This is a genomic window from Bradyrhizobium pachyrhizi (genome assembly GCF_001189245.1).
In the GTDB taxonomy this organism is placed as follows: domain Bacteria; phylum Pseudomonadota; class Alphaproteobacteria; order Rhizobiales; family Xanthobacteraceae; genus Bradyrhizobium; species Bradyrhizobium pachyrhizi.
This window is the reverse complement of sequence record NZ_LFIQ01000076.1, coordinates 166,727-217,556: the sequence shown is the minus strand read 5'-3', so window position 1 is coordinate 217,556 and position 50,830 is coordinate 166,727. Positions and strand designations below refer to the sequence as shown.

Here is a 50,830-nt window from a genome sequence, read left to right as displayed (position 1 = left end):
CGTTTGCGAACTCAGGGGACCCATTACCACCTGCGTTGATGATGAAGCCGGCGTCGGCCACCGTGCCGGCTTGATAGATCCCGTGGTGTGGGTCCTGGCTTTCGCCAGGACGACGACGGGGATAGAGCGACGCCACCAAAACAAAAACGGCGCCCGAAGGCGCCGCTTTCAAAACCTGGCTCGAGAGCAGCCTGCGCCGCCTCAGTGAGAGCGGCCTGCGCCGCCTCAGCGAGAGCGGCTTACGCCGCCTCGGCCTCCTTGTCCTGCGTCGGACCGGAATCCTGGCCCTTGGCGTCGACGTCGCGGTCGACGAACTCGATCACGGCCATCGCCGCGTTGTCGCCGTAGCGGAAGCCGGCCTTGATGATGCGGGTGTAGCCGCCCTGGCGGTCCTTGTAGCGGGTCGCCAGCGTGTCGAACAGCTTCCTGACCTGATCGACGTCGCGCAGCTCCGAGATCGCCTGGCGGCGCAGGGCGAGGCCGCCCTTCTTGCCGAGGGTGACGAGCTTCTCGACGATCGGCCGCAGTTCCTTGGCCTTCGGCAGCGTGGTGACGATCTGCTCGTGCTTGATCAGCGCGGCCGCCATGTTGGCGAACATCGCACGCCGATGCTCGGCGGTGCGGTTGAGCTTCCGATGAACCTTGCCGTGACGCATTGACTTCTTCCTTCTTCAATTCTGCCGCGGTGGTTCAGCGACAAGTTTTGCAGGTGGGCATCCTGCGTTCGCCCGGACGTCATTCCGGGGCGGCTCGCAGAGCCGAACCCGGAATCTCGAGATTCCGGGTTCGATGCTGCGCATCGCCCCGGAATGACGATATCAGTAGTGATCCTCGAAGCGCTTGGCGAGCTCGTCGATGTTCTCCGGCGGCCAGCCCGGCACTTCCATGCCGAGGTGCAGACCCATCTGGGCCAGCACTTCCTTGATCTCGTTCAGCGACTTGCGGCCGAAGTTCGGGGTGCGGAGCATTTCCGCTTCCGACTTCTGCACGAGGTCGCCGATGTAGACGATGTTGTCGTTCTTCAGGCAGTTTGCCGAACGCACCGACAGCTCGAGTTCGTCGACCTTCTTGAGGAACGCCGGGTTGAACGCGAGATCGGGGATGATCTCCTGCGTGACTTCCTTGCGCGGCTCTTCGAAGTTGACGAACACGTTGAGCTGATCCTGCAGGATGCGCGCGGCGTAGGCCACCGCGTCCTCCGGCGTGATCGCGCCGTTGGTCTCGATCGTCATGGTGAGCTTGTCGTAGTCGAGGATCTGGCCCTCACGGGTGTTCTCGACCTTGTAGGAGACCTTGCGGACCGGCGAGAACAGGCTGTCGACCGGGATCAGGCCGATCGGAGCATCCTCGGGACGGTTGCGCTCGGCGGCGACATAGCCCTTGCCGGTCGTGACCGTGAACTCCATGCGGATCTCGGCGCCGTCGTCCAGCGTGCAGAGCTGCAGGTCGGGGTTGAGCACCGTGACATCGCCGACGGTCTGGATGTCGCCGGCGGTGACGGCGCCCGGGCCCTGCTTCTTCACGACCATGCGCTTCGGGCCTTCGCCCTGCATCTTGATCGAGATGTCCTTGATGTTGAGGACGATGTCGGTGACGTCTTCACGGACACCGGCGATCGAGGAGAACTCGTGCAGCACGCCGTCGATATGCACCGACTGCACCGCCGCGCCCTGCAGCGAGGACAACAGGATGCGGCGCAGCGCGTTGCCGAGCGTCTGGCCGAAGCCACGCTCGAGCGGTTCGGCGACCACGGTGGCGAACCGGCTCGCGTCCGAGCCGGGCGTCACCTGCAGCTTGTTCGGTCGAATGAGTTCTTGCCAATTTTTCTGGATCGTCACTGTTTCACCCATTTGCCGGTCATAGGGCCAAATCGAATGGCCGAACCCGGCGTTGGAGATCGCGGATCAGTCCGCGCGGTCAATTCCAAAAACCATCGCAGGGCGGCCAGAGGCCGCCCGCGACTTACAGATCAAACGCGCCGACGCTTGCGCGGACGGCAGCCATTGTGCGGGATGGTGGTCACGTCGCGGATCGAGGTGACGGTGAAGCCCGCAGCCTGCAGCGCGCGGAGCGCCGACTCACGGCCCGAACCCGGGCCGGCCACTTCTACCTCCAGCGTGCGCATGCCGTGTTCCTGCGCCTTCTTGGAGACGTCTTCGGCCGCGACCTGCGCGGCATAGGGGGTCGACTTGCGCGAGCCCTTGAAGCCCATGGTGCCGGCCGACGACCAGGCGATGGTGTTGCCCTGCGCGTCGGTGATGGTGATGGTCGTGTTGTTGAACGACGAATTCACGTGCGCGATGCCGGAGGCGATGTTCTTGCGTTCGCGGCGGCGTACGCGGGTGGCTTCCTTGCCCATTTCAAACCTTTCCTGTGATCTCGACGCCGCCGTAGTGCCAGCGGCTACACCTCAAAACGCAAATGGCGAGTAGCGAATTTCCATTCGCTACTCCCCACCTGCAATTCGCAAAACTTACTTCTTCTTGCCGGCGATCGCCTTGGCCGGCCCCTTGCGCGTGCGCGCATTAGTGTGGGTGCGCTGGCCGCGCACCGGCAGACCGCGGCGATGACGCAGGCCGCGGTAGCAGCCGAGGTCCATCAGCCGCTTGATGTTGATGCCGACCTCACGACGGAGGTCGCCCTCGACCAGATAGTCGCGGTCGATCACTTCGCGGATCTGCAGGACTTCCTGGTCGGTCAGTTGGTTGACGCGACGGTCCACCGGGATCTTGACCTTCTCCATGATGTCGGCCGCGTTCTTCTGGCCGATGCCATGGATGTACTGAAGCGCGATCAGGACGCGCTTGTTGGTAGGAATGTTCACGCCGGCAATACGGGCCACGGACTTCTCTCCTGTCGCCGATCCATCACGGATTCGGGCTTCTCAAGTTCTTGCTCTCTCGGGCTTGTGTCCACAAACGCGAACACGACGCCCTCCCCTCATGTCCTTCGGGGCCCGGCATCGTCATAAAACTATCCAACTTGGATGCGGGGCTTATTAAAGGATTCATGTCGGTTTCGTCAACCGCTCCTAGCGTTTAGCTCGCTTTTTCGTGAGCTTTTTTGCCGCCTTTTTGGCGGTCTTTGCTCCCTTGCGGGCTTTCGCGGCGCTGGCGGCATTCTTTACCGCCTTCTTCGCGGCCTTCTTCACGGTTTTCTTGGGCGCCTTGGTCTTGGAGGGCGCCTTGGCAGCTTTCCTGGCGGGTTTGGCGGCCTTTTTGGCTGATTTAGCTACCTTCTTGGCCGGCTTCTTGCTGGCCTTCATGGTCGCCTTGGCGGCCTTTTTAGCCGCCTTGGGGGCGTGATCCTCATGATCCTTCGGTTCCAGCGCGCCGAGCGCGGTCAGGATCCGGTTGATCTCGCGGGTGACGTGCTCGATGGTCATCATGCCATCGACCGTCAGCAGCTTCCGCCGCTCCGAATAATAGTGAATCAGCGGCTCCGTCAGCGAACGGTACTGCGCCAGGCGCTTGGTCAGCACTTCCGGCGTGTCGTCGAGGCGGACTTCCTCGCCGCGCGCGCGGGTTTCCTCGGCACGCTTCTCAACGCGGGCGAGCAGCGCGCTCTCGTTGACGCGGAGCTCAACCACAGCGTCGAGCTTGAGGTGCTTTTTCCGGAGCAGATCGTCGAGCGCCTCGGCCTGCGGCACGGTGCGCGGGAAGCCGTCGAGAATGAAGCCCTTCTTGGCATCGGGCTCCTCGATTCGGTCGGCGATGATTCCCACCACCACCTCGTCGGGAACCAGGCCGCCATTGGCCATGATCTCCTTGGCCTGCAAGCCGATCGGCGTGCCCGCGGCGACCGCAGCGCGCAGCATCTCACCGGTCGAGAGCTGGACGATGCCGTGCCTGTGCACCAGCCGCTGCGCCTGGGTTCCCTTGCCCGAGCCCGGCGGCCCCAAAAGGATCAATCTCATATCTGTTTCGCCCCCCGGCTAGGTGGGCGACGTCCGCACACCTGTGTTTTGAGTTCGAAGCCGAGCCGCGATCAGCGGCGGCGGCCCCCCCTGAGCTTCGACTTCCTGATCAGCCCTTCATACTGATGAGCGAGCAGATAGCCCTGCACCTGCGACACCGTATCCATCGTCACGCTGACGACGATCAACAGCGAGGTGCCGCCAAAGTAGAACGGGACCGATGCGTAGGAAATCAGAATTTCAGGAATCAGGCAGACGATCGCGAGATAGACCGCGCCGAGCACCGTGATGCGCGACAGCACATAGTCGATATACTCGGCGGTGCGCTCGCCCGGCCGGATGCCCGGGATGAAGCCGCCATGCTTCTTCAGATTGTCCGCGGTCTCGGTCGGATTGAACACGATCGCGGTGTAGAAGAACGCGAAGAACACGATCAGCGCGAGATACATGAAAAGGAACAGCGGCCGGCCGTGGCTGAGCTGGGTCGTGATCCACTGGAACCATTCCGGCCCTTTGCCGGCGTTGAAGTTCGCGACCGTGGTCGGCAGCAACAGCAGCGACGAGGCGAAGATCGGCGGAATCACGCCCGAGGTGTTGAGCTTGAGCGGCAGATGCGAGGACTGGCCCTCGAACATCTTGTTGCCGACCTGGCGCTTCGGATACTGGATCAAAAGCCGGCGCTGCGCGCGCTCCATGAAGACGATGAAGGCGATCACGGCGACTGCCATCACGATGACGATCAGGATCAGGCCGGTCGACATCGCACCCTGGCGGCCGAGTTCCAGCATGTTGGCGAGCGCCGACGGCAATTCGGCGACGATGCCGGCCAGGATGATCAGCGAAATACCGTTGCCGATGCCGCGCGAGGTGATCTGCTCGCCGAGCCACATCAGGAACATGGTGCCGCCGGTCAGCGTGATCGCGGTCGAGATCCGGAAGAACATGCCGGGGTCGCTGACGACATTGCCGGCGCCTTCGAGGCCGATCGCGATGCCGTAGGACTGGAACAGCGCCAGGATCACCGTCAGATAGCGGGTGTACTGGTTCAGCGTCTTGCGGCCCGCCTCGCCTTCCTTCTTGAGCGCCTCGAGCTGCGGCGACACGGTGGTCAGGAGCTGCACGATGATCGATGCCGAGATGTACGGCATGATGTTGAGCGCGAAGATCGCCATGCGGTGGATGCCGCCGCCGGCGAACATGTTGAACATGCCGAGGATGCCGCCGGACTGGCTGCGGAACACCTGCTCCCAGATGTTCGGATCGATGCCGGGCAGCGGGATGTAGGTGCCTAGCCGATAAACAAGCAGCGCACCCAGGGTGAACCAGATGCGCTTCTTCAGCTCGTCGGCTTTCGCCAGCTGTCCGAAATTGAGGTTGGCGGCAAGTTGTTCGGCTGCTGAGACCATGTTTCGGCTTTCTCCCGGAGCCCCATTCGCCGGCGCCCCCAAAGAGATCAATTCCCTGGGCGCCGGCAGACACCGGACATTATCTGGTGCTCGGCCTCGATAAGTCCATCATTCGATCTGCGGATTGCCCGCGCGTCGCGGGCAATGACGCAGATGTTACGCCGCCTCGCCTTCTTCCTTGGCGGGGGCCAGGATCTTGACCGAGCCGCCGGCCTTCTCGACCGCGGCAATGGCCGACTTGGAAGCGCCGTGCGCCTCGATGGTCAGCTTGGTCTTGATCTCGCCGCGGCCGAGCAGCCGCAGGCCGTCCTTGGCGCGGCGCAGCACGCCGGCCTTGACCAGCGATTCGACGTTCACCGTCGCGCTCGCATCGACCAGCCTGTTGTCGATCGCTTCCTGCAGACGGTCGAGATTGATCTCGGCGAAGTCGAGCCGGAAGATGTTGTTGAAGCCGCGCTTCGGCAGACGGCGATGCATCGGCATCTGGCCGCCTTCGAAACCCTTGATGCGGACGCCCGAACGCGCGGTCTGGCCCTTGCCGCCGCGGCCCGAGGTCTTGCCCTTGCCGGAACCGATGCCACGGCCGACACGCATGCGCTTCTTGCGCGAGCCGGCGTTGTCGGCGATATCGCTGAGCTTCATCGCCCTTCTCCTTATCTCTGCTTACTCGCCGACGACGCGGACGAGATGCTGAACCTTGCTGATCATGCCGCGAACTTCAGGGGTATCCTGCAGCTCGGCAACCCGGCCGATCTTGTTGAGCTTGAGGCCGATCAGCGTCGAACGCTGCGAGTGATGGCGGCGGATTGCGCTGCCGATCTGCTCGACCTTGATGGTCTTGCTGGCCTTGGCCATGACAGTAACTCCGAATAGCGCTTCGAGAAGCGCGCGTTGTTATTCCGCCACCACTTCGGCGTCGCCGCCGACGCGGCGCGACTGCAGGGTGGAGACCTTGATGTTGCGGCGCGCAGCCACCGAACGCGGCGAATCCTGATGCTTCAGCGCATCGAACGTCGCGCGAACCATGTTGTAGGGATTCGACGAGCCGATCGACTTCGCCACCACGTCCTGGACACCGAGCGTCTCGAACACCGCGCGCATCGGGCCGCCGGCGATGATGCCGGTACCGGCCGGAGCGGCACGCAGGTAGACGCGGCCGGCGCCGTGACGGCCGGCGATGTCGTGATGCAGCGTGCGGCCTTCGCGAAGCGCGACGCGCGTCAGGTTGCGCTTCGCCGATTCGGTCGCCTTGCGGATCGCTTCCGGAACTTCGCGCGCCTTGCCGTGGCCGAACCCGGCCCGGCCCTTCTGGTCGCCGATCACGACCAGCGCCGCAAAGCCGAAGCGCTTGCCGCCCTTGACGACCTTCGCCACGCGATTGATGTGGACGAGCTTGTCGACGAACTCGCTATCGCGCTCCTCGCGCTCCCTGCTCCGTTCGCGTCCGCCGCGTTCGCGTTCACCTGCCATGGTGTTTTCCAATCTCTAGGAGGCCTTGCGCCTCTTTCCTCGTAATCGTTCGTAAAGTTTAGAAGCTCAATCCGCCTTCGCGCGCCGCATCCGCGAGCGCCTTGACGCGCCCGTGATAGATGTAGGCGCCGCGATCGAACACGACTTCCTTGACACCCTTCTGCGCCGCGCGCTCGGCGAGCAGCTTGCCGACCGCCTTCGCCGCATCGATGTCGGCGCCGGTCTTGCCGGCGTCGCGCATGGTCTTCTCCAGCGACGAGGCGGAAGCGAGCGTCTCGCCCTTCTGGTCGTCGATGACCTGGGCGTAGATGTGCTTGGACGAGCGGAACACCGACAGCCGCGGACGGCCGCCTGCCGAGCGGCGAAGCGCAAGGCGCACGCGCTGCTTGCGCCGGGCATTCGTAACCTTGAGTGACATGACCGGCTCCGTTACTTCTTCTTGCCTTCCTTGCGGAAGATGAATTCGTTGGCGTACTTCACGCCCTTGCCCTTGTAGGGCTCCGGCGGACGGTAGGCGCGGATCTCGGCGGCGACCTGGCCGACGCGCTGCGGATCGTTGCCGGTGATCGTGATCTCGGTCGGCTTCGGCACCGCGATGGTGATGCCTTCCGGGATCGCGTACACCACGTCGTGGCTGTAGCCGAGCGCGAGCTGCAGGTTCTTGCCCTGCATCGCGGCGCGGTAGCCGACGCCGGTGATCTCGAGCTTCTTCTCGAAGCCCTTGGTGACGCCCTCGACGAGGTTGGCGACCTGCGCGCGCGCGGTGCCGTACATCGCCTGCGCGCGGTTGGTCTTGACCCGCGGAGCAACCTTGACCTGGCCGTTCTCGAACTTCACCTCGACGTCGTCATGCACGACGAACTGAAGCTGGCCCTTCGGCCCCTTCACCTTGACGGTCTGACCTTCGACGGTCGCCGTCACACCCGACGGGATCGCCACCGGCCTTTTGCCGATACGTGACATCGTAAAATCCTTCCTCAGAACACCGTGAAGAGAACTTCGCCGCCCACGTTGGCGTCGCGCGCCTGGTGGTCAGCCATGATTCCCTTCGGCGTCGACAACACCGAAATGCCGAGACCGTTGTTCACGCGCGGCAGGTTCTTCACCGAGGCGTAAACGCGGCGGCCCGGCTTCGACACCCGCTCGATCTCGCGGATGACGGGCTCGCCGTCGAAATACTTCAGCTCGATCTCGAGCTCGCTGCGGCCCGAGGCATGCTCGACGCTGGCGTAGCCGCGGATGTACCCCTCGGACTTCAGCACCTCGAGCACGTTGGCGCGCATCTTCGAGCCGGGGCTCGAGACCTTGGACTTGGAGCGCATCTGCGCGTTGCGGATGCGGGTGATGAGATCGCTGATCGGATCGTGCGTAGACATGGTTCCGACCCTCCTTACCAGCTCGACTTCACGAGGCCGGGAACCAGGCCCTTGGAGCCGAGTTCACGCAGCGCGATGCGCGAGAGCTTGTTCTTGCGATAGTTCGAGCGCGGACGCCCGGTCAGCTCGCAACGGTTGCGGATGCGCGTCGGCGACGAGTTGCGCGGCATCTCGGCGAGCTTCAGCGTCGCCGCGAAGCGCTCTTCCATCGGCTTGGTCTTGTCGGCGATGATCGCCTTCAGCTTCTCGCGGCGCGGGCCGGCGTTCTTCGCCATCCGCTTGCGCCGGTTGTTCTTCTCGACTGAACTCTTCTTTGCCATGCTTGGCTCCTGGGTATCCGCGTTTGAGTGGCTTTGGCTCAGCTACTCACTGCCGGAACGGGAAATTGAAAGCGGTCAACAAGGCGCGCGCCTCGTCGTCGGTCTTGGCGGTGGTGCAGACCGTGATGTCCATGCCACGCGCTTCCGAGACCTTGTCGAAGTCGATCTCGGGGAAAATGATGTGCTCCTTGATGCCGAGCGAATAGTTGCCGCGGCCGTCGAAGCTCTTCGGGTTCAGGCCGCGGAAGTCGCGGACGCGGGGCAGCGCCACGTTCACCAGGCGGTCGATGAACTCGTACATATGGGTCTTGCGCAGCGTGACCTTGCAGCCGATCGGCTGGTTCTCACGCAGCTTGAAGGTCGCGATCGCGATCCGCGAATAGGTCACGATCGCCTTCTGGCCGGCGATCTGGGTCAGCTCGGCGGCGGCGGTCTCGGCCTTCTTGCGGTCGTTGACGGAGTCGCCCACGCCCATGTTGAGCACGACCTTGTCGAGGCGCGGCACCTGCATCACGTTGGCATAACCGAACTTCTCGGTCATCATGCCGCGGATCTTCTTGTCGTACTCCGCGCGCAGACGCGGCGTGTAAGCTGTATCAGCCATCGATCTCTGCTCCCGAGCTCTTGGCAACACGAACCTTCTTGCCATCGGCCTGAATCTTGAACCCGATGCGGGTCGGCTTTCCGTCCTTGCCGACATACGCAATGTTCGAAAGGTCGATCGGCATCTCCTTGGAGATGATGCCGCCTTCCTGGGTCTGGGTCTGCTTCTGGTGACGCTTCACCATGTTGATGCCGCGAACGAGAGCCTTGTTCTCGTCCGGACGCACCTCGAACACCTCGCCGGTGCGACCCTTGTCGCGGCCGGTGAGCACCATCACCTTGTCGCCCTTGCGGATCTTGGCAGCCATCACAGCACCTCCGGCGCAAGCGAAATGATCTTCATGTGGTTCTTGGCGCGCAGCTCGCGCGGCACCGGCCCGAAGATACGGGTGCCGACCGGCTCGGACTGATTGTTGATCAGCACGGCGGCGTTGCGGTCGAAACGGATGACCGAACCGTCGGCGCGGCGGATGTCCTTGCGGACCCGAACCACGACGGCCTTCATCACGTCGCCCTTCTTCACCTTGCCACGCGGAATGGCTTCCTTGATCGACACAACGATAACGTCGCCCACGGTGGCATAGCGGCGCTTGGAACCTCCAAGAACCTTGATGCACATGACACGGCGTGCGCCTGAATTATCGGCCACGTCGAGGTTGGTCTGCATCTGAATCATTGATGCACCTCGTCCTCTTTCTGCGCTTTAGCGCGCTCAAAATTTCCCTGAATTTCCCCGGCCAGGCCGAAGTAATCAGGCCGTTTTCTTGTGTTCGCCCCGGACCACGGTCCAGCGCTTCAGCTTCGAGATCGGCTTCGATTCCTCGATCCAGACCATGTCGCCCGGCTTGAACTGGCTGTTCTCGTCGTGCGCGTGGTAGTTCTTGGAACGGCGGATCGTCTTCTTGTAGATCGGGTGGGTGAAGCGGCGATCGACGCGCACCACGATGGTCTTGGCTTGCTTGTCGCTGACGACCACGCCCTGCAGAGTACGTTTCGGCATAGCTGGCCCCTTACTTCTTCTTCGCGCGCTGCTGGGCAGCGATGGTCTTGATACGAGCGATATCGCGGCGGGCTTCGCGCATCCGCGAGGTGTTCTCCAGCTGCCCGGTGGCGCGCTGGAAACGCAGGTTGAAGCGCTCCTTCTTCAGGTTCAGGATCGCGTCTTCCCGCTGGTCGTCGCTCATCGCGCGAATGTCTTCAACTTTCATCTCGGCCATGGCGATTACTCCGCAATGCGCGCAACGAAGCGCGTCTTGATCGGCAGCTTGGCAGCCGCGAGCGACAGCGCTTCCTTCGCGGTCTGCACCGGCACGCCGTCGATCTCGAACATCACGCGGCCCGGCTTGATCCGGACCACCCACAATTCCGGAGCACCCTTGCCGGAGCCCATGCGGACTTCGGCTGGCTTTTTCGACACCGGCACGTCCGGGAACACGCGGATCCAGACGCGGCCGGCGCGCTTCATGTGACGGGTCAGCGCGCGGCGGGCGGCTTCGATCTGACGGGCGGTGACGCGCTCAGGCTCCATCGCCTTCAGGCCGAACTGGCCGAACGCCAACGTCGCGCCAGAGGTCGCAACGCCGTGGATACGGCCCTTATGCGCCTTCCGGAACTTCGTTTTCTTAGGTTGCATCATGGCTTTAAGCCCTCAAATTCCTGCTTTGCCTCAAGCGGCGTCGCGGCGCGAACGCGGCGTGCTGTCGCCCTCGGCCATCTTCTTGTCCTGGGCCATCGGATCGTGCTCGAGGATCTCGCCCTTGAAGATCCAGACCTTGACGCCGCAGGTGCCGAAGGTCGTGAACGCGGTGGCAACGCCGTAGTCGACGTCGGCGCGCAGCGTGTGCAGCGGCACGCGACCTTCGCGGTACCACTCCATGCGCGCGATTTCTGCGCCGCCGAGACGGCCCGAGCAATTGATGCGGATACCGCCGGCACCGAGACGCATCGCCGACTGCACGGCGCGCTTCATGGCGCGGCGGAACGCGACGCGGCGCTCGAGCTGCTGGGCGATCGATTCAGCGACCAGGGTCGCGTCGAGCTCCGGCTTGCGGATTTCGACGATGTTGATCACGACGTCCGACGAGGTGATGTCGGCAACCTTCTTGCGCAGCTTGTCGATGTCGGCGCCCTTCTTGCCGATCACGACACCCGGACGGGCCGAGTGGATCGTCACGCGGCACTTCTTGTGCGGACGCTCGATCACGATGCGGGCCACGGCCGCCTGCTTGAGCTCCTTGTGCAGGATCTCGCGGATCTTGACGTCCTCGTGCAGCAGCTTGCCGTATTCCTGCTTGCCGGCGAACCAACGGGAGTCCCAGGTCCGGTTGATGCCGAGACGCAGCCCGATTGGATTGATCTTTTGACCCATCGTCTTCTCCTGCGCCCTTCTTAAGCGCTTGCCTCGGCCTCGACCTGACGAACCACGATGGTCAGGTGCGAGAACGGTTTGAACACACGGCCCGAACGGCCACGGCCGCGCGGAGCAAAACGCTTCATCACGATGCCGTTGCCGACATGCGCCTCGGCAACGACGAGATCGTCGACATCGAGGTCATGGTTGTTCTCGGCGTTGGCGATCGCCGATTCCAGGCACTTCTTGACGTCGACTGCGATCCGCTTGCGCGAGAACTGCAGGTCGGCGAGCGCAGCGGACGCCTTGCGGCCGCGGATCAGCTGCGCCACCAGGTTCAGCTTCTGCGGGCTGACACGCAGCATGCGGGCGACGGCCTTGGCCTCATTGTCCGCGAGGCTACGTTCGCGCTTTGGTTTGCTCATCGGTTAATCCTCAAGCCTTCTTGGCTTTCTTGTCGCCCGAATGGCCGTGGAAGGTCCGGGTCGGCGAGAACTCGCCGAACTTGTGACCCACCATTTCCTCGTTGATTGCCACCGGCACGTGCTTGTGGCCGTTGTAGACGCCGAACGTCAGGCCGACGAACTGCGGCAGGATGGTCGAGCGGCGGCTCCAGATCTTGATGACGTCGTGACGGCCGGACGAGCGCGCGGCATCTGCCTTCTTGAGCAGAGAACCCTCGACGAACGGGCCTTTCCAGACTGAACGAACCATGTCCGGCGTTCCTTACTTCTTCCGCTTGTGGCGGCTGAGGAGAATGAATTTGTTGGTCGACTTGTTGGTGCGGGTCTTCTTGCCCTTGGTCGGCTTGCCCCACGGAGTGACCGGGTGGCGACCGCCCGAGGTACGACCTTCACCACCGCCGTGCGGGTGATCGATCGGGTTCATGACGACGCCGCGGTTGTGCGGACGCCAGCCGAGCCAGCGGGTACGACCGGCCTTGCCGATCGAGATGTTCATGTGATCCGGGTTCGAGACCGCGCCGATCGTGCCGCGGCAACGGCCGTGCACCAGACGCTGCTCGCCCGAGTTCAGGCGGACGATCACGTAGTCCTGGTCGCGGCCGACGATCTGGGCGTAGGTGCCGGCGGAGCGCGCCAGCTGACCGCCCTTGCCGATCTTCAGCTCGATGTTGTGCACGATCGTGCCGACCGGCATGTTGCCGAGCGGCATGACGTTGCCCGGCTTGACGTCGACATAGTTGCCGGCGACGACGGTGTCGCCCGCCGCCAGGCGCTGCGGCGCCAGGATGTAGGCCAGCTCACCGTCCTGATACTTGATCAGCGCGATGAAGGCGGTGCGGTTCGGATCATACTCGAGCCGCTCCACGACCGCCGGCATGTCCACCTTGTCACGGCGGAAGTCGACGGTGCGGTAGGCCTTCTTGTGGCCGCCGCCGCGGAAACGCACGGTGATGCGACCGGTGTTGTTGCGACCGCCATTGCCGAGCTTGCCCTCGGTCAGGGTCTTCACCGGCTTGCCCTTGTAGAGCGCCGAACGATCGACCATGACCAGCTGGCGCTGGCCCGGCGTCGTGGGATTGTAGGTTTTCAATGCCATCGTCGTTGCGCCTTATAGTCCGGTAGTCACGTCGATGCGGTGGCCCTCTTCCAGGGTCACGATCGCGCGCTTGGTGTCCGACTGCGAGCCGAGATTGCCGCGGAACACCTTGGTCTTGCCCTTGCGAACGAGCGTGTTGACGCTCTTCACCTTGACGTCGAACAGCTTCTCGACCGCTTCCTTGATCTGCGGCTTGGTGGCCTTGCCGGCGACCTTGAACAGCACCTTGTTGTGCTCGGAGGCGAGCGTCGCCTTTTCCGTCACGACGGGAGAGATGATGACGTCGTAGTGGCGCGGATCGATGTTCTTCATTTGAAGCGCGCCTCCAGCGCATCAACCGCAGCCTTGGTCAGCACCAGCTTCTGGCGGCGGAGAATGTCGTAGACGTTGATGCCCTGGATCGGCAGCACGTCGATGTTCGGAATGTTGCGGGCCGCGGTCGCGAAACCGGCGTTGAGCTCGGCGCCGTCGATGATCAGCGCATTGGTGAGCCCGAGGCCGGAGAAGTGACCGAGCAGCGCCTTGGTCTTGGCGGCCTCGAGCTGCGCATTGTCGATCACGATCAGCCCGCCGTCCTTGGCCTTGGCCGACAGCGCATGCTTCAGCGCGAGCGCGCGCACCTTCTTCGGCAGGTCGGTCGCGTGCGAGCGAACAACCGGACCGAACGCACGGCCACCGCCGCGGAACTGCGGCACGCGAGCCGAGCCGTGACGGGCGCCGCCGGTGCCCTTCTGCTTGTACATCTTCTTGCCGGTGCGCCAGATCTCGGCGCGGCCCTTGGCCTTGTGGGTACCGGCCTGACGCTTGTTCAGCTGCCACTGCACGCAGCGCTGGATGATGTCGGCACGCGGCTCGAGACCGAAGATCGCGTCCGAGAGCTCGACGGATCCGGCGTCCTTGCCTTCAAGGGTCGTGACTTTCAGTTCCATCTCACACGCCCTCCTTCTCGGCCACAGCCTCGGCAGCTTCGCCGCCTGCAACCTTGAACTTGCCGGGCTTCGGGGCTTCCTTCGGCAGCGGCTTCTTGACGGCGTCGCGCACCGAGATCCAGCCGCCCTTGGAGCCGGGAACGGCGCCTTCGACGAGGATCAGGCCGCGCTCGACGTCGGTCGAAACCACGCGCAGATTGAGCGTGGTGATGCGGTCGACGCCCATGTGACCGGGCATCTTCTTGTTCTTGAAGGTCTTGCCGGGGTCCTGACGGCCACCGGTCGAACCGATCGAACGGTGCGAGATCGACACACCGTGGGTGGCGCGCAGACCGCCGAAATTCCAGCGCTTCATGCCGCCGGCGAAGCCCTTACCGATCGAGGTGCCGGTCACGTCGACGAACTGGCCGACCACGAAATGGTCCGCCTGGATTTCCGCGCCGACCGGGATCAGCGCGTCCTCGGACACGCGGAACTCGGCGACCTTGCGCTTCGGTTCGACCTTGGCGACCGCGAACTGGCCGCGTTCGGCCTTGGGCATGTACACGGTCTTGCGGGCGCCCGAGCCGAGCTGAAGAGCGACATAGCCGTTCTTCTCGGTCGTGCGGTGGCCCAGCACCTGGCAGTTGCCCAACTTCAGCACGGTCACAGGGATATGCTCGCCGGTCTCCGTAAAGACCCGCGTCATCCCGACCTTTTGTGCGATCACTCCGGAGCGCATCGGCGTGCTTCCTGTCTTTCTGTCCGCAAGCGGCGGACGTAAAAATCCAAAACCTTAGAGCTTGATCTCGACGTCGACACCGGCGGCCAGGTCGAGCTTCATCAGCGCATCGACGGTCTGCGGGGTCGGATCGACAATGTCGAGGAGGCGCTTGTGGGTGCGCATCTCGAATTGCTCGCGGCTCTTCTTGTCAACGTGCGGCGAACGGTTGACGGTGAACTTCTCGATGCGGGTCGGCAGCGGAATCGGTCCGCGAACCTGCGCACCGGTGCGCTTCGCCGTGTTCACGATCTCGCGGGTCGACGTATCGAGGATTCGATGGTCGAACGCCTTGAGACGGATGCGAATATTTTGGCCGTTCATTGCCGTATTCTTTCTTTAGTGAGTGGCGAGTAGCGAATAGCGAATGGAGTGACCCACTCGCTACTCGCCATTCCCTATTCGCGTAGTTACTCGATGATCGCGGCGACGACGCCGGCGCCGACGGTGCGGCCGCCTTCGCGGATCGCGAAGCGCAGCTTCTCTTCCATCGCGATCGGCACGATCAGGTGCACTTCCATCGCGATGTTGTCGCCCGGCATCACCATCTCGGTGCCTTCCGGCAGGTGCACGACACCGGTCACGTCGGTGGTGCGGAAGTAGAACTGCGGACGGTAGTTGGTGAAGAACGGGGTGTGGCGACCGCCCTCTTCCTTGGTGAGGATGTAAGCCTCAGCCTTGAACTTGGTGTGCGGCTTGACCGAGCCGGGCTTGCACAGCACCTGGCCACGCTCGACTTCCTCGCGCTTGGTGCCGCGGAGCAGCGCACCGATGTTGTCGCCGGCCTGGCCCTGATCGAGCAGCTTGCGGAACATTTCGACGCCGGTGACGATGGTCTTCTGGGTGTCGCGGATACCGACGATCTCGATTTCCTCGCCGACCTTGATCACGCCGCGCTCGACACGGCCGGTGACGACGGTGCCGCGGCCCGAGATCGAGAACACGTCTTCAACCGGCATCAGGAACGGCTGGTCGATCGGACGCTCCGGCTGCGGGATGTACTCGTCGACGTTGCGCATCAGCTCGAGGATGGCGTCGTGGCCGAGCTTCTTGTCCTTGTCTTCGAGGGCGGCGAGCGCCGAGCCCTTGATGATCGGGATCTTGTCACCCGGGAATTCGTACTTCGAGAGCAGCTCGCGGACTTCGAGCTCGACGAGCTCGAGCAGCTCCGGATCGTCGACCATGTCGCACTTGTTGAGGAACACGACGAGCGCGGGCACGCCGACCTGGCGGGCGAGCAGGATGTGCTCGCGGGTCTGCGGCATCGGGCCGTCAGCAGCCGACACGACCAGGATCGCGCCGTCCATCTGGGCAGCGCCGGTGATCATGTTCTTCACGTAGTCGGCGTGGCCGGGGCAGTCGACGTGGGCGTAGTGGCGGTTGGTCGTCTCGTACTCGACGTGCGCGGTCGAGATCGTGATGCCGCGGGCCTTCTCTTCCGGCGCCTTGTCGATCTGGTCGTAGGCGGTGAACGTCGCGCCGCCGGTTTCTGCGAGCACCTTGGTGATCGCTGCGGTCAGCGAGGTCTTGCCATGGTCGACGTGACCGATGGTGCCGATGTTGCAGTGGGGCTTGTTACGTTCGAATTTAGCTTTGGCCATTTGACTCTCCGTTCAATCGTTGACTGCCATCAACGACAATCAGGCAAACTTCTTCTGGACTTCAGCCGACACGTTCGCCGGAGCTTCGGCGTAGTGATCGAACTGCATGGTGAAGGTCGCGCGACCCTGGCTCATCGAGCGCAGGTTGTTCACGTAACCGAACATGTTCATGAGCGGCACCATCGCGTTGATGACGTTGGCGTTGCCGCGCATGTCTTGGCCCTGGATCTGGCCACGCCGGGAATTCAGGTCGCCGATGACCGAACCGGTGTAGTCTTCCGGGGTCACCACCTCGACCTTCATGATCGGCTCGAGCAGAACGGACTTGCCCTTCGTCAACGCTTCGCGGAACGCAGCCCGCGACGCGATTTCGAACGCCAGTGCCGACGAGTCGACGTCGTGATACTTGCCGTCGACCAGCTGCACCTTGACGTCCACCACCGGGAAGCCGGCAACGACACCGGAGCCCATCACGCTGTTGAGGCCCTTTTCGACGCCGGGGATGTATTCCTTCGGCACCGCGCCGCCGACGATCTTCGATTCGAACTCATAGCCCTTGCCGGGCTCGTTCGGCTCGACGACGATCGACACTTCGGCGAACTGACCGGTACCGCCGGTCTGCTTCTTGTGCGTGTACTTGACTTCGGCCTTCTTGGTCACGCGCTCGCGGAACGCCACCTGCGGCGCGCCGATGTTGGCGTCGACCTTGTAGGTGCGCTTGAGAATGTCGACCTTGATGTCGAGATGCAGTTCGCCCATGCCCTTGAGAATGGTCTGGCCGGACTCCTGGTCGGTCGACACGCGGAACGACGGATCTTCCGCGGCAAGCTTGGCAAGCGCCACGCCGAGCTTTTCCTGGTCGGCCTTCGACTTCGGCTCGATCGCGATCTCGATCACCGGCTCCGGGAATTCCATCTTCTCGAGGATCACCGGCTTGTCGGGATCGCACAGCGTGTCACCGGTGCGCGCTTCCTTCAGGCCAGCCAGTGCGACGATGTCGCCGGCGTAGGCTTCCTTGATGTCTTCGCGGTTGTTCGCATGCATCAGCAGCATGCGGCCGATACGCTCCTTCTTCTCGCGGGTCGAGTTCACCACGCCGGTGCCCGACTGCAGGATGCCGGAATAGATGCGGCAGAAGGTGATGGTGCCGACGAAGGGGTCGTCCATGATCTTGAACGCGAGCAGCGCCAGCGGCTCCTTGTCGTCCGCCTTGCGCACGACTTCGTTGCCCTCATCGTCGGTGCCCTTGATCGCGGGCACGTCGATCGGCGACGGCAGATAGTCGACGACGGCGTCAAGCAGCGGCTGCACGCCCTTGTTCTTGAACGCGGAGCCGCACAGCACGGGATAGAACGCGCCGGTCAGCACGGCCTTGCGGATCAGGCGCTTCAGGGTCGCCTCGTCCGGCTCCTTGCCGTCGAGGAAGGCAGCCAAAGCGTCGTCGTCGAGCTCGACGGCGGCTTCCACCATCTTCTCGCGATATTCCTTGGCCTGCTCGACCAGATCTTCCGGAATGTCGACATAGTCGAACTTGGCGCCGAGCGATTCATCGTTCCAGATGACGCCCTTCATCTTCACGAGGTCGACGAGGCCCTTGAAGTTGCTCTCGGCACCGATCGGCAGCTGGATCGCGATCGGCTTCGCGCCGAGGCGGTCGACGATGTCGGACAGGCACTTGAAGAAGTCGGCGCCGGTCTTGTCCATCTTGTTGGCGAAGACGATGCGCGGAACCTTGTACTTGTCGCCCTGGCGCCACACGGTCTCGGTCTGCGGCTCGACGCCCTGGTTGGAGTCGAGAACGCAAACGGCGCCGTCGAGCACGCGCAGCGAACGCTCGACCTCGATGGTGAAGTCGACGTGGCCGGGGGTGTCGATGATGTTCAGGCGCTTGCCGTTCCAGAACGCGGTGGTCGCAGCCGAGGTGATCGTGATGCCACGCTCCTGCTCCTGCTCCATCCAGTCCATCGTCGCGGCACCTTCGTGCACTTCGCCGATCTTGTGGCTCTTGCCGGTGTAATAAAGGATGCGCTCGGTGGTCGTGGTCTTGCCGGCGTCGATATGCGCCATGATACCGAAGTTGCGGTAGTCCTCGATGGCATGTTGGCGGGGCATGAGACTGTTCCTTAAATTCCGTTGTTCGCCTTACCAGCGATAGTGCGAGAACGCGCGGTTGGCTTCCGCCATCCGGTGCACGTCTTCACGCTTCTTGACGGCGTTGCCGCGATTGTTCGAGGCGTCGAGCAGCTCAGCCGAGAGACGCTCCGTCATGGTCTTCTCGTTGCGCTCGCGAGCGGCCGAGATCAGCCAGCGGATGCCGAGCGCCTGACGGCGCACCGAACGGACTTCGACCGGAACCTGGTAGGTCGCGCCGCCGACGCGGCGGGAACGAACCTCGATGGTCGGCATCACGTTCTCGAGCGCCTGCTCGAACACGCCGAGCGGGTTCTGCTTGGTCTTGGCCTCGATCATGCCGAGCGCACCGTAGACGATGTTTTCGGCAACCGACTTCTTCCCGGCGTACATTACCGAGTTCATGAACTTCGTAATGATGATGTTCCCGAACTTCGGATCCGGAAGAACTTCACGCTTCTCGGCAGAATGGCGACGCGACATCTGATCGGTTCCCGCTTACTTCGGACGCTTCGCGCCGTACTTCGAACGACGCTGCTTACGGTTCTTGACGCCCTGGGTATCCAGCACGCCGCGGAGGATGTGGTAGCGCACACCGGGCAAGTCCTTGACGCGGCCGCCGCGGATCATGACCACCGAGTGCTCCTGCAGGTTATGGCCCTCGCCCGGGATGTAGCCGATCACCTCGAAGCCGTTGGTCAGGCGCACCTTGGCGACCTTACGAAGCGCCGAGTTCGGCTTCTTCGGGGTCGTGGTGTAGACGCGCGTGCACACGCCGCGCTTCTGCGGCGACTGCTGCAGCGCCGGCACCTTCTTACGCGACTTCTGCACTTCACGCGGATTTGCGATCAGCTGGTTGATCGTCGGCATGTAGCCTTCACCCTTTAGTTCGCGCGAAACCTTGAATCGGTCCGCCAATTCTTCTCGGGAAAAGCCGTCCCGTACGGCCCGCTCGGCACGGGACAAATACCCGCGCAAAGCGAAATCGCGCCAACCACTCATCGCTGAGCGGAAAGCGCTTCGACGCCACAGAGGACCGCGATCCCGAACCGTTCAGCGTTCGCTGTTCGGTCCGCCACCGAGGTCATGCATCCGAAATCACTCTCAAGAGGACGTGCTCAAGAGAACCAATATCGTCCTGGCATTGCCTAGCTATCATCGACAGCGTTTGAGCGGCATTCGTCGAGGTTGGTGCCCGTCCGGCTCCTCAAAAAGGGCCTTCGGGTGTTCCGTTCCGACGCTGGCGTAGCTCACCGCCTGTCGTTAAGTGGGCGCCTTGTATAATCGAGAGATAGTGAAGTCAAGCAAAACGACAAGCAAAGAAACGCCTCTGGCACTTGCGGATTTCGCATTTCGCCGCGGTTCGGGCAAGGCGAAATGTGACGGCCGACCAACCTCCCCGCGCCCTCATCCGAATCTTCGGGCGCGTGCGGAATCATATTATATCCGGGTAAAATACGAATAGAAACAACTCTCCCCAAGTTAGTCTCGAAGGCAAACTTCGAAACTAAGCCTTTATTTGCCATTCGCAGCGCAAAAATCGGGGTCACAGCCACGGAATTCTCATGCGGTACACCGACATCGCGATCATCGGCGGCGGTCTTGCGGGCTCGACCGCAGCCGCCATGCTCGGCCGTGCCGGGATACCGACGGTCCTGATCGACCCCCACCCGGTCTATCCGTTCGATTTCCGGGTCGAAAAGATCGGCGGCGACCTCCAGCTCGAGCGATTCGCCAGGACCGGCCTCGCCGAGTCGGTGCTCCGCTCGGCGACGCTGGACGGCGAGAACTGGATCGCGCGATTCGGCCGGTTGCTTGACCGGCAGCCGAGCCGGCAATACGGCATCATGTACGACGCGCTGATCGCGGCGATTCGGAACGAAATCGCCGGGCCGGCGGAATTCATCTGCGACAAGGTGATCAATGTCGCGACCAGTTCCGAGCGGCAGCGGCTCGTGCTTGCCAATGGCGAGGAGATCTCGGCGCGCCTTGTGGTGCTCGCCAACGGCCTGAACGTCGGGTTGCGCCGGATGCTCGGCATCGAGCGGCTGGTTACGAGCTTCTGCCACTCTATCTCGCTCGGCTTCGATTTCGTCCCTGTCGGCCGCCCCGCCTTCCCGTTCGCGGCCATGACCTATTTCTCGGAGCGGCCGAGCGACCGCATCCCCTACATCACGCTGTTTCCGGTCGGAAACCGGATGCGCGCCAACCTCTTCACCTATCGCAAGGCCGACGATCCCTGGCTGCGGGCGATGCGGCGCAATCCGGTCGAGACGCTGAACGCCGCGCTGCCGCGGCTGCGCCGGCTCACCGGCGAATTCGACATCGCCGGCGATATCAAGATCAGGCCCGCCGACATCTATGTCAGCACCGGCTATCGGCAGGCCGGCATCGTGCTGGTCGGCGATGCCTTCGCCAGCACCTGCCCCGTCACCGGCACCGGGACCGACAAGGTGTTCACCGACGTCGCCCAGCTCTGCAACGTCCACATCCCGGCCTGGCTGTCGACCGACGGCATGGGCGAGGAGAAGATCACCGCGTTCTACGACGATCCGGTCAAGACCGCCTGCGACGCCTGGTCGAATGGCAAGGCATTCAGCTTCCGCGAGGTGTCGGTCGGCAGCGGGCCCACCTGGCAGGCCCAGCGCTGGGCACGCTTTTTCGGCTATCTCGGCCGCGGCTGGCTGCGCCGGCTGCACAACCCCGCGGCGGCGGCGTCAACGACGCAGCCGGCCAACCACTTCCGGCAACGTCCGCACGCCGCGGACCGGGCGTAAAGTAGAATCTAGCGCTCGGCCATCGCCCGCGACGCGGCGCGGGCCTCACGCCTCCTCATCCTCGTCTTCGTCCTCATCTTCATCATCGTCATCATCCGCGTCGGCGTCGTCCTCGTCGTGAGTCAGATGTCCCTGGTCGTCCCACAGCTTGCGATAGACGCCATTACGGGCCAGCAGTTCCTCGTGCGAGCCGCGTTCGATCGCCCTGCCGCCGGAGATCACGATGATCTCGTCCATCTCGACCACCGAAGTCAGGCGGTGCGTCGACCAGATCATGGTGCGGCCCTCGGCGACCTTGAGCAGCGTGCGATTGATCGCAGCCTCCGTGGTCTGGTCGAGCGCCGAAGTCGCCTCGTCGAGCAGCAGCACGGACGGGTTGCGGATGATCGCGCGCGCGATCGCGATGCGCTGGCGCTGGCCGCCCGACAGGGTATCGCCGCGCTCGCCGACCGGCGTATCGTAGCGCTGCGGCAGGCTCATGATGTAGCGATGGATCTCGGCCTTGCGGGCAGCGTCCTCGACCTCCGCGTCGGTCGCGCCTTCCTTGCCGAGCCGGATGTTCTCGCGGATCGACATGTTGAACAGCATGTTCTCCTGGAACACGACCGCCATATTGGCCCGCAGCGACTCGCGCGTCACCCGGCGGATATCGACGCCGTCGACGGCGACGCGGCCCTCGTCCGGCACGTAGAGCCGCAGGATCAGGTTGATCAGCGTGCTCTTGCCCGAGCCGCTGGGACCGACGATCGCAATGCTTTTGCCGGCATTGAGCTTGAGGCTGAGATTGTCGAGCACCGGCGTCTGCGCCCCCTCATACTGGAAGGTGACGCGATCGAAGGAGATGTCGTTGGTGATGCGCGGCAGATCCGGCGCGCCGGGACGGTCGGCGCCGCGGGTCGGCTCGTCGAGCAGTTCCTGGATGTGCCGCACCGCCGCCGCCGACTGGATCGACACCGGGATGAAATGCATCAGATGGGCGATGTTGTACGACACCTCCCAGAACGCGCTCTCGAAGGTCACGAAGGTGCCGACGGTGATTTGCCCCTTGGTGGCGAGATAGGCGCCGATCGCCAGCACCACGAGGTGGAGCAGCAGCACCGCGATGGTGACGGTGCGCTCCACCATGGTCGACAGGAACATGGCTGACGCGGCCTTGGCCCGGACGTCGCGGTTGCGCATCGTGAACCAGCCGAGCGCCCGGCGCTGCAGATTGAACGCCTTCACCACCGCCTGCGCGGCAACGTTCTCCTGCACGGTTCCGAGCAGCGCGGCCTCGTTCTGCTTCTGCTCGTAATTGGCCTGCACCGCCTTCGGCGTCAGGATGCGCGGCCCGATCAGGGTGATCGGAAACACCAGCAAGGCGACCACGGCAAGCTGCCAGTTCAGGAACAGCATCAGGATGATGCCCGCGACCAGCTCGAGGCCCGGCAGCGCCGCGCTGTTGGCGAAGGTCTTGACCGAGCCCTCGAACGCCGACAGATCGATCGAGAAGCGCGACAGGATCTCGCCGCGCTTGGTGCGCGCGAAATAGGCCGACGGCAGGTTCTGGACATGGTCGAACAGCCGCGTCCGCACGTCGGCGATGATGCCGGCGGCGAGCCGCGCATCCCAGCGCTCGTACCAGACCGCGATGATCGAGGTGACGATGCCGGCCACCGCGAGCACGCCGAGGATCTTGTAGAGGGCCCCGAAATCTTCCTCGCCGAGGGCGTCGTCGATCAGGAATTTCAGGCTGAGCGGCATGATGACGTTGAACAACGTCTCGACCAGCACGCCGAAGGCGACGCAGGCGAACGGCTTCTTGTAGTTCGCCAGGATCGGCCTGACGAAGCCAAAGATCGTGGAGAGCGCGCCGGCGGCTTCCTTGGCGGTGAAGACGACGAGGTCCTCGTCATCATCGTCGTCATCGAGCTCGAACTCGTCGTCCGCGTCGTCTTCCTCTTCATCGTCAGCCGGCGCCGCGGCCGGCTTTGTGGAGGCGGCCGCCGCGGGCGGACCGGACGCGGGCTTCTTCTTCAGCTCGGGATCGTCGGCCCCCGGTCTCGTCGGATCGTCTGATGCAGGAGGTCTTGGCGCCATGAAACCAACCGATGCTCCACGGCCGGCATGACCGCAAATCGAAACCGCAGCTGATAACACTGCGGCCGTAATCCTATGCGATCACGACGAATTCGGCAAAGCGTTTGGAACGGCCGACGCGTCGCCGCACGCTCGCGCGGAGTCGCGGAGCAAAGCATTGCCGCCGTTTGACAGCTGGTTGACACGAGGCCGGTCGGCTGGCGGCAAGAGCTTCCGGTCGGTCCCGCTAGTCGTCGAGGTCGGCTTCGACCTTGTCGAAGAAGGAATAGCGCAGGCTGTCGGAGTCTGCGTACCACTGCCCCGGCCCCTTGTTGGCGGCCAGCGTCAATGTCCACAGCGCGTCGGTGCAGTCGCGTCGGTGCATCGACAGGTCGAAGCCATTGCCGAAGAACAATTCCGACCACTCCCACCAGGTGCCGAGCTTCTTCACCCCGCGCAGCAGGTCGTAGCGATCGATCACCGCCGGCGCCATGTCGGAGGTCACCGACGCGAACACGACGCCGGTCTTGACCACGCGGTTGAGCTCGCGCACCCCGCGCACGACCTGCTTCTCGCCGAGATGGCACAGCGAGGTCTCGAACACGAAGTCGAACTCGTTGGTCTTGAACGGCATGTCGGCGATCGAGCCGAGCCTGTTGTACTTCTTGAGCGCCTTCGGCGTCTTGCCGTGGATGTAGCGGTTGTTCTCGATGCCCCAGGCATCGATGCCACGTTCGCGCAGCGCGCCGACCAGTTCGCCGCTGGCGGAGCCGGCGATCAGCAGCTTGTAGCCCTTCGCCCTGCCCCAGACCGTCTTGATCAGGTCCGTCAGATAGACGGGGTCGGTGAAGTTGCGCCAGACCTCGCTGTAGGGCCCGGCGCCGCGATAATTGTCGAAATAGCTGCGATCGATCTTGTCGGACAGCGCGCCCTCGTCCTGCGCGCGGGCGCGGCGCAGCCGCATCATCTCGGTGAGGATGATGTCGGTCGCGGCATCGGAGGAATCGAGCAGTCCGTTCAGCGTCGAATCGAACAGATAGTCGCCGACCACCACGATGCCGGGGTGCTCCTTCGGCTCAGGCCGGTGGTTGGTCATGACGTCGCGCACCGGCAGGCCGCCCGGCAGCGCGTTGACCGACGACAGCCAGCGATGGATCTTGCCCTCCAGGAAATGCTCGCGCGCATCGCCGAGCGAGGCCGGCAGCGACTTCAACGCGGCGTCGATCAGCTCCTGGTCGCTGAGATTGGCGAAGGCCAGCGCATCCGAGCCCGCGATCAGCCAGTTCAGCACGCCGTGCTTGCCGACATCGTGGCGCGCGCCCTCATTGTAGACGCAGCAGCCGCCGAATGCTTCCGACATGAACCAGGCGCCCGGGATCTTCTCGCCCCAGAACGGCTCGTCGAACAGGATCGAGACCCGCAAATAATGCGCGGGCCGGTCGAAATAGGCGACGTGCTTGACCATCGACTTGCGCAGCTGCTCGCCGTCCCAGCGCATGGTCGCGAGCCAGGAGTGCGGCAGGCAGACCAGCACGAGATCGAAGTCGCGCGTCTCCGGCCCCTTGCCGTTCATCATGTTGAGCTGATAGCGGCCACCGGCGGTCTTGCCGACCTTGAGCACACGATGGTTGAGCTGGATGTCGGCGCTGACTTCCGAGCGCAGACAATCGATCAGCTGCTCGTTGCCGTTCTGGATCGAATACAGGCCGATATAGCCGTCGACGTCCATCACGTAGTTCTTCAGCGCGTTGAGGCCGTTGGTGTTGTGGCTCTCGGTCGCGATGTCGGAACGCGCCATCACCTTGAAGAAGCGCTTGGCGGCCGCGTCCTCGACCTCCTCGTCGAGGACCTGCTCGGCGGTCTTGTAGGCCCACGGGTGTTCGTTGTCGTGGGCGCCGACACCCTCGTAATATTCGATCGGCGACACCAGGTCGCTGCAGCGCTTGCGGAACGCCTCGATCGCGGCCGCGGTCTTCGCCCCGTATTTGCGGCGCATGCCCGGAACGTCGGCGAGCAGCTCGCCGTCGAGCTGCACCTGCTCGGCATCCATCGGGATCGTCTGCAGGCCGAAATGCTGGATCAGCTCGCGCAGCGGATCCGGCCCCGTCATCGAGTAATCATAGATCTCGGCGACGCCGGCCTCATACATCGCAGGCGCAGTGTCGAATTTGCGCGTGACGATCTTGCCGCCGAGGCGGTTCGACGCCTCGAAGATGGTAACGCGGCAGAGGTCGCCGAGTTTGCGCTTCAAATACCAGGCGCTCATCAGCCCCCCGGGGCCGCCGCCTACGATAGCCAAGTCGAGCATATGGATTCCGTCGTCTCCGGCGCGAGCCAAACAGCCGGTCTAAGTCACCCTAGCAAAGGCACTTTTTTGCCTGAAGGAAAGATGAACAAACTGCGTCCCTGCACCGCAGCAAGCAAAGAAAGCAGCAAAAAGGCCGGCTAAACGCCGGCCTTCTCGCCATACCCGTAGTCTTGCGGATGCCTATTCCGCGGGCGGCAGCGCCAGCGGCTCCGCTTCCGGAGCCGTCGGCACGATCGCCGCCTGCTGCTTCTCGCGCTCGTCGAGGATCAGCTTGTCGCGCTTGACCGCGACTTCGCGTATCCGCGCCATCGAGGCGCCGGTGCCGGCCGGGATCAAGCGGCCGACAATGACGTTCTCCTTGAGGCCCTCGAGCGGGTCCACCTTGCCGTTGACCGCAGCTTCGGTGAGCACGCGCGTGGTCTCCTGGAACGACGCCGCCGAGAAGAAGGAGCGGGTCTGCAGGCTCGCCTTGGTGATGCCGAGCAGAACCGGCGTACCCGTGGCGGGCTTCTTGCCCTCCTCCTTGGCCTTGGTATTGAGCGCGTCGAACTCGATCTTGTCGACCTGCTCGCCCGAGATCATGTCGGTGTCGCCCTGATCGGTGACCTCGACCTTCTGCAGCATCTGACGGACAATCACCTCGATGTGCTTGTCGTTGATGAGCACGCCCTGCAACCGGTAGACCTCCTGGATTTCGTTGACCAGATAGGCAGCGAGTTCCTCGATGCCCTTGATCGCCAGGATGTCGTGCGGCGCCGGATTGCCTTCGACGATGAAATCGCCCTTTTCGACGATGTCGCCGTCCTGCAAGTGGATGTGCTTGCCCTTCGGGATCAGGTACTCGCGCGGCTCCTCGGTCTTGTCCATCGGCTCGATCGAGATGCGGCGCTTGTTCTTGTAGTCGCGGCCGAAGCGGATCGTTCCCGCGGTCTCCGCGATGATCGCCGCATCCTTCGGCTTGCGAGCCTCGAACAGTTCCGCCACCCGCGGCAGACCGCCGGTGATGTCACGCGTCTTGGCGCTCTCGGTCGAGATACGCGCCAGGATGTCGCCGGGCATCACCTTCGCGCCGACGTCGACCGACAGAATGCCATCGACCGACAGCATGTAGCGGGCATCGCCGCCACGCGCGAGCTTCAGCACCTTGCCGTCCTTGCCCTTGACCACGATGGCCGGACGCAGGTCCGAACCGCCGCGCGTCGTGCGCCAGTCGATGACCACGCGCTTGGCGATACCGGTCGATTCGTCGAGCGTTTCCGAGATCGACTGGCCTTCGACCAGATCCTCGAACCCGATCGTGCCCTCGACTTCGGTGAGGACCGGGCGGGTATAGGGGTCCCACTCGGCGATGCGCTGGCCGCGCTTGACCATGTCGCCTTCGTCGACATGCATCTTCGAACCGTATTGAATACGGTGGGTTGCACGCTCGGTGCCGTCGGCATCGACGATCGCAACGACCATGTTGCGCACCATCGCGATCAGGCTGCCTTCGCTGTTGCGGGCAATCGCCTTGTTCTTGATCACGATCTTGCCGTCGAAGTTCGATTCCACGAACGACTGCTCGTTGAGCTGCGCGGCGCCGCCGATGTGGAACGTGCGCATCGTCAGCTGCGTGCCGGGCTCACCGATCGACTGCGCCGCGATGACGCCGACGGCCTCACCGTGGTTGACCGGGGTGCCGCGGGCCAGGTCGCGGCCGTAGCACTTGGCGCAGATGCCGTTGATCAGCTCGCAGGTCAGCGCCGAGCGGATCTTCACTTCCTGGATGCCGGCCTGCTGGATCGCGTCGACATGGCTCTCCTCCATCAAGGTGTCACGCTTGATGATCACCTCGTTGGTGGCGGGATCGCGCACGTCATCGCAGGCCACGCGGCCCAGGATGCGGGAGCCGAGCGAGGCGACGACCGTGCCGGCGTCGACGATGGCGCGCATCTTGATGCCGAGCGTGGTGCCGCAGTCGGTCTGCGTGATGATGCAGTCCTGCGCGACGTCGACCAGACGGCGGGTCAGGTAGCCCGAGTTCGCGGTCTTCAACGCGGTGTCCGCGAGGCCCTTGCGGGCGCCGTGGGTCGAGTTGAAGTACTCGAGCACCGACAGACCTTCCTTGAAGTTGGAAATGATCGGCGTCTCGATGATCTCGCCCGACGGCTTGGCCATCAGGCCGCGCATGCCGGCGAGCTGGCGCATCTGGGCCGGCGAACCACGCGCACCGGAGTGCGCCATCATGTAGATCGAGTTGATGTCGGCATCCGCGCCCGCCGCCGTCTTCTTGGTGGACGAGATCTCCTTCATCATCGCCTTGGCGACTTCTTCACCGGCCTTCGACCAGGCGTCGACGACCTTGTTGTACTTCTCGCCATGGGTGATCAGGCCGTCATTGTACTGCTGCTCGAAATCCTTCGCCAGCGTACGGGTCTGATCGACGATCTTCCACTTCGACGCCGGCACGACCATGTCGTCCTTGCCGAACGAGATGCCCGCCTTGAAGGCGTTGTAGAAGCCGAGCGCCATGATGCGGTCGCAGAAGATCACCGTCTCCTTCTGACCGCAGTGCCGGTAGACCTGGTCGATCACGCCGGAGATCTCGCGCTTGGTCATCAGCTTGTTGATGATGTCGTACGAGATCTTCGGGTTCTTCGGCAGCAGGTTGCCGAGCATGACGCGGCCCGCGGTGGTTTCGATCCAGCGCTTGGACTGCTTGCCTTCCTCGTCGAGGCCTTCCCACCGGTACTTGATCTTGGTGTGGAGGTGGATGACCTTCGAATGCAGGGCGTGCTCGAGCTCGGCCATGTCGCCGAAGATCTTGCCCTCGCCGGGCAGGCCTTCGCGCATGATCGAGACGTAGTAGAGGCCGAGCACGATGTCCTGCGACGGCACGATGATCGGCTGGCCGTTCGCCGGATGCAGGATGTTGTTGGTCGACATCATCAGGACGCGCGCTTCCAGCTGCGCTTCGAGCGACAGCGGAACGTGCACGGCCATCTGGTCGCCGTCGAAGTCGGCGTTGAAGGCGGCGCAGACCAGCGGATGCAGCTGGATCGCCTTGCCTTCGATCAGCACCGGCTCGAACGCCTGGATGCCCAGGCGATGCAGCGTCGGCGCGCGGTTGAGCAGCACCGGATGCTCGCGGATCACCTCGTCGAGGATATCCCAGACCTCCGGACGCTCCTTCTCGACCAGCTTCTTGGCCTGCTTCACCGTGGTGGACAGGCCCTTGGCGTCGAGCCGCGAGTAGATGAACGGCTTGAACAGCTCGAGCGCCATCTTCTTCGGCAGGCCGCACTGATGCAGGCGCAGCTCGGGACCGACCACGATCACCGAACGGCCCGAATAGTCGACGCGCTTGCCGAGCAGGTTCTGGCGGAACCGGCCCTGCTTGCCCTTCAGCATGTCGGCGAGCGACTTCAGCGGACGCTTGTTGGCGCCGGTGATGACGCGGCCGCGGCGGCCGTTGTCGAACAGTGCGTCGACGGCCTCCTGCAGCATGCGCTTTTCGTTGCGGATGATGATGTCGGGCGCACGCAGCTCCATCAGCCGCTTCAGGCGGTTGTTGCGGTTGATGACGCGGCGGTACAGGTCGTTGAGGTCGGAGGTCGCGAACCGGCCGCCGTCGAGCGGCACCAGCGGACGCAGGTCCGGCGGAATCACCGGCACGACCGTCATGATCATCCATTCCGGCTTGTTGCCGGAAACGCGGAAAGCCTCGACGATCTTCAGACGCTTGGCGAGCTTCTTGTGCTTGATGTCGGAGTCGGTCTCCGCCATGTCGGCACGCAGCGTCGCCTCGAGCTTCTCGAGCTCGAGCCCCTTCAGCAACTCGCGGATCGCCTCCGCGCCGATCATGGCGGTGAAGGAATCCTGGCCGTACTCGTCCTGCGCCTTCAGGTACTCGTCTTCCGACAGCAGCTGACGGTCCTTCAGCGCGGTGAGACCCGGCTCGAGCACGACGTAGTATTCAAAGTACAGGATCCGTTCGAGATCCTTCAGCGTCATGTCGAGCAGGAGGCCGATGCGCGAGGGCAGCGACTTCAGGAACCAGATGTGGGCGACCGGCGCCGCCAGCTCGATATGGCCCATGCGCTCGCGCCGGACGCGCGACAGCGTCACCTCGACCGAGCACTTCTCGCAGATGATGCCCTTGTACTTCATCCGCTTGTACTTGCCGCACAAGCACTCGTAGTCCTTGATCGGCCCGAAGATGCGCGCGCAGAACAGGCCGTCACGCTCCGGCTTGAAGGTGCGGTAGTTGATGGTCTCCGGCTTCTTGATCTCGCCGTAGGACCAGGACAGAATCTTCTCCGGAGACGCGATCGAAATCCGGATCTGGTCGAAGACCTGGGCCGGGGTCGTCGGATTGAAAAGATTCATAATCTCTTGATTCATGGTCTTCTCCTCGCGTGCCGATCGTCACCGGCAGCAAATTCGAAACTTCTATTCAGCCCGCGCCCCCACCCAACGTCCGAGCGGAGTGCGGAGGCCCGGCGCGTCTCGCGCCGGGCATGATCACAGCGTTACTCGGCCGCTTCCGACGTCGGCGCCGGTCCCACCTTGGAATTGTGCAGGTCGACGTTGAGGCCGAGCGAGCGCATTTCCTTGACCAGCACGTTGAACGATTCCGGAATACCGGCCTCGAAGGTGTCGTCGCCGCGCACGATCGCCTCGTACACCTTGGTACGGCCAGCGACGTCGTCCGACTTCACGGTCAGCATCTCCTGCAGCGTGTAGGCGGCGCCGTAAGCTTCCAGCGCCCAGACCTCCATTTCGCCGAAGCGCTGGCCGCCGAACTGCGCCTTGCCGCCCAGCGGCTGCTGGGTGACGAGCGAGTACGGACCGATCGAACGCGCGTGGATCTTGTCGTCCACGAGGTGGTGCAGCTTGAGCATGTAGATGTAGCCCATCGTCACCTTGCGATCGAACGCATCGCCGGTGCGGCCGTCATAGACGGTCGACTGGCCGGAGGCGTCGAAGCCCGCGAGCTTCAGCATCTCCTCGATGTCGGCCTCCTTGGCGCCGTCGAACACCGGCGTTGCGATCGGCACGCCGTGGCTCAGATTGCGGCCGAGCTCGACCAGCTCGTTCTCGTTCAGCGACTTGATGGTTTCATCCTCGCCATAGATCTTCTTCAGGGTCTCGCGCAGCGGCTTGAGATCCTGCTTCTGATAGTAGGCGTCGATGGTCTGGCCGATGCGCTTGCCGAGGCCGGCGCAGGCCCAACCGAGATGGGTCTCAAGGATCTGACCGACGTTCATGCGCGACGGCACGCCGAGCGGATTGAGCACGATGTCGGCATGCGTTCCGTCCTCGAGGAACGGCATGTCCTCGATCGGCACGATCTTCGACACCACACCCTTGTTGCCGTGACGGCCGGCCATCTTGTCGCCGGGCTGGATCTTGCGCTTCACCGCGACGAAGACCTTGACCATCTTCATCACGCCGGGCGGCAGCTCGTCGCCACGCTGCAGCTTCTCGACCTTGTCGAGGAAGCGCTGCTCGAGGCCCTTCTTCGACTCGTCGTACTGCTTCCGCATGGCCTCGATCTCGGCCATCAGCTTGTCGTTCGGCGAGGCGAACAGCCACCACTGCGACTTCGGATACTCGTCGAGCACCGCGCGGGTGATCTTGGTATCCTTCTTGAAGCCCTTCGGGCCGGCGATGCCCTGGCGGTTCTCCAGCAGCTCGGCGAGGCGGTTGTAGACGTTGCGGTCCAGGATCGCCTGCTCGTCGTCGCGGTCCTTGGCGAGACGCTCGATCTCCTCGCGCTCGATCGCCAGCGCACGCTCGTCCTTGTCGACGCCGTGGCGGTTGAACACGCGGACTTCCACGATGGTGCCCTGCACGCCCGGAGGCACGCGCAGCGAGGTGTCGCGGACGTCGGAGGCCTTCTCGCCGAAGATGGCGCGAAGCAGCTTCTCTTCCGGCGTCATCGGGCTCTCGCCCTTCGGCGTGATCTTGCCGACCAGGATGTCGCCGGCGCGGACTTCCGCACCGATGTAGACGATACCGGCTTCGTCGAGGTTCTTCAGCGCTTCTTCCGAGACGTTCGGAATGTCGCGGGTGATTTCCTCAGGACCGAGCTTGGTGTCGCGGGCCATCACCTCGAACTCCTCGATGTGAATCGAGGTGAAGACGTCGTCCTTCACGATCCGCTCGGAGAGCAGGATCGAGTCTTCGAAGTTGTAGCCGTTCCACGGCATGAACGCGACCAGCACGTTGCGGCCGAGCGCGAGCTCGCCGAGATCGGTCGACGGACCGTCGGCGATGATGTCGCCCTTCTTGACGATGTCGCCGACCTTCACCAGCGGACGCTGGTTGATGCAGGTCGACTGGTTGGAGCGCTGGTACTTCATCAGCCGGTAGATATCGACGCCCGACTTGGTCGGATCGAGATCCTCGGTGGCGCGGATCACGACGCGGGTGGCGTCGATCTGGTCGATCACGCCCGAGCGGCGCGCGGCAATCGCCGCGCCCGAGTCACGGGCGACCACGCCTTCCATGCCGGTGCCGACGAACGGCGCCTCGGCGCGAACCAGCGGCACCGCCTGGCGCTGCATGTTCGAGCCCATCAGCGCGCGGTTGGCGTCGTCGTTCTCGAGGAACGGGATCAGCGCCGCGGCGACCGAAACCAGCTGCTTCGGCGACACGTCCATGTAGTCGACCTTGTCCGGCGTCACCGGCAGCACTTCGCCGGCGTGACGGCAGACTACGAGGTCGTCGGTGAAGCGGCCCTTGGCATCGAGCGGCACGTTGGCCTGCGCGACGCGGTAGCGGCCCTCTTCCATCGCCGACAGATAGATCACCTCGTCGGTGACCCGGCCGTCCTTGATCTTGCGATAGGGCGTCTCGACGAAGCCGTACTTGTTGACGCGCGCGAACGTCGCCAGCGAGTTGATCAGGCCGATGTTCGGACCTTCCGGCGTCTCGATCGGGCAGATGCGGCCGTAATGCGTCGGATGCACGTCGCGGACTTCGAAGCCGGCGCGCTCGCGGGTTAGACCGCCCGGGCCAAGCGCCGACAGACGCCGCTTGTGGGTGATCTCCGACAGCGGGTTGGTCTGGTCCATGAACTGCGACAGCTGCGAGGAGCCGAAGAACTCGCGCACCGCGGCGGCCGCGGGCTTGGCGTTGATCAGGTCCTGCGGCATCACGGTGTCGATATCGACGCTCGACATGCGCTCCTTGATCGCGCGCTCCATGCGGAGCAGGCCGATCCGGTACTGGTTTTCCATGAGCTCGCCGACCGAGCGCACCCGGCGGTTGCCGAGGTGGTCGATGTCGTCGATCTCGCCCTTGCCGTCGCGCAGGTCGACCAGCGTCTTGATGACGGCCAGGATGTCTTCCTTGCGCAGCGTGCGATGGGTATCAGGCGCATCGAGCTCGAGGCGCATGTTCATCTTGACGCGGCCGACCGCGGAGAGGTCGTAGCGCTCGGCGTCGAAGAACAGCGACTGGAACATCGCCTGCGCCGAATCCAGCGTCGGCGGCTCGCCCGGACGCATCACGCGGTAGATGTCGAACAGCGCGTCCTCGCGCGTCATGTTCTTGTCGGCAGACAGCGTGTTGCGGATGTAGGCGCCGACATTGACGTGGTCGATGTCGAGCAGCGGCAGGTCCTTGTAGCCCTGCTCGTTCAGCACCTTGAGCGACTTCTCGGTGATCTCCTCGCCGGCTTCGGCGTAGATCTCACCGGTCTTCGGGTTGACGAGATCCTCGGCGAGATAGTTGCCGACGAGCTCCTCGTCCGACATGCGCAGCGCCTTCAGGCCCTTCTCCTGAAGCTGGCGCGCCTGGCGCACGGTCAGCTTCTTGCCGGCCTCGAGCACCACCTTGCCGGTGTCGGCGTCGATCAGGTCGTTGACGGTCGAATAGCCGCGGAAGCGGTTGGCATCGAACGGCACGCGCCATCCGTCCTTGGTCCGCTTGTAGGTGATCTTCTTGTAGAAGGTCGACAGGATCTGCTCGCCGTCGAGACCGAGCGCGTACATCAGCGAGGTCACGGGCAGCTTGCGGCGGCGGTCGATGCGCGCGAACACGATGTCCTTGGCGTCGAACTCGATGTCGAGCCAGGAACCGCGATACGGAATCACGCGCGCGGCAAACAGCAGCTTGCCGGACGAATGGGTCTTGCCCTTGTCGTGGTCGAAGAACACGCCCGGCGAACGGTGCATCTGCGAGACGATGACGCGCTCGGTGCCGTTGACGACGAAGGTGCCGTTCATCGTCATGAGCGGGATATCGCCCATGTAGACGTCCTGCTCCTTGATGTCCTTCACCGACTTGGCGCCGGTTTCCTCGTCGATATCGAACACGATGAGACGCAGCGTCACCTTGAGCGGCGCAGCGAAGGTCATGCCGCGCTGACGGCACTCGTCGACGTCATATTTCGGCTGTTCGAACTCGTAGCGGACGAATTCGAGCATCGAGGTGCCGGAGAAATCCGAGATCGGAAACACCGAGCGGAATACCGCCTGCAGGCCCTCGTCGAGCCGACCGCCGGTCGGCTCGTCGACCATCAGGAACTGGTCATAGGACGCCTTCTGAACCTCGATGAGGTTCGGCATCTCGGCGACTTCCTTGATGTGACCGAAAAACTTGCGTACGCGTTTGCGACCGGTGAATGTCTGCTGCGCCATCGTGGCCTCTCATTTTCGTCGCCTTTGTGGGGCGAACCTTCCGGGAGCGACTGCCATCGGCCCCGGGTTGAATTTCGAATCGTCTCGAAGGAACGAAGCGCAAAGTCAGGAATTAAATCCCCGTCCCGGCCCCGACCACCTCCAAAACGCAAAACAACGCGCGGGGCGCATCACTGCACCCGCTCGTCCAAACGCTCCGCTTTACGGACTGAAAAAGCCCGAAATCTGACTGTCTCCCAACGGCTTCCGCCGAGGACCCTGCCGTCCCCGCCGCCTACCGTGTTTTTCCGCTGCCAACCCGATATGGGATGGCAATAAAGGAGATTCGAGGGTTAAGTCCACGGATCCCCACACTTTTTTGTGTCCGGCGCGCCACGCGACAACCTGTCGCACGGCGTTTGCATGGCCCGGGAGCGCCCTGCGGCGCTCCCGGATCGCGCATTACTTGAGCTCGACCTTGGCGCCAGCCTTCTCGAGCTGGGCCTTGATCTTGTCGGCTTCTTCCTTGTTGACGCCTTCCTTGACGGGCTTCGGAGCGCCTTCGACGAGGTCCTTGGCTTCCTTCAGGCCCAGGCCGGTGATGGCGCGGACTTCCTTGATGACTTCGATCTTCTTGTCGCCGGCCCCAGCCAGCACGACGGTGAAGTCGGTCTTCTCTTCAGCCGGAGCAGCGGCACCGCCACCACCAGCAGCCGGGCCGGCAACCGCAACGGCGGCAGCGGCGGACACGCCCCACTTTTCTTCGAGGAGCTTGGCGAGTTCGGCCGCTTCGAGCACGGTGAGGCTCGAGAGGTCGTCAACGATTTTCTGCAAGTCAGCCATTGTTCAGTTCCTTAAACGTTTGGTTCGAACCAGGTTTGAGATTAGCGAAGGGTCAGGCCGCTTCGCCCTTTGAGGCATGAGCCTGAATGACGCGTGCGAGCTTGGCCGCAGGCGCGTTGGAGAGCTGAGCAAGCTTGGTCGCCGGCGCCACGAGGAGGCCAACGATCTTGCCGCGCAGTTCGTCGAGCGACGGCAGTGAGGCAAGCGCCTTCACGCTGTCGACATTCAGGACGGTTTTACCCATCGAGCCACCGAGGATGACGAACTTCTCGTTCGCCTTGGCGAATTCGATGGCAACCTTTGGCGCCGCAACCGGATCGTTCGAAGTAGCGATCACGGTCGGCCCCTTCAGCAGGGAGCCGATGGCAGCGACGTCAGTGCCTTCAAGAGCAATTTTGGCGAGACGGTTCTTCGAGACCTTCACCGACGCGCCCGCCTGCTTCATCTGCATGCGCAGCTTCTGCATCTGGGCCACGGTGAGGCCGGAATAGTGAGCAACGATCGCAACCGACGTGGTCTTGAAGACCTCGTTAAGTTGTTCGACCGACTCTTTTTTTGCCGCTCGTTCCACAGCAAGCTCTTTCCGGTTGGCGGCCTTTCCGCGAAGGCAGGACCGCCGGGTTGCACCCATCGTCCCGCCCTAAACCTGATCCTTGGGGCGCAAGACCCTTCGGACATGCCGGGCAAGACGACATCTAGAAGCCTGCCCTCCCAGAGCCTTGCGGCCATGGGCTGTCGAGGTTCGAACCAAACCAGCCTCCCGGCCGCGAACTGATCGCGACGTGGAGTGCAAAATCCGGTCTTCACCCGTCTATGCAGGCCATGCGATTAAGCCGTTGAAAACACCAGGTTCTCGCGGGCGCCTGCAGTCTTGGACAGGATCGAGGCACTTCAGCACGCTGAAGGCCCCTGCTCTCATTCCTCTGAAGGCGACGGGTCTCCTTCCTTTCGAGCATCCTTGCGGGCATGCGGAAAGGAATGATCTCCTATCATCTCAGGTTTTCGGATTGCGAGCACGGACATGCCAGCAAGTGCCAGCACGCCCGGAAGGCGCTATGTAGCCGGTCCTGCCCTGCTTGCCAAGAGCAAATTTCAGACCAGTTCGGCGACCTGCTGGCCCAGCGAAAAATTTCTTGCCGGACGGCGTCACGCTCCAATGCCGTCGCTCGTCTGGGCGCTGGAGGCTCGCATGAAACGATGGATTGCAGGAATTCTCGCCCTCTTCAACCTCGCCAATGGGCTGGTGATGCTGTCGGCCGGTTCCCTCTGGTGGTCGCTGGTGCCCGGCGCCGCCGATACCGGTTCTTTCAACCCTCATTTGGTCCAGGACGTCGGCATTGCATTCATCGTGGCCGGGCTCGGCCTGGCGGCGCGAGCCTTGTGGCCGGCCTGGTGGCCGGCAGCGGTCGCGGGCGCCGCGTTCCTGGCCGGCCACGGCCTGCTGCATCTCGTGATGATCGCCGGCGGCCACGACCGCCATGCCGCATCCGATCTGGTGGCGGTCGTCCTGCCCGCGGCGCTCGCCCTCTATTCCGCCCTGCCAAATCAAGGAGAACGACATGCGTAGCTTCATCGCGCGCCGCATGCTGCGCGCCTATTCCAGGCGCTACGGCTACGACACCACCTATCTCGAGATCATGCTGAAGGAATCGCCCGCCGCGTTCTTCAAATTCGCCGGCGCGATGAAGGCCGCCGCCTACCGCGCGGTCGCGCCGGTTGAGGCCTTCTACGCCGCCAAGCTCACCGGCGCGCTGGCGGAAGATTGCGGTCCCTGCGCGCAACTGGTCGTCGACATGGCGATCGAGGCAGGAGTGGCGGAGCGGCAGGTCACCGCCGTGCTCCGGCGCGATGTTGCCGCCATGACCGCGGACACCGCGCTCGGCTTCCACTTCGCCGACGCGATCGTGCAACGCTCGGCCGACGATGACGCCTGCCGCGACGCGGTTCGCGCGCGCTGGGGCGAAAAAGGCGTGATCGACCTCGCCATGGCCCTACAAATCGGCCGCATCTTCCCCATGATGAAGCTGGCGCTGGGATATGCCAGGGAGTGTCGCCGCGTGACCGTGGCCGGCCATCAGATCGATGTCATCAAGCAGGCCGCCTGAGCGCGACCCGCTGGCGCCGTATCGGGCGCGGCTGACCGGGCTTGCCTATCGCATGCTCGGCAGCCGCGGCGATGCCGACGATGTGGTCCAGGACGCCTGGCTGCGCTTCGCCGCGGCGGACGACGTCCGCAATCCCGAGGCGTTCCTCGTCACCGTGGTGACCCGGCTTTGCCTCGACCGGCTGAAGAGCGCCCGCGCCCAGCGCGAAGTCTATGTCGGCGCCTGGTTGCCCGAGCCGGTGTTCGACGAGACGCTGTCGGCCGAGGCGGCGACCGAACTCGCCGACGATCTCTCCTTCGCGCTGATGCTGGCGCTCGACGCCCTGACGCCGCTCGAGCGCGCCGCGTTCCTGCTGCACGACGTGTTCGACCGGCCATTCGCGGAAGTTGCCCGCACCCTCGAGCGCAGCGAGGCGGCCTGCCGGCAGCTCGCCGCGCGCGCCCGCCGATCGGTCCGCGACAACCGCCCTGTTCCCGTCGAGCCACCCGAAGGCCACGCACGGCTGCTGACGGCATTCTGCAAGGCCGCGGCCAGCGGCGACGTCTCCGCCCTCGCCAACCTGCTGCGCGCGGATGCCATCGCGATCACCGACGGCGGCGGCCGCAAGCTGGCGGCGCTGAAGCCGATCAAGGGGGCAGAGAAGATCGTCCGCTTCATCATCGGTATCGCCGGCAAGAACGCCGGCAGCGAGGTTCGCGTCGAACCGATGCTGGTCAATGGCAGCGCGGGCGCGCTGATCTTCCTCGATGGCGAAGTCGACCACACGCTGAGCATGGCGATCGACGGCGAGACTGGCCGGATTGCGGCGATCTACATCGTCCGCAACCCGGACAAGCTGCGCCACGCGCCGCGCCGGAGCTGAAGCTGCGGTCAGGACGCCGTCGCCACCGGATAGGCGAGCGGCTTGCCGGCAAAGAACGCGTCGAGATTGGCCAGCACGCAATCCTGCATGGCGACGTGCGATTCCAGCGTGTGGCCGCCGAGATGCGGCGACAGCACCACGTTCGGCAACGCGGTCAGCGCATCGGGCGCATGTGGCTCCCTCGCGAAGACGTCGAGGCCGGCTCCGGCGATCACGCCGTCGGTCAACGCTGCGACCAGCGCCTTCTCGTCGATGACCGAGCCGCGCGCGATGTTGACGACGAACCCGTCGCTGCCGAGCCGGCGCAGGATGTCGGCATTGACCGCATGCTCGGTCTCGGCGCCGGCGCGGACGGCCACCAGCAGCACGCTGCACCAATCGGCGAGCGCCTCCAGCGTCGGAAAGTATTGATAGGGCACCTCGTGCTTCGAGCGGCTGAAATAGCCGACCTCGGTCTCGAAGGCGGCGACGCGGGCGGCGATCTTGCGGCCGATCTCGCCTATGCCGTAGACGCCGACCTTGCGGCCGCGCATGCCGGCCTGCGGCCGCATCATCGGCGAGGGCTTTGCACCGGCCCAGTCGCCGCCCCGCACGTAATCGTCAGCCACCAGCAGCCGCCGCACCGACGCCAGCATCAAGGTGACCGCGGTGTCGGCGACGGAGGCCGCATTGGCCCCCGGGCTGTGGCCGACCGCGATGCCGCGTCTGGCGGCAGCGGCGAGATCGACGCCGTCATAGCCAGTGCCGTAGCAGACGATCGCGCCGAGCTTCGGCAGCATGTCCATGGCCTCCGTGCCGAGCGCCGTGCCGCCCGCGGTGATCATGGCGCTGATATCGGCGAGCTCGGCCGCCGGGAACGCTTCGTCCAATCGCTTGCCCGCCGCGTTCAGCAGCTCATAGCGCTCGCCGAAGCGGATCAGCTGGGCCTTGGGAAAGCGTGAATAAACCAGGACCTTATCGGGCATTGTTGTTCTTTCTTGCGAGAGGCTTCAGATCTTGTCTTGGCGCGTTTTCTTCACGCGAACCGGTAGCCACTTCGCTTGAAAACGCTTTGGCAAAAACAAAGGGCGGAACCGGTTGCCCGGTCCCGCCCCTCTTTATCTCGTCACGGCCAAGGATCTCAGCCGAGGATCGTGCCCGGCTCGACCTTCACGCCCGGGCCCATGGTGGAGGAAACCGCCACGCGCTGGATGTAGGTGCCCTTGGAGCCCGCCGGCTTCGCCTTGGAGACGGCGTCTGCAAGCGCCTTGACGTTCTCGACCAGCTTGTCCTCGGAGAACGAGGCCTTGCCGATGCCGGCCTGCACGATGCCGGCCTTCTCGACGCGGAACTCGACCGAGCCGCCCTTGGCACCCTTCACGGCGTTGGTGACGTCCATGGTCACGGTGCCGATCTTCGGGTTCGGCATCATGCCGCGCGGACCGAGCACCTTACCGAGGCGGCCAACCAGGGGCATCATGTCGGGCGTGGCGATACAACGATCGAAATCGATCGCGCCGCCCTGCACCTTCTCGACCAGGTCTTCGGCACCGACGACGTCGGCACCGGCGGCCTTGGCTTCCTCAGCTTTGGCGCCGCGCGCAAACACGCCGACGCGAAGCGTACGGCCGGTTCCGTTCGGCAGGTTGACGACGCCGCGGACCATCTGGTCGGCATGGCGCGGGTCGACGCCGAGATTGATCGCGATCTCGATCGTCTCGTCGAACTTCGACTTGGCGCGCTCCTTGACCATCTTGATGGCATCCGCGAGCGGATAGAGCTTCTCGCGATCGACGCCCTCGCGGGCCTTCTTCAAACGCTTTCCGATTGACATGGCCCGTTACCCCGCAACTTCCAGACCCATCGAACGGGCAGAGCCCTCGACCATCTTCATGGCCGATTCGATGGTGTCGCAATTCAAGTCCTTCATCTTCTTCTCGGCGATCTCGCGCACCTGCGCCTTGGTCACCTTGCCGGCCTTGTCACGGCCCGGCGCCTTCGATCCGGACTGGATCTTGGCGGCCTGCTTGAGGAAGTAGGACATCGGAGGGGTCTTCATCTCGAAGGTGAAGGACCGGTCCGCATAGATGGTGATGATCACCGGGATCGGGGTGTTCTTCTCTTCCTTCTGGGTCTGCGCGTTGAACGCCTTGCAGAACTCCATGATGTTCAGACCGCGCTGACCAAGCGCGGGACCGATCGGGGGCGAAGGATTCGCCGCACCGGCCGGGACCTGAAGCTTCAGGTATCCGGTCACCTTCTTTGCCATTTATCACTCCTGTTGTGCCGGACGGGCCGGCGGTTTCAGGTTCCGTGGTTCGGTTGAAGGGGCTGGCGACCGCCTCCTCCCTCCCACGGCCTCTCTACTTGACGCGAGGCATATACCCCGCGCCGTCCGGTCAGACCACCTTTTCGACCTGACCGAATTCCAGTTCCACGGGCGTCGCGCGGCCGAAGATCGACACCGCGACCTTCACGCGCGAGCGCGCCTCGTCGATTTCTTCCACCACGCCGGAGAACGAAGCGAACGGGCCGTCGGCCACGCGCACGTTCTCGCCGATTTCGAACGACACCGACGCCTTCGGGCGCTCCACGCCCTCCTGCACCTGGTGCAGGATCCGCATCGCCTCGGCCTCCGAGATCGGCATCGGCTTGTTTTCCGCGCCGAGGAAGCCGGTCACCTTCGGGGTGTTCTTGATCAGATGGAACGCCTCGTCGGTCAGCTTCATCTTCACCAGCACATAGCCCGGGAAGAACTTGCGCTCGGCATCGATCTTGCGGCCGCGCCGCACCTCGGTGACCTTTTCGGTCGGCACGAGAATCTGCTCGAACAGCTCTTCCAGCCCGCGCTGCTTGGCCTGCTCGCGGATGGATTCCTGAACCTTCTTCTCGAAGTTCGAATAGGCGTGAACGATGTACCAGCGCTTGTCCATCAATTGAGTTCCCATGCTCATCAGTGGATGCCCAGTATCAGGGTAATCAGATAACGAATGATCTGATCTGCGGCGAAGAAGAAGACCGAGGCCAGCGCCACCATCACGAACACCATGATGGTGGTGATGGTCGTCTCGCGGCGCGTCGGCCAGGTGACCTTGGCGGTCTCCGAGCGCACTTCCTGCAGGAATTTGAACGGGCTGAAAGCCATCGTGAGATCCGCGTCCGTCTCCGGACGATTGCAACGTTTCAAGGAATCCGAACAGCCGACCTTGCGGACCCAGCCCTCGTTTGGAAGGTTGAGCCGATAAACGAGCTCGAATGTTCGGGGAATTAGGCCGCGCCGGATATCCGCCATCAAAGCGGGCCGGCTGCGAGTGCCGGGTATCTACTGCGAGACCGGCCAAACGTCAAGGTCGACGGGGTCCGACCCGGCGCCCGCCCGGTTCGGGCAGATCGGGCATTGGTCTCTCCAAATCAAGGGCTTAGCCGGCGCCCTGCAATCCCCTGGCGTCCTGGCGCGATCAGCGTCGTCCGTCTCGCCTCCTCTAGGCCAGGCCGGGTTTTGGCGGCAGCAGCATCGATACGAGCAGTCCGCTCGGCTCCCGCAGCCTCAACGCGATGCTGCCGCCATGGCGCTTGGCGATATCCTGCGCGATCGATAGCCCCAGCCCGAAGCCCCCCTCCTGCCGGGCGCTGTCGGCCTTGAAGAAGGGCTCGAATACCTTGTCGTGCAGCGCCGGCGGAATGCCCGGACCGTCGTCGGCCACCTCGATCTCGATGTGGCCGGCCTCTATGGGGCGAAGCGTCACCGCGACCTTGCTGCCGTGCTTGACCGCATTCTCCACGATATTGGTGACGGCGCGCGACAGCGCGCGGGGCCGGCAGGCATAAGGCAGACGCGCCGGCCCGACATAGGATACCGCGTGGCCCATGTCGGCGAAGTCCGAACAGATGGTCTGCAGGAAGCTCGGCAGGTCGATGAACGACGCCGCCTCCGAGCGAGCATCCTCGCGCAGATACTCCAGGGTCTCGTTGATCATGCGCGTCATCTTGGCGATATCGCCCAGCATCGCAGGGCGCAGGGTGTCGTCGCCGACGCGCTCGGTACGCAGCCTGAGCCGGGTCAGCGGCGTCCGCAGGTCATGACTGATGGCGGCGAGCATGCGGGTGCGGTCGTCGAGCAGCGCTGCGATACGCGTGCGCATGTCGTTCAGCGCGTCGGCGACCTGGGCGATTTCGAGCGGACCGCGCCGGCGCAACACCTCGGGAGCCCGCGGCGAGCGGCCGAACGAGGTCGCGGCACGCGCGACATCGGCCAGCGGCGCAATCACCCAACGCACCGCATAGACCGACAGCAGCAGCATCGAGATCAGCACGATGATCCCGCCTCCTGCCACCGGGCGGAGCAAAAAGGACCAGAAGCCGCCCTTGACCGCAACGTCGGCCATCAACGCGTGGCCGTCGTCGAGCTTCACGAGCACCTGTGACGACGAGCCCGCCGGATGGCGCAGTTCTTCCAGCAACTCAATTCCGGACTCGGCCGCCAGCTGCCGAAACGCTCTTATGGAAAACGGCCGCGTCTCACCGACCGTCCGAGGCACGAGTTCGCTCAACGCGACGCGCCTGGCGTCGAGACCGCCGCGCCTGGCTGCCGCCAGCAGTTCTTCGGCGTCGACGGGCGTCTTCGTGAAACGCAGAAGCTGCGTGAGCTCCGCGACCCGCCCGGCAAGAAACTTCTGCGTGTCGTTGACCGAGGGAGAATCGAACAGAAAGATGACGGTCACAGCTGCGAGCATGATGCCGATCAATTCCGAGAGCGCGACGAGGCTCATGAGCTGCGCGGCGATGCTGCGCGGCATCAGCCGCTGCGCCCATCCCATCAGAGCGGCTCGACCGCGGGCGTGAACACGTAGCCGCCGAGCCGCACCGTCTTGATCATCGAGCGGTCCTTCGGATCCGGTTCGATCTTCTGCCTGATGCGGCTGATGTGAACGTCGACGCTTCGCTCGACCGATGCGATCAGGCCACCGAAGGCCTGCTCGATCAATTGCTCACGTGACAGCACCTGCCCAGGATTGCGGCAGAACGCCAGCAGCAGATCGAACTCGGCACCGGTCAGCGTGATCCGAACGCCCGCGGGGTCATGCAGCTCGCGGGTGGTGGGGTTGATGCGCCATCCGGCAAAGGTCAGCGGACGCGGCCGTGACCGCGACGAGGCGCCGCTCTCGACGCGGCGCAGCAATGCCCGGATGCGGGCGACCAGCTCGCGCGAATTGAACGGCTTGGTGACGTAGTCATCGGCACCGAGCTCGAGGCCGAGGATGCGGTCGATGTCCTCGCCGCGCGCGGTGACCATGATGATCGGAATCGAAGACGACATGCGCAGGCGCCGGCAGATGCTCAGCCCATCCTCGCCCGGCAGCATCACGTCGAGTACGACGAGATCAAAGCTCTCGCGCTTGAGCAGCGCGTCCATCTCCACGGCCGAGCCGACCAGCACCGGTCGGAAGCCGTTGTCCTCAAGCACCTCAGCCAACATGCGCGCGATATCGGCATCGTCCTCGACGCAGAGGATGCGTGCGTTGGTGACGGGGAAAGCCACGAGGTCGTATTCCAGGATTTGCATCACGGCATTTTAGAGGCCTCGGCCCCGGATGCGCAGCGCGCAAATATAGCGTTTTGTTAAGCCTGCACGGCCAAATGTGGCTCAAATAGGTCGCGCGGTTTTCGCGAGCTACATCTGACTTAATATCTCTTAATCCCGACCCGGGCGGCCCTGCCCTATCGTGACGTCCGATCGTTCGTGGGGTGAGCGGTCGTTCGAGGGGTACATGAGAATCGAATTTCTGCCGGGCGCTGCGACTGATGCGCAGAGCACGGGCCGGGCGTCGCGCAATGGTCAGCCCAATCGGCCGTCCCTGCTTGCCACCGCTGCGGTAGTGGTGGCGTTGTTGTCGGGCTGTGCCAGCGCACCGATGACGCGGGGCGGGTCATTGGCATCCTACGACAATCTCACGCCGTCCGACGGAGTGCTGGCGAAATCGCTGGTTCGCGTCAACAAGGACGAGGTCCTCGCTGCGAAGACGGTGCGGATCGTCCCGACGACCTTCTCGCAGGCAGCGTCGCCGACGCTGTCGCAGGAGCAGCGGCACCTGGTGGCCAACGCGATCGATCGTTCGCTGTGCGTCGGCCTGAGCGAGCGGCTTCAGGTCGTTGGTGCCGATCAGCCTGCGGATCTGTCGTTGCATGCGCTTGTCACCCAGGCGGCGCCCACCGACGAGGTCGCGGCGGGCACTTCCAAGGTGGTCAGCTTCCTGCCGAGCGCGCTCGGCGCAGGCGTGCCGGTGCCGGTGCCGCGGTTGCCGGTCGGACTTGGCAGCCTGACCGTCGAAGCCGAGGTGCGCGATCAGGCCAGCCGCCAGCAGGCGGCGATGATTTGGGCCCGCGGGGCGAATTCGTTCACCAACTCGCCCATGGTCTCGAGCGCCGGTGACGCCTACGATCTCGCCCCTTCCTTCAGCGACGATTTCAGCAAGCTCGTCGTCACCGGCAGCACGCCGTTCGGAAAGGCGCCAGAGCTGCCATCGTTCGACAAGATTGGCGCCACGCTCGGCGGCAAACCGAAATACGCGGCCTGCGAGGCGTTCGGCCGCAGTCCCGGCCTGGTCGGAATGGCCGCCGGCAAGCTTGGCTTGCCGCCGGAATGGTCGGACAAGGCGCCGGCGACGGCTGGCCAGTAGACCGCCTAGCCGGCGAAGCTCTTCTGCACCGCCTGGTCCAGCGTGGCGCCGCCGACATAGCGCTGGCGCAGCTCGCGCTTGAGCAGCTTGCCGCTCGGATTCTTCGGCAAGGCATCCACGAAGATGACCTGCTTCGGCACCTTGAAATGAGCCATCGACGCCGCGCAATGCTTGATCACCATATCGGCATCGAGGCTTTCGCCGGCCCTGACCACGACGATCGCGGTCACCGCCTCGATCCAGCGCGGATCGGGCAGCCCGACCACCGCAACCTCCGACACCGAAGGCAGGCGATAGATCATCTCCTCGACCTCGCGGCTCGCGACATTCTCGCCGCCGCTCTTGATCATGTCCTTCACGCGATCGACGACGGTGATGTAGCCGTCGGCATCGACGGTCGCGAGATCGCCGGAATGAAACCAGCCGCCGGCGAACGCGGCCGCGGTCTTGACCGGATCGTTGTAATAGCCGGACAACAGATGCGGCGAGCGATGCACGATCTCGCCGACCTCCCCGACCCCGACGTCGGTCATGTCCGGCCTGACCACCCGCGTCTCGACATTGATCGCGGGCTTGCCGGCCGAGCCCGCCTTCGGCAGCTGGTCCTCCGGCGTCAGCACGGTCGCGAGCGGCGCGATCTCGGTCTGGCCGTAGAAATTCCAGAACTTCACCTCGGGCAGCCGCCGCTGCAACTCGAGCAGCACCTCGACCGGCATGATCGAAGCGCCGTAGTAACCCTTGCGCAGGGTCGACAGGTCGGTGCGGTCGAACGCGCCCGAGCGCAGCATCGCGATCCAGATCGTCGGCGGCGCGAAGAACGAATTGATCTTGTGGGCCGCGATCAGCGCCAGGACATTGTCAGGCACCGGCTTGCCGGTAATGAGACTTGTGGCGCCGAGATAGATCGCGGGCCCCAGGAAAACGTCGAGCTGCGCGCAGTGATAGAGCGGCAGCGCGTGCAGCACCGTGTCGTCCGTCGCCATGCCGCCGTCGATGATGCAGCTGACATACTGCCACATAACGGCTTCGTGGGTGAGGATCGCGCCCTTCGGCAGCGACTCGGTGCCGCTGGTGTAGATGATCTGCGCGGGATCGCGACTGTCCACCGACGCCTCCGGCGCCGACGCGTCGCTGTGCAGCAGGCTGTCGAACGTCGTGATGCCGTCGGGCGCGGTGGCCGGATCCTCGCCCGGCAGCCAGATCAGGGTCTCGACCGCCGAGCCCTTGGCGGCGGCAGCGTGCGCCGTCTCCACGAAATCGGGGCCGACCGCGAGCAGCTTGGCGCCGGAATTGGCGAGGATGAAATTGATCTCGTGCGGATTGAGCATGAAGTTGATCGGCACCAGGATCGCGCCGATCCGGGCCACCGCAAAGCGCAGCGCGGCGAAGCCGTGCGAGTTGCGCGACAGCACCGCGACGCGATCGCCCTTGGCAACGCCGAGCGCGAGCAAGCCGCGGCCGAGCCGATTGCAGATCGCGTCCATCTCCGCAAAGCTCCAGCTCACCGCGCCGCAGATCAGCGCGGTCTTGCCGGGGTAGCGCTTCGCCGACCGGCGCAGCAGATCGCCGATGCTGTGCTCGCGGGCGCGCTGGATGGTTGCTGCGATGTCTCCGCTCATTTGTCCCTCCCGAATGTGCTTTGTTGTCGTTGTCTTGTTTTCGTCTTGTTTGGCCGCGCCGTCCCTATTGCCGCGCGGCGTAAGCGTGTTCCATGTAGGTGTGCTCGACCGAGCGATCGAGCGAGGCGATCTTCTCGAAGCCACGCCGCCAGTCCTGCAGGTGCCGCCGCGTCCACAGCACGCCGGCCTCCTTGTCGCGCCGCTTGATCGCGTCGAGCAGATGATGGTGCGCCTCGACCAGCCGCGTGCCGCCCTCGGGCACGCCGCCCACGATCATCTCGGTGGTCGGAAAGAACAGTTGTGCGGCGGGCTCGCGCGCCAGCTGCAGCACGCGGTTCTGCGAGGCCTTGGCCATCAGCACATGGAATTCCGCATCGAGCTCGGCAAGCGCAGCGGGATTGCCGACGACAGCTGCGCTGCGCTCGAGATTGCCGGCGAGCTCGGCGATGTTCTCCTCGGTCGCGCGCTCCACCGCGCCCTCGACGCTCGCGACCTCCAGCGTCATCGAGGTCTCGAACAGTTCGCGGAACGTCACCTCGTGCAGGATCAGCGCACGGGACAGTCGCGTCGCGAGCTTGTTGTAGCGCGGCAGGCAGGCCTGCAGCCGGCGGCTGGAATCGCGGCGGATCAGCCCGCCCTCCTCGAGTACGCGAATGCCTTCGCGCACCGTCGAGCGGTTGACGCCGAACTGCGCAACCAGCTGCTGCTCGGTGCCGATCGGCTCGCCCGGCTTGATCCGGCCGTTGATGATCTCGCGTTCGATCGCGTCGGCGACCTTCTGATAGGCCGGCGCGACATCGATGCGCCGGAACAGCGGCGTGGTGGGCATCTTCAGCTCCCCCGGCCCGATTGTCGTTTGTCCGACAAAGGATAGGCGAAGGCCCTTGGGGCGTCAAATGAGTAATATCCGGCCTGATTGTCGCACCCAAGCGGCCGGAATTGACACCGGAACCGGGCAAATCTAGCTTTGTCGGACAAATTGATAAGAACACCTTCGGGGAGGCACGCCATCATGAAATCCATCGTCACGAATCTGTCCGCCGCCGGCCTGATCGCGGCTGTGCTGGCAGGGCCGGCGCTCGCGCAGCAGGCGCCGCTCAAGATCGGCGTGCTCACGGATTTCCAGTCGGTCTATTCGGACATCGGCGGCGCCGGCAATGTCGAGGCCACCAAGATGGCGATCGAGGAGTTCGGCGGGTCGATGTTTGGCAAGCCGATCGAGCTCGTCACCGCCGACGCCCTCAACAAAGCCGACGTCGCCGCCACCATCACCCGCAAATGGTACGAGGCCGAGAATGTCGACATGATCATCGACATGCCGACTTCGGCGACCGCGCTCGCCGGCATGGAGATGTCGAAGCAGTTCGAGAAGATCATGATCGTGACGGATGCGGCGAGCTCCGACATCACCGGCAAGTCCTGCTCGCCCTACACGCTGCACTGGACCTACGACACCTACGCCAATGCCCACACCGTCGGCAGCGCGATCGTGAAGAACGGCGGCGATACCTGGTTCTTCATCACCGCCGACTATCTGTTCGGCCATTCGATCGAGCGCGACACCGGCGACGTGGTCCGCGCCGCCGGCGGCAAGGTGCTCGGCAGCGCGCGGCATCCGCTCAACACGCCGGACTTCTCGTCCTTCCTGCTGCAGGCGCAGGCTTCGAAGGCCAAGATCATCGGCATGGCCAACGGCGGCGCCGACACCATCAACACCATCAAGCAGGCCTCCGAATTCGGCATCGTCGCGGGCGGGCAGAACCTCGCCGGCATCGTGATGTTCATCTCGGATATCCACAGCCTCGGGCTGAAGCTCGCGCAGGGCCTGATCATTACCGAGGCCTACTACTGGGACCTCAATGACCGCACCCGCGCCTTCGGCAAGCGCTTCTTCGAGCGCATGAAGCGGATGCCGACGATGAACCAGGCCGCGACCTACAGCGCCACCCTGCACTACCTCAACGCGGTGAAGGCCGCCGGCACCAAGGAAACCAAGCCGGTGCTGGCCAAGATGCGCGCGACCCCGGTCCGCGACGCCTTCACCGACAACGGCGTGGTGCGCGAGGACGGCCGCATGGTGCACTCGATGTTCCTGTTCGAGGTCAAGAAGCCCGAGGAATCGAAAGCGCCGTGGGATTACTACAAGGTGCTCGCCGAAGTGCCCGGCGACCAGGCGTTCCGGCCGCTGAAGGACGGCGGCTGCCCGCTCATCAAGTAGGCAAACATGATCATGGCCGGGGTCGGGGACCTCGGCCAACACCTTCAAATGATTGGGTAAAAGCTGGCAGGAGTGGCAGGGCTCGAACCTGCGACCCCCGGTTTTGGAGACCGGTGCTCTACCAATTGAGCTACACTCCTGCAGGGAACCCGCGTCGCCGCCGGTTCGCGCCGTTTCAAGCACAGGGCATGGCCGGTTTGCAAGGGCGAAGCAGCGAAGCTTCTGTTCATTGCAAAACTTCTGCGCCAGACTTCAGCGATCACCCCAAGATCACGCCATGCCGGCACCTCGCCGCAAGAATCAAGAACCAGGGAGAGACCATGAACGCCCAAACCGCCACCAAGCACGCCGCCAGCCCGACCACCCCCTCCCTCCCCCTCGCCAAGCCCGAATCGATCGGATTGTCGAGCGCGCGGCTGCAGGCGATGTCCGACACCTTCCGCCGCGAGGTCGACAAGGGAACAGTGCCCGGCGTGACGGTGCTGGTGGCGCGGCGCGGCCAGATCGGCTGGTTCGACGCGATCGGCCGGCAAAGCCCGACCGCCTCGGCGCCGATGGCCCATGACACGATCTTCCGCATCTTCTCGATGACCAAGCCGATCGTCTCGGTCGGCATCATGCAGCTGCTGGAGGACGGCCACTTCCTGCTCAACGACCCCGTCGCGAAGTTCATCCCCGAATTCGCCGAGACCAAGGTCGGCGTCGAGAACAACGGCAAGCTCGAGCTGGTACCCGTGCAGCGGCAGATGACGATCCAGGACCTGCTCCGCCACACGTCTGGACTTACTTATGACCACACCGGCAACGGCCCGGTGCAGCAGCTCTATCAGCAGTCGCGGCTGCGCAGCCGCAAGATCACCAATGCCGAGCACGCCACCATGCTCGCCGGCATGCCGCTGGTCTGCCAGCCCGGCGCCGAATGGAACTACAGCCGCTCCACCGACATCCTCGGCCGCATCATCGAGGTCGTCAGCGGCAAGATGCTCGGCGCGTACCTCACCGAATGCATCCTCGCGCCGCTGCAGATGACCGAGACCGCCTTCCATACCGGGGAAGCCAATGCCGGCCGCCTCGCCGAGGCGTTTGCCAACGATCCCTGGACCAGCGAGAAGGTGCAGCTGTTCAACATGCTGGAGCAGCCGGCGATGGAATCCGGCGGCGGCGGACTGGTTTCGACCACGATGGACTACGCCCGCTTCGCGCAGATGCTGCTGAACGGCGGCTCGCTCGACGGCACCAGGATCATCGGCCGCAAGACGCTCGAATTCATGGCCTCCGATCACCTGGGCGCCGGCGTGAAGATCCAGGGCACGCTGGTGTCGCCCGGCCACAGCTTCGGCCTCGGCTTCGCCGTGCGCATGCAGCAGGGCATCGCGCCGTTCTCCGGCTCGGTCAGCCAGTATTTCTGGAGCGGCATGGCCGGCACGTTCTTCTGGATCGATCCGAGCGAAGACCTGATCGCGGTCTTCATGATGCAGGGCCCGGGCCAGCGCGAATATACCCGCTCGCTGGTGCGCAACGGCGTGTACGCGGCGGTGGAGTAATCGCCGCGCTCCCCTCGTCCTCAACACTGTCATGCCCCGCGCATGCGGGGCATCCAGTACGCCGCGGCAGTCGTGATGAATCGAGAGGCCTCGGCGTACTGGATCACCCGCTTTCGCGGGTGATGACATCTTGAGTGCGTGGCGCGCTTTGCGCGCCAACGAAGGCGTCAGCTGATCGTCGCGCCGCCGTCGATCACGATGGTCTGGCCGGTCATGAAGTCGCCGGCGCGCGAGCCCATCATCACGGCGGCGCCCGCGATCTCGTCCGGCACGCCGATCCGCAGCAGCGGCGAGCGCGCGGTCGATGCCTTCAGATTGTCCGGATTGTCCCACAGCGCCTTCGCAAAGTCGGTCTTGATCAGGCCGGGCGCGATGCAGTTCACGCGGATATTGTGCTTGCCGTATTCGCAGGCGAGGTTGCGCGCGAGCTGCATGTCGGCGGCCTTGGAGATCGCGTAGGCGCCGAGGATGGTCGAGCCCTTCAGGCCGCCGATCGAGGACACGATGATGATCGAGCCATCCTTTCGCTCGATCATCTGCGGTACCACCATCGAGATCAGCCAGTTGTTGGCGACGATGTTGTTGTCGAGGATCTTGCGGAACTGATCGTCGGAGATGCCGGCGAGCGGACCGTAGTAAGGATTGGACGCCGCGTTGCAGACCAACACGTCGATCTTGCCGAAGGCGCGGTTGCTCTCGTCGACCAGGTTCTGCAGGTTTTCCTTCGACGAGATGTTGGCCGCGATCGCAACCGCGGTGCCCTTGCCGTAGCTGTCGTTGATCTCCTTCGCCACCTGCTCGCAGACGTCA

At 64.1% G+C, this 50,830-nt stretch carries 53 protein-coding genes, 1 tRNA gene and 1 pseudogene; 7 read left to right on the top strand and 48 right to left on the bottom strand.

What is annotated here, in order from left to right; translation table 11 throughout:
- Positions 1-239: 239 nt before the first annotated feature.
- From rplQ to rpsL, 31 genes are all read right to left on the bottom strand, one after another.
- On the bottom strand, positions 240-656 hold the full coding sequence (rplQ, locus tag AKL29_RS16105) for a 50S ribosomal protein L17 (RefSeq protein WP_028335465.1): 417 nt from the start codon (positions 654-656) through the stop codon (positions 240-242).
- A 162-nt stretch (positions 657-818) separates the two neighbouring features.
- Positions 819-1,850 (bottom strand): DNA-directed RNA polymerase subunit alpha, encoded by a 1,032-nt coding sequence (locus AKL29_RS16100; protein ID WP_035631062.1) that lies wholly within the window; start codon positions 1,848-1,850, stop codon positions 819-821.
- Between the two features lie 119 nt (positions 1,851-1,969).
- Positions 1,970-2,359: a 30S ribosomal protein S11 gene (gene rpsK / locus AKL29_RS16095; protein WP_006021048.1), complete on the bottom strand. Its 390-nt coding sequence runs from the start codon at positions 2,357-2,359 to the stop codon at positions 1,970-1,972.
- A 114-nt stretch (positions 2,360-2,473) separates the two neighbouring features.
- Entirely contained in the window at positions 2,474-2,842 is a 369-nt protein-coding gene (gene rpsM / locus AKL29_RS16090; protein ID WP_016843766.1) for a 30S ribosomal protein S13, read from the bottom strand.
- 189 nt (positions 2,843-3,031) lie between these two features.
- Positions 3,032-3,916: an adenylate kinase gene (locus AKL29_RS16085; protein WP_050384841.1), complete on the bottom strand. Its 885-nt coding sequence runs from the start codon at positions 3,914-3,916 to the stop codon at positions 3,032-3,034.
- A gap of 71 nt (positions 3,917-3,987) precedes the next feature.
- Complete coding sequence (gene secY / locus AKL29_RS16080) at positions 3,988-5,322, bottom strand: preprotein translocase subunit SecY (RefSeq protein ID WP_016843764.1); 1,335 nt, start codon at positions 5,320-5,322, stop codon at positions 3,988-3,990.
- Between the two features lie 156 nt (positions 5,323-5,478).
- On the bottom strand, positions 5,479-5,964 hold the full coding sequence (gene rplO / locus AKL29_RS16075) for a 50S ribosomal protein L15 (RefSeq protein ID WP_050384840.1): 486 nt from the start codon (positions 5,962-5,964) through the stop codon (positions 5,479-5,481).
- A 21-nt stretch (positions 5,965-5,985) separates the two neighbouring features.
- Positions 5,986-6,177 carry a 50S ribosomal protein L30 gene (gene rpmD, locus AKL29_RS16070; protein ID WP_028335461.1) on the bottom strand — a complete coding sequence of 64 codons (192 nt, stop codon included), beginning with the start codon at positions 6,175-6,177 and terminating at the stop codon, positions 5,986-5,988.
- Positions 6,178-6,216: 39 nt separating this feature from the next.
- Positions 6,217-6,792, bottom strand: a complete 576-nt coding sequence (gene rpsE, locus AKL29_RS16065) for a 30S ribosomal protein S5 (protein ID WP_028335460.1) — start codon at positions 6,790-6,792, stop codon at positions 6,217-6,219.
- Between the two features lie 58 nt (positions 6,793-6,850).
- Positions 6,851-7,210 carry a 50S ribosomal protein L18 gene (gene rplR, locus AKL29_RS16060; protein WP_016843760.1) on the bottom strand — a complete coding sequence of 120 codons (360 nt, stop codon included), beginning with the start codon at positions 7,208-7,210 and terminating at the stop codon, positions 6,851-6,853.
- Positions 7,211-7,221: 11 nt separating this feature from the next.
- Positions 7,222-7,755 carry a 50S ribosomal protein L6 gene (rplF, locus tag AKL29_RS16055; protein WP_024578581.1) on the bottom strand — a complete coding sequence of 178 codons (534 nt, stop codon included), beginning with the start codon at positions 7,753-7,755 and terminating at the stop codon, positions 7,222-7,224.
- 14 nt (positions 7,756-7,769) lie between these two features.
- A complete protein-coding gene (gene rpsH / locus AKL29_RS16050) occupies positions 7,770-8,168 on the bottom strand; it encodes a 30S ribosomal protein S8 (RefSeq protein ID WP_018272133.1) in 399 nt (132 codons plus the stop codon).
- 14 nt (positions 8,169-8,182) lie between these two features.
- Positions 8,183-8,488, bottom strand: a complete 306-nt coding sequence (gene rpsN, locus AKL29_RS16045) for a 30S ribosomal protein S14 (protein WP_016843757.1) — start codon at positions 8,486-8,488, stop codon at positions 8,183-8,185.
- Between the two features lie 46 nt (positions 8,489-8,534).
- The gene (gene rplE / locus AKL29_RS16040) at positions 8,535-9,092 is read right to left on the bottom strand and encodes a 50S ribosomal protein L5 (protein ID WP_016843756.1); all 558 of its coding nucleotides are present in this window, start codon (positions 9,090-9,092) and stop codon (positions 8,535-8,537) included.
- Positions 9,085-9,399, bottom strand: coding sequence for a 50S ribosomal protein L24 (gene rplX, locus AKL29_RS16035; protein ID WP_016843755.1), 315 nt, complete (start codon positions 9,397-9,399; stop codon positions 9,085-9,087). The genes rplE and rplX overlap by 8 nt, the downstream gene beginning before the upstream one ends.
- Positions 9,399-9,767: a 50S ribosomal protein L14 gene (gene rplN / locus AKL29_RS16030; protein ID WP_011473865.1), complete on the bottom strand. Its 369-nt coding sequence runs from the start codon at positions 9,765-9,767 to the stop codon at positions 9,399-9,401. The genes rplX and rplN overlap by 1 nt, the downstream gene beginning before the upstream one ends.
- Before the next feature lie 75 nt (positions 9,768-9,842).
- Positions 9,843-10,091 (bottom strand): 30S ribosomal protein S17, encoded by a 249-nt coding sequence (gene rpsQ, locus AKL29_RS16025; protein ID WP_050384839.1) that lies wholly within the window; start codon positions 10,089-10,091, stop codon positions 9,843-9,845.
- A 10-nt stretch (positions 10,092-10,101) separates the two neighbouring features.
- Positions 10,102-10,308 (bottom strand): 50S ribosomal protein L29, encoded by a 207-nt coding sequence (rpmC, locus tag AKL29_RS16020; protein WP_016843753.1) that lies wholly within the window; start codon positions 10,306-10,308, stop codon positions 10,102-10,104.
- 5 nt (positions 10,309-10,313) lie between these two features.
- On the bottom strand, positions 10,314-10,727 hold the full coding sequence (gene rplP, locus AKL29_RS16015) for a 50S ribosomal protein L16 (RefSeq protein ID WP_016843752.1): 414 nt from the start codon (positions 10,725-10,727) through the stop codon (positions 10,314-10,316).
- 30 nt (positions 10,728-10,757) lie between these two features.
- On the bottom strand, positions 10,758-11,459 hold the full coding sequence (gene rpsC / locus AKL29_RS16010; RefSeq protein ID WP_016843751.1) for a 30S ribosomal protein S3: 702 nt from the start codon (positions 11,457-11,459) through the stop codon (positions 10,758-10,760).
- Positions 11,460-11,479: 20 nt separating this feature from the next.
- On the bottom strand, positions 11,480-11,866 hold the full coding sequence (gene rplV / locus AKL29_RS16005) for a 50S ribosomal protein L22 (protein WP_018272136.1): 387 nt from the start codon (positions 11,864-11,866) through the stop codon (positions 11,480-11,482).
- Between the two features lie 10 nt (positions 11,867-11,876).
- Positions 11,877-12,155, bottom strand: a complete 279-nt coding sequence (gene rpsS / locus AKL29_RS16000) for a 30S ribosomal protein S19 (protein WP_028335459.1) — start codon at positions 12,153-12,155, stop codon at positions 11,877-11,879.
- Positions 12,156-12,167: 12 nt separating this feature from the next.
- Positions 12,168-13,001: a 50S ribosomal protein L2 gene (gene rplB, locus AKL29_RS15995; protein ID WP_021081655.1), complete on the bottom strand. Its 834-nt coding sequence runs from the start codon at positions 12,999-13,001 to the stop codon at positions 12,168-12,170.
- A 12-nt stretch (positions 13,002-13,013) separates the two neighbouring features.
- Positions 13,014-13,313, bottom strand: a complete 300-nt coding sequence (locus AKL29_RS15990; RefSeq protein WP_016843746.1) for a 50S ribosomal protein L23 — start codon at positions 13,311-13,313, stop codon at positions 13,014-13,016.
- Positions 13,310-13,930 carry a 50S ribosomal protein L4 gene (rplD, locus tag AKL29_RS15985; protein WP_016843745.1) on the bottom strand — a complete coding sequence of 207 codons (621 nt, stop codon included), beginning with the start codon at positions 13,928-13,930 and terminating at the stop codon, positions 13,310-13,312. The genes AKL29_RS15990 and rplD overlap by 4 nt, the downstream gene beginning before the upstream one ends.
- 1 nt (position 13,931) lies before the next feature.
- Positions 13,932-14,651 carry a 50S ribosomal protein L3 gene (gene rplC, locus AKL29_RS15980; protein WP_018272139.1) on the bottom strand — a complete coding sequence of 240 codons (720 nt, stop codon included), beginning with the start codon at positions 14,649-14,651 and terminating at the stop codon, positions 13,932-13,934.
- A 54-nt stretch (positions 14,652-14,705) separates the two neighbouring features.
- The gene (gene rpsJ, locus AKL29_RS15975) at positions 14,706-15,014 is read right to left on the bottom strand and encodes a 30S ribosomal protein S10 (protein ID WP_002712302.1); all 309 of its coding nucleotides are present in this window, start codon (positions 15,012-15,014) and stop codon (positions 14,706-14,708) included.
- Between the two features lie 86 nt (positions 15,015-15,100).
- Positions 15,101-16,291, bottom strand: a complete 1,191-nt coding sequence (gene tuf, locus AKL29_RS15970) for an elongation factor Tu (protein ID WP_018272140.1) — start codon at positions 16,289-16,291, stop codon at positions 15,101-15,103.
- A 39-nt stretch (positions 16,292-16,330) separates the two neighbouring features.
- Positions 16,331-18,403, bottom strand: a complete 2,073-nt coding sequence (gene fusA / locus AKL29_RS15965) for an elongation factor G (protein WP_028352166.1) — start codon at positions 18,401-18,403, stop codon at positions 16,331-16,333.
- 30 nt (positions 18,404-18,433) lie between these two features.
- The gene (rpsG, locus tag AKL29_RS15960; protein ID WP_016843741.1) at positions 18,434-18,904 is read right to left on the bottom strand and encodes a 30S ribosomal protein S7; all 471 of its coding nucleotides are present in this window, start codon (positions 18,902-18,904) and stop codon (positions 18,434-18,436) included.
- A gap of 15 nt (positions 18,905-18,919) precedes the next feature.
- Positions 18,920-19,291 carry a 30S ribosomal protein S12 gene (gene rpsL / locus AKL29_RS15955; RefSeq protein WP_006611834.1) on the bottom strand — a complete coding sequence of 124 codons (372 nt, stop codon included), beginning with the start codon at positions 19,289-19,291 and terminating at the stop codon, positions 18,920-18,922.
- Positions 19,292-19,986: 695 nt separating this feature from the next.
- Between rpsL and AKL29_RS15950 the strand changes: the two are divergent.
- A pseudogene (locus AKL29_RS15950) lies at positions 19,987-21,319 on the top strand (FAD-dependent oxidoreductase).
- Here AKL29_RS15950 and AKL29_RS15945 read toward each other — a convergent pair.
- The 6 genes from AKL29_RS15945 to rplJ all read right to left on the bottom strand — a co-directional run bounded on the left by AKL29_RS15945 (position 21,244) and on the right by rplJ (position 35,587).
- On the bottom strand, positions 21,244-23,277 hold the full coding sequence (locus tag AKL29_RS15945; protein WP_050384837.1) for an ABC transporter ATP-binding protein: 2,034 nt from the start codon (positions 23,275-23,277) through the stop codon (positions 21,244-21,246). The pseudogene AKL29_RS15950 and the gene AKL29_RS15945 sit on opposite strands and share 76 nt — an antisense overlap.
- 226 nt (positions 23,278-23,503) lie before the next feature.
- Complete coding sequence (locus AKL29_RS15940; protein ID WP_050384836.1) at positions 23,504-25,564, bottom strand: FAD-dependent oxidoreductase; 2,061 nt, start codon at positions 25,562-25,564, stop codon at positions 23,504-23,506.
- A gap of 180 nt (positions 25,565-25,744) precedes the next feature.
- Complete coding sequence (gene rpoC / locus AKL29_RS15935) at positions 25,745-29,947, bottom strand: DNA-directed RNA polymerase subunit beta' (RefSeq protein ID WP_028335455.1); 4,203 nt, start codon at positions 29,945-29,947, stop codon at positions 25,745-25,747.
- A gap of 128 nt (positions 29,948-30,075) precedes the next feature.
- Positions 30,076-34,194, bottom strand: coding sequence for a DNA-directed RNA polymerase subunit beta (rpoB, locus tag AKL29_RS15930; RefSeq protein ID WP_028335454.1), 4,119 nt, complete (start codon positions 34,192-34,194; stop codon positions 30,076-30,078).
- A 441-nt stretch (positions 34,195-34,635) separates the two neighbouring features.
- Positions 34,636-35,016 carry a 50S ribosomal protein L7/L12 gene (gene rplL / locus AKL29_RS15925; protein WP_028335453.1) on the bottom strand — a complete coding sequence of 127 codons (381 nt, stop codon included), beginning with the start codon at positions 35,014-35,016 and terminating at the stop codon, positions 34,636-34,638.
- Between the two features lie 52 nt (positions 35,017-35,068).
- Entirely contained in the window at positions 35,069-35,587 is a 519-nt protein-coding gene (gene rplJ, locus AKL29_RS15920; RefSeq protein WP_028335452.1) for a 50S ribosomal protein L10, read from the bottom strand.
- A 585-nt stretch (positions 35,588-36,172) separates the two neighbouring features.
- Between rplJ and AKL29_RS15915 the strand changes: the two genes are divergently transcribed.
- Genes AKL29_RS15915 through sigJ form a run of 3 tightly spaced genes read left to right on the top strand, consistent with a single transcriptional unit; the run spans position 36,173 to position 37,983 of the window.
- Complete coding sequence (locus tag AKL29_RS15915; RefSeq protein ID WP_050384835.1) at positions 36,173-36,583, top strand: hypothetical protein; 411 nt, start codon at positions 36,173-36,175, stop codon at positions 36,581-36,583.
- Positions 36,576-37,121, top strand: a complete 546-nt coding sequence (locus AKL29_RS15910; protein ID WP_028335451.1) for a hypothetical protein — start codon at positions 36,576-36,578, stop codon at positions 37,119-37,121. The genes AKL29_RS15915 and AKL29_RS15910 overlap by 8 nt, the downstream gene beginning before the upstream one ends.
- On the top strand, positions 37,099-37,983 hold the full coding sequence (sigJ, locus tag AKL29_RS15905) for an RNA polymerase sigma factor SigJ (RefSeq protein WP_028335450.1): 885 nt from the start codon (positions 37,099-37,101) through the stop codon (positions 37,981-37,983). The genes AKL29_RS15910 and sigJ overlap by 23 nt, the downstream gene beginning before the upstream one ends.
- A gap of 8 nt (positions 37,984-37,991) precedes the next feature.
- Here the strand turns inward: sigJ and AKL29_RS15900 are convergent, their stop codons facing one another.
- From AKL29_RS15900 to AKL29_RS15870, 7 genes are all read right to left on the bottom strand, one after another.
- The gene (locus tag AKL29_RS15900; RefSeq protein WP_050384834.1) at positions 37,992-38,948 is read right to left on the bottom strand and encodes a 2-hydroxyacid dehydrogenase; all 957 of its coding nucleotides are present in this window, start codon (positions 38,946-38,948) and stop codon (positions 37,992-37,994) included.
- A 155-nt stretch (positions 38,949-39,103) separates the two neighbouring features.
- Complete coding sequence (gene rplA / locus AKL29_RS15895; protein WP_018272150.1) at positions 39,104-39,796, bottom strand: 50S ribosomal protein L1; 693 nt, start codon at positions 39,794-39,796, stop codon at positions 39,104-39,106.
- 6 nt (positions 39,797-39,802) lie between these two features.
- Entirely contained in the window at positions 39,803-40,231 is a 429-nt protein-coding gene (gene rplK, locus AKL29_RS15890; protein WP_011088164.1) for a 50S ribosomal protein L11, read from the bottom strand.
- Between the two features lie 130 nt (positions 40,232-40,361).
- Positions 40,362-40,895 (bottom strand): transcription termination/antitermination protein NusG, encoded by a 534-nt coding sequence (nusG, locus tag AKL29_RS15885; RefSeq protein ID WP_021081670.1) that lies wholly within the window; start codon positions 40,893-40,895, stop codon positions 40,362-40,364.
- 20 nt (positions 40,896-40,915) lie between these two features.
- Positions 40,916-41,107: a preprotein translocase subunit SecE gene (gene secE / locus AKL29_RS15880; protein WP_028335448.1), complete on the bottom strand. Its 192-nt coding sequence runs from the start codon at positions 41,105-41,107 to the stop codon at positions 40,916-40,918.
- 337 nt (positions 41,108-41,444) lie between these two features.
- Positions 41,445-42,758, bottom strand: coding sequence for an ATP-binding protein (locus AKL29_RS15875; protein WP_160321755.1), 1,314 nt, complete (start codon positions 42,756-42,758; stop codon positions 41,445-41,447).
- A 20-nt stretch (positions 42,759-42,778) separates the two neighbouring features.
- Positions 42,779-43,525, bottom strand: a complete 747-nt coding sequence (locus tag AKL29_RS15870; protein WP_050384832.1) for a response regulator — start codon at positions 43,523-43,525, stop codon at positions 42,779-42,781.
- Between the two features lie 205 nt (positions 43,526-43,730).
- Here AKL29_RS15870 and AKL29_RS15865 point away from each other — a divergent pair, with 205 nt between their 5' ends.
- On the top strand, positions 43,731-44,639 hold the full coding sequence (locus tag AKL29_RS15865) for a DUF3313 domain-containing protein (RefSeq protein WP_050384831.1): 909 nt from the start codon (positions 43,731-43,733) through the stop codon (positions 44,637-44,639).
- A 5-nt stretch (positions 44,640-44,644) separates the two neighbouring features.
- On the opposite strand, the gene AKL29_RS15860 is transcribed toward AKL29_RS15865, so the two are convergent.
- Positions 44,645-46,258, bottom strand: coding sequence for an acyl-CoA synthetase (locus AKL29_RS15860; RefSeq protein ID WP_050384830.1), 1,614 nt, complete (start codon positions 46,256-46,258; stop codon positions 44,645-44,647).
- 64 nt (positions 46,259-46,322) lie between these two features.
- Positions 46,323-47,087, bottom strand: coding sequence for a FadR/GntR family transcriptional regulator (locus AKL29_RS15855; RefSeq protein WP_050384829.1), 765 nt, complete (start codon positions 47,085-47,087; stop codon positions 46,323-46,325).
- A gap of 183 nt (positions 47,088-47,270) precedes the next feature.
- On the opposite strand from AKL29_RS15855, the gene AKL29_RS15850 reads away from it, so the two are divergent.
- Complete coding sequence (locus tag AKL29_RS15850; RefSeq protein ID WP_028335442.1) at positions 47,271-48,476, top strand: ABC transporter substrate-binding protein; 1,206 nt, start codon at positions 47,271-47,273, stop codon at positions 48,474-48,476.
- Between the two features lie 64 nt (positions 48,477-48,540).
- Here the strand turns inward: AKL29_RS15850 and AKL29_RS15845 are convergent.
- Positions 48,541-48,616, bottom strand: a tRNA-Trp gene (locus AKL29_RS15845).
- 180 nt (positions 48,617-48,796) lie between these two features.
- On the opposite strand from AKL29_RS15845, the gene AKL29_RS15840 reads away from it, so the two are divergent.
- Positions 48,797-50,020 (top strand): serine hydrolase domain-containing protein, encoded by a 1,224-nt coding sequence (locus AKL29_RS15840; RefSeq protein WP_050384828.1) that lies wholly within the window; start codon positions 48,797-48,799, stop codon positions 50,018-50,020.
- A 167-nt stretch (positions 50,021-50,187) separates the two neighbouring features.
- On the opposite strand, the gene AKL29_RS15835 is transcribed toward AKL29_RS15840, so the two are convergent.
- Positions 50,188-50,830: SDR family NAD(P)-dependent oxidoreductase (locus AKL29_RS15835; protein ID WP_244482071.1), on the bottom strand; the 643-nt coding region annotated here is incomplete at its 5' end.

Coding starts and splice junctions, on each gene's coding strand:
- rplQ (WP_028335465.1), bottom strand. CDS start 656: ATGCGTCACGGCAAGGTTCATCGGAAGCTCAACCGCACCGCCGAGCAT.
- AKL29_RS16100 (WP_035631062.1), bottom strand. CDS start 1,850: ATGGGTGAAACAGTGACGATCCAGAAAAATTGGCAAGAACTCATTCGA.
- rpsK (WP_006021048.1), bottom strand. CDS start 2,359: ATGGGCAAGGAAGCCACCCGCGTACGCCGCCGCGAACGCAAGAACATC.
- AKL29_RS16085 (WP_050384841.1), bottom strand. CDS start 3,916: ATGAGATTGATCCTTTTGGGGCCGCCGGGCTCGGGCAAGGGAACCCAG.
- secY (WP_016843764.1), bottom strand. CDS start 5,322: ATGGTCTCAGCAGCCGAACAACTTGCCGCCAACCTCAATTTCGGACAG.
- rplO (WP_050384840.1), bottom strand. CDS start 5,964: ATGAAGCTCAGCGATATCGCCGACAACGCCGGCTCGCGCAAGAAGCGC.
- rpmD (WP_028335461.1), bottom strand. CDS start 6,177: ATGGCCAAGGCCAGCAAGACCATCAAGGTCGAGCAGATCGGCAGCGCA.
- rpsE (WP_028335460.1), bottom strand. CDS start 6,792: ATGGCAGGTGAACGCGAACGCGGCGGACGCGAACGGAGCAGGGAGCGC.
- rplR (WP_016843760.1), bottom strand. CDS start 7,210: ATGTCACTCAAGGTTACGAATGCCCGGCGCAAGCAGCGCGTGCGCCTT.
- rplF (WP_024578581.1), bottom strand. CDS start 7,755: ATGTCACGTATCGGCAAAAGGCCGGTGGCGATCCCGTCGGGTGTGACG.
- rpsH (WP_018272133.1), bottom strand. CDS start 8,168: ATGTCTACGCACGATCCGATCAGCGATCTCATCACCCGCATCCGCAAC.
- rpsN (WP_016843757.1), bottom strand. CDS start 8,488: ATGGCAAAGAAGAGTTCAGTCGAGAAGAACAACCGGCGCAAGCGGATG.
- rplE (WP_016843756.1), bottom strand. CDS start 9,092: ATGGCTGATACAGCTTACACGCCGCGTCTGCGCGCGGAGTACGACAAG.
- rplX (WP_016843755.1), bottom strand. CDS start 9,399: ATGGCTGCCAAGATCCGCAAGGGCGACAAGGTGATGGTGCTCACCGGC.
- rplN (WP_011473865.1), bottom strand. CDS start 9,767: ATGATTCAGATGCAGACCAACCTCGACGTGGCCGATAATTCAGGCGCA.
- rpsQ (WP_050384839.1), bottom strand. CDS start 10,091: ATGCCGAAACGTACTCTGCAGGGCGTGGTCGTCAGCGACAAGCAAGCC.
- rpmC (WP_016843753.1), bottom strand. CDS start 10,308: ATGGCCGAGATGAAAGTTGAAGACATTCGCGCGATGAGCGACGACCAG.
- rplP (WP_016843752.1), bottom strand. CDS start 10,727: ATGATGCAACCTAAGAAAACGAAGTTCCGGAAGGCGCATAAGGGCCGT.
- rpsC (WP_016843751.1), bottom strand. CDS start 11,459: ATGGGTCAAAAGATCAATCCAATCGGGCTGCGTCTCGGCATCAACCGG.
- rplV (WP_018272136.1), bottom strand. CDS start 11,866: ATGAGCAAACCAAAGCGCGAACGTAGCCTCGCGGACAATGAGGCCAAG.
- rpsS (WP_028335459.1), bottom strand. CDS start 12,155: ATGGTTCGTTCAGTCTGGAAAGGCCCGTTCGTCGAGGGTTCTCTGCTC.
- rplB (WP_021081655.1), bottom strand. CDS start 13,001: ATGGCATTGAAAACCTACAATCCCACGACGCCGGGCCAGCGCCAGCTG.
- AKL29_RS15990 (WP_016843746.1), bottom strand. CDS start 13,313: ATGAAGAACATCGATCCGCGCCACTACGACGTCATCATCTCTCCCGTC.
- rplD (WP_016843745.1), bottom strand. CDS start 13,930: ATGGAACTGAAAGTCACGACCCTTGAAGGCAAGGACGCCGGATCCGTC.
- rplC (WP_018272139.1), bottom strand. CDS start 14,651: ATGCGCTCCGGAGTGATCGCACAAAAGGTCGGGATGACGCGGGTCTTT.
- rpsJ (WP_002712302.1), bottom strand. CDS start 15,014: ATGAACGGCCAAAATATTCGCATCCGTCTCAAGGCGTTCGACCATCGA.
- tuf (WP_018272140.1), bottom strand. CDS start 16,291: ATGGCCAAAGCTAAATTCGAACGTAACAAGCCCCACTGCAACATCGGC.
- fusA (WP_028352166.1), bottom strand. CDS start 18,403: ATGCCCCGCCAACATGCCATCGAGGACTACCGCAACTTCGGTATCATG.
- rpsG (WP_016843741.1), bottom strand. CDS start 18,904: ATGTCGCGTCGCCATTCTGCCGAGAAGCGTGAAGTTCTTCCGGATCCG.
- rpsL (WP_006611834.1), bottom strand. CDS start 19,291: ATGCCGACGATCAACCAGCTGATCGCAAATCCGCGTGAAGTGCAGAAG.
- AKL29_RS15945 (WP_050384837.1), bottom strand. CDS start 23,277: ATGGCGCCAAGACCTCCTGCATCAGACGATCCGACGAGACCGGGGGCC.
- AKL29_RS15940 (WP_050384836.1), bottom strand. CDS start 25,564: ATGCTCGACTTGGCTATCGTAGGCGGCGGCCCCGGGGGGCTGATGAGC.
- rpoC (WP_028335455.1), bottom strand. CDS start 29,947: ATGAATCAAGAGATTATGAATCTTTTCAATCCGACGACCCCGGCCCAG.
- rpoB (WP_028335454.1), bottom strand. CDS start 34,194: ATGGCGCAGCAGACATTCACCGGTCGCAAACGCGTACGCAAGTTTTTC.
- rplL (WP_028335453.1), bottom strand. CDS start 35,016: ATGGCTGACTTGCAGAAAATCGTTGACGACCTCTCGAGCCTCACCGTG.
- AKL29_RS15915 (WP_050384835.1), top strand. CDS start 36,173: ATGCCGTCGCTCGTCTGGGCGCTGGAGGCTCGCATGAAACGATGGATT.
- AKL29_RS15910 (WP_028335451.1), top strand. CDS start 36,576: ATGCGTAGCTTCATCGCGCGCCGCATGCTGCGCGCCTATTCCAGGCGC.
- sigJ (WP_028335450.1), top strand. CDS start 37,099: ATGTCATCAAGCAGGCCGCCTGAGCGCGACCCGCTGGCGCCGTATCGG.
- AKL29_RS15900 (WP_050384834.1), bottom strand. CDS start 38,948: ATGCCCGATAAGGTCCTGGTTTATTCACGCTTTCCCAAGGCCCAGCTG.
- rplA (WP_018272150.1), bottom strand. CDS start 39,796: ATGTCAATCGGAAAGCGTTTGAAGAAGGCCCGCGAGGGCGTCGATCGC.
- rplK (WP_011088164.1), bottom strand. CDS start 40,231: ATGGCAAAGAAGGTGACCGGATACCTGAAGCTTCAGGTCCCGGCCGGT.
- nusG (WP_021081670.1), bottom strand. CDS start 40,895: ATGGACAAGCGCTGGTACATCGTTCACGCCTATTCGAACTTCGAGAAG.
- secE (WP_028335448.1), bottom strand. CDS start 41,107: ATGGCTTTCAGCCCGTTCAAATTCCTGCAGGAAGTGCGCTCGGAGACC.
- AKL29_RS15875 (WP_160321755.1), bottom strand. CDS start 42,758: ATGCCGCGCAGCATCGCCGCGCAGCTCATGAGCCTCGTCGCGCTCTCG.
- AKL29_RS15870 (WP_050384832.1), bottom strand. CDS start 43,525: ATGCAAATCCTGGAATACGACCTCGTGGCTTTCCCCGTCACCAACGCA.
- AKL29_RS15865 (WP_050384831.1), top strand. CDS start 43,731: ATGAGAATCGAATTTCTGCCGGGCGCTGCGACTGATGCGCAGAGCACG.
- AKL29_RS15860 (WP_050384830.1), bottom strand. CDS start 46,258: ATGAGCGGAGACATCGCAGCAACCATCCAGCGCGCCCGCGAGCACAGC.
- AKL29_RS15855 (WP_050384829.1), bottom strand. CDS start 47,087: ATGCCCACCACGCCGCTGTTCCGGCGCATCGATGTCGCGCCGGCCTAT.
- AKL29_RS15850 (WP_028335442.1), top strand. CDS start 47,271: ATGAAATCCATCGTCACGAATCTGTCCGCCGCCGGCCTGATCGCGGCT.
- AKL29_RS15840 (WP_050384828.1), top strand. CDS start 48,797: ATGAACGCCCAAACCGCCACCAAGCACGCCGCCAGCCCGACCACCCCC.